Origin of the sequence: Acetobacter estunensis (assembly GCF_011516945.1) — a bacterium.
In the GTDB taxonomy this organism is placed as follows: Bacteria; Pseudomonadota; Alphaproteobacteria; order Acetobacterales; family Acetobacteraceae; genus Acetobacter; species Acetobacter estunensis.
The window spans coordinates 1-57,541 of record NZ_WOTH01000019.1 but is presented as its reverse complement, the minus strand read 5'-3'; the positions used below and the strand labels follow the sequence as shown (position 1 = coordinate 57,541).

The window sequence follows — 57,541 nt, the reverse complement described above, 5'->3', positions numbered from 1 at the left end:
TGCCTCCAGAGGCAAAATGCCGTTGTCATTCCAGATCAGACGCACAGGACACAGCTCTCAGAACAGAGAATAACACTCTTCAGACAAAATGTGAGAAATCCGCGTCGATCACAAATATGAGTTGATAAAGATCAAGGAAGTTCCGTTCTCTCTGATGCCGAATGAAGTCATGGCTTTCGCCGAAAGTCATTTCGGGAAACGCCTGAGAAAATCAGGAACTCTGTTCTTTTCTTGGGGGAAGGAAACGGAGTTCATCAGAGGAAAGATGACATGACCAGCAACACCAATCCCAATGGCCGCTCACAGTTCGTTCGTGTTCCGGGTGGGGTCGTGCGCGTGGCGGATCCTTTCACTGTGCTGGAACGCCAGATGGTTCGGCTGTTCGATGATTTCAAAGATCCGGCGCAGGCCAAAGGTATGCGTATCGGCGCTACGGATGTGACGGAAGACGCCCAAGGCTACACGATCAGTATCGAAGTGCCCGGCTGCGAGGAAAAAGATATCAAGCTCTCCACGTCGGGCGGAACGCTTACCATCAGTGGCGAGAAGAAGAAGCCGGAAGTGCCGGAAGGCACGAAACAGCATGTTGCGGGGCGTGCGTTTGCGTCTTTTGAAGACGCTTTCGCCATTCCGGAGGACGCTGATGCGGACAAGATTACGGCGGCTCTCAAGAATGGTGTGTTGACCATTACGCTGCCCAGAAAGGCAGAGATCAAGCCTGCGGAACGCACGATCGCTATCCAGTCGTAAGCTCGTTTCCACCCGCCCAGAGGGTGGGCGAAATGGAAAACAGGCCGGAAAACCGGAGTGCAATGTCACTCCGGTTTTCGGTCATTTGTTCGTATCGGGCTGGATGAATTCCGGCAGGAAAGGATTGTCTTTCTGCATGGAGTTCTTCGACGGCAGAGAGGAGGCATCCCATCCGCCGCCAAGGGCTTGCACGAGATTGACCGAGGCGAGCACCCGATTTTGCTGGATGGACAGCACCGTTTCCGCGTTGGAAAGCGCCGTCACTTCGGATGTGATGACGGTCGTGTAGATTTCGGTGCCTGCCAGATACTGGTTCATCGCTACTGTGACCGCCTTGTTGGCAGCATCGAGTGCGATTTGCTGTTGCGCGGCCTGATCGGCAAGAATGCGCAGATTGGAGAGGTTGTCTTCCGTAGTCTGAAGAGCGCTCAGCACCGTCTGGCGATAGGCTGCGGTGTAGGAATCATAATTCGCGTTCGCTTCCCGCACGGCGGCTGTCCGTGCGCCGCCCTCGAAAATGGTCTCGGTCGCCGCGGCCCCCAATGACCAGATGCGATTGGCGACCTGCACGAGTGCTCCGACCGGATCTCCGCTGTAACTGTAGGATGCGGTAAGTTGAACATCGGGATAGAATGCCGCGATTTCAGCGCCGATCATGGCGTTATATTCTTCCATCCGGCGTTCCGCGGCGGCGATATCGGGGCGACGCTGGAGCAACTCGGCAGGAACCGTCACAGGAATGGCGGGGATGTTACGCGTGAGGCTGCCCGGTGCGATGCTCAGAGACGCGGGAGCCTCTCCCATCAGTACGGCGATGGCGTGTTCATACTGAGCGCGCGTCTCACCCGTCTGGATTTCCTGCGCCCGTGTCTGTTCAAGCTGTGTCTTGGCCTGAAGCACGTCCGTGGGAGAGGCCACGCCTGCATCATACTGGTTCTTGGTGATCTGATAGGAGCGTTCATAGAACAGCACGTTGCGGTGCAGCAGTTCCTTCAGGCTGTCCTGATAGCGCAGATTGAAATACGCAGTCGCCAGCTCGCCCTGATAGGACAGCGTGGCATTGGCAAGGTCGGCAGCGCTTGCCTGTGCCTCGGTGACCTGGGCCTGAATCTGTCGGCGGATCTTGCCCCACAGATCGAGATCCCAGCTTGCTGTCGGCCCCATCCCATAGGTGGTCTCTGTCGTGTTGGATGGTGTGTAGGTTGTGGAATCGGTCCCGTAGTTCACCAGCACGCCAGAGGATGCATTGCGCGAGCCGCGTCCGGTGCTGTTGCGGTTGAAGCTGAGGGAGCCGCTCAGGGTTGGGAAAAGCTGCGCGCGAATGGCGTTGATCGTCGCGCGGGCGTTGTGATAGCGCGCCTCGTATTGCGCCACGTTCTGGTTGTTGATGGCGACCTTTTCCTCGAAACTGTTGAGAAGCGGATCGTTATAAATCTCCCACCATTTCCCCTTGGGCTGTTCCGCCAGCGCGGGTTTGGCATAGTCCCAGCCCGGAGCCGGACGAAGTTCCTTGAACTGGGGCGAGATGATCGCGCTGGGCCGCTTGTAATCGGGGCCGACCATGCAGCCAGCCAGCACGAGCGGGGCCAGCAGCAGAGCGGCACGGCGTGGGAAGCGAGGGGGCAGCGTGTTCATTCCGCGTCAGACGTCCTGGGGTGTGGCGTGGAGAGAGGGGCGATGGAACCTGCGGCGGAACCGCAGGGCAAGCCGGTCGAGGGTGAGATAGATCACCGGCGTCGTGTAGAGCGTCAGCGCCTGACTGACCAGCAGACCGCCCACGATCGCGATGCCCAGCGGACGGCGCATCTCGGAGCCGTAACCATTACCGAAAACGAGAGGCAATGCACCGAGGGCAGCCGCCAGTGAGGTCATGATGATCGGGCGGAACCGCAGCAGGCAGGCTGTGCGGATGGCTTCAAGTGGTGTGTGGCCTTCCTCGCGCTCGGCATGAATGGCGAAATCCACAAGCATGATGGCGTTCTTTTTCACGATGCCGATCAGCAGGATCACGCCGATCATGGCGATCAGTGAGAAGTCTTCCCCGAACAGTTGCAGCGCCAGCAGCGCGCCCACCCCCGCTGAGGGAAGGGTGGAGAGGATGGTGAGGGGATGGACGTAGCTTTCGTAGAGGACACCCAGCACCACATAGACCGCGACCAGCGCCGCGAGGATCAGCAGCGGCTCATCGTTGACCGATTTCTGGAACTGCGCGGCATTGCCCGCGAAACTGCCATGGATGCCCGCGGGCATATGCAAACCCACGGTTTCCTCGTTGATGATGGTGACAGCCCGGCTGAGCGCTACCCCTTTGGCAAGGTTGAAAGAAATGGTGCTCGCCACCGATTGCCCGTCATGATTGATCGACAGCGCCGTGCGCGCGTGGGTGATGTCGGTGATGAACGTCAGTGGCACCATGTTGGAACGGCCGGTGGAGACCGCAGAGCCGGTGGAGGTCGAACTGCCGCCTGCCAACTGGTTGGCGATCTGGTTGCGAAAGTTCTGGGCGCTGATGGTTGCGGTGGCGCTGCTGGCCGAACTCGCTTCCGAGGTGGTGGTGCGCACGCGAATGGTGTTCGACGCTGTGCCGCCGTTGGCGGTGCCGCCGGATGCGCTGACCCAGACCTGTCGTATCGTGCTGGGATCGCGCCAGAAAGAGGGCTCGGCCACCATGACCACATGATACTGGTTGAGTGTGTTGTAGATCACGGAGGCCGAGCGCTGACCGAAAGCGTCATAAAGCGTGTTGGAGATAAGCTGCGGTGTGATGTTCAACCGTGCGGAGGTGTCGCGATCGATCTTCGTGACAATGGATTCGCCGCCTTGCTGCACATCGGTCGAAAGGTCGAGGATTTCGGCATGTTTGCGTAAGGCCGCCACCAGTTTGGGCGTCCATGCATACAGATCGGGCGCGGAATCGCCTTCCAGCGTGTACTGGTAAGACGCGTTGCCCTGTCGTGCGCCTGCCCGCACACCGCCCGGCTCCATGAGAAAGAATTGCGCCCCCACCAGATTGCGCAGCCGGTGTGCGATGCGCAGCATCAGGGTGGCGGCCGGTCCTCGCTCGCTCTTGTCGGTCAACTGAAGGAACAGACTGGCCTGATTGGAGGAGCCGCGCCCACCGACAAAACCGGCCACGCTGCTCACCTCCTTGTCCTTGAGAATGGCGCTTTCGACCTGATCGATCTTTTGCGTCATCGCGCCGAAGGAAATGGACTGATCGCCCATCAGGTGTCCCATGAGCATTCCGGTGTCTTCTGTCGGGAAGAAACCTTTAGGCATGGCCATGAACAGCGCCACCGAGAGTCCGATGGTCGCGGGAATGGTGAGAAGTACGAGCAGGTTATGACGCAACGCTATTTCCAGCGTGCGGGCGTAGGCGTTCTCGGTCTGTGTGATGATGCGCGCGCAGAAGGCTCCGATGGCGGTGAAGAAACGCTTAAGCCCTCCGCCCGACGTCGCAGATGCGGACGGTGCCATACCCGGACGCAGAATGCGTGAAGCGAGCATGGGGGTGAGCGAAAGCGAGAGCAGCATGGAGATGACGATGGTGACGGAAACCGTCATCGCCAGTTCATGAAAAAGACGGCCGGCCAGTCCTCCAAGCAGCAGGATGGGCAGGAACACCGCAATCAACGAAACCGAAATCGAGATGACGGTGAAGGCCACTTCTTCCGCGCCTTTCAATGCGGCTTCACGCGGCGGGATCCCGGCTTCGATGTGACGGGCAATGTTCTCCAGTACCACGATAGCGTCATCGACGACAAAGCCGGTCGAGACCGTCAGCGCCATGAGCGACATGTTGTCGAGAGAAAAGCCCAGCAGCCGCATGATGCCGAAGGTGCCGATGATGGAAGTCGGTACGACAATGGCGGGAATGAGCGTCATGCGCACGGAGCGCAGGAAGACGAATGTCACAAGCACCACCAGCACAACGCCGATGATGAGTGTGGCCTGCGTGTCCTCCAGTGAGGCGCGGATGGTCAGGGAGCGATCGAGCGCCACATGCAGCGCTACATCCGCAGGCAGCGCTTCCTTGAGATGCGGCAACTGGCTGCGGATGTCATCGATGGTGTGGATGACGTTCGCGCCGGCTTGCGGGAAAATGACAGCGATGACGGCGCGCTGCTGGTTGAAGAACCCGGCATTGCGGATGTCCTCCACGCCATCGCTCACTTTCGCTACGTCGGACAGGCGCACCGGACGGTTGTTGCGATAGGCCACGATGAGGTCACGATAGGCTTGGGCCGACCGTGCCTGATCGTTGGTGTCGAGCGTGAAGCGCAGGCCGTTCTGGTCGATCACACCTTTGGGCGTATGGGCATTGGCCGAGGCCAGCGCGGCGCGAACGTCCTCAAAGCCGATGCCATACTGGAACAGCATCAGCGGATTCATCTCCACCCGCACGGCCGGCAGGGCGCTGCCCGAGATCTGCACCATGCCCACGCCATTCACCTGCGAGAGATGCTGCTGGAGCACATTGCTTGCGAGGTCGTACAGCACGGCGGGCGTGCGGGTGGGAGAGGTGAGGGCGAGGATAAGGACCGGAGCCCCGTTGGGGTTGGCCTTGTTGTAACTCGGGTTCTGGCGCAGCGATGAGGGAAGGTCGGCATGGGCGGCCTGAAGGGCGGCTTCCACGTCGCGTGCCGCGCCGTTGATGTCTCGGTCCAGCGCGAACTGGAGCATGATCCGCACCTGATTCTGGGAAGACTGGGACGTCATCTCCGTCAGGCCCGCGATCTGCCCAAGCCTGCGTTCCAGCGGCGCGGCAACTGAACTTGCCACCTCGTTGGGCGAGCCGCCGGGCTGCTGGGCCTGCACCATGATGACGGGAAAATCGACGTTGGGCAGGTCCGCCACTGGCAGGGAGCGATAGCCCAGCATTCCGAAAATCAACAGGGCTACGGTCAGCAGCGTGGTCGCCACCGGTCGCTCGATAAAGAGGCGGCACGGACTCATGTCCGTACCTTTCGCGTTGCGGTTTTCGTCAGCCGCCGCATGAGATCAGCCCTGATCCGGAGCGGGGCCGGAGGCATGGTGTGTGGCGAAGCGCGCGCGCCATCTGGCGGCAAGCGTGTCGAGCGCGAGATAGATGACCGGTGTGGTGAACAGCGTGAGCAACTGCGAGACGGCCAATCCGCCGATGATGGCAAGCCCCAGCGGGCGGCGCAGTTCCGAGCCTGTTCCGCTTGAGATGACCATCGGCAGCGCGCCGAGCATGGCGGCCAACGTGGTCATGAGGATCGGGCGGAAACGCAGCGTCGCGGCCTGTCGGATGGATTGAAGGGAGGACATGCCGTGCTCGCGCTCCGCTTCGAGCGCGAAGTCGATCATCATGATCGCGTTTTTCTTCACGATGCCGATCAGCAGCACGAGGCCGATGATGCCCATCACGTCCAGACCGGCGCCCGCGATCCACAGCGTGATCAACGCGCCGATGCCCGCCGAAGGCAGGGTGGAAAGGATTGTGACGGGATGGACAAAGCTCTCATAGAGAATGCCCAGCACGATATAGACCGCGACCAATGCTGCCGCGACGAGGAAAAGCTCGTTGTTCAACGAGCCCTGGAACGCGGCGGCCGTTCCCTGAAACGAGGTCTGGAAGGCTGAGGGTAGGCCCAGCTTTTTCTCTACGCGCTGGATGGCGTCGGTCGCCTGTCCCAGCGAGTAGCCGCTTGTCACGTTGAATGAGATGGTGGTGGCAGGAAACTGACCGAAATGCGTGATGACCAGCGGGGCTGTTTCGCGGGTGACGGTCGTGACGGTCGCCATGGGCACGAGGCCGGAGGTGGGCGAACGTGTGGGGCCAGACGTGCTCTCGCCCGAATTGCCGGAAATGCCGGGAAGATAGAGCTGGTTGAGTGAGCCAAGAGACGTCTGGAAGGCCGGATCGGCTTCAAGGATCACGCGATACTGGTTGGACTGCGTATAGATTGTCGAGATCTGCCGCTGCCCGAACGAGTCATAGAGCACATTGTCGATGGTCTGCGGCGTGATGGAGCAACGTGCGCCGGTCGAGCGATCGAGTGTCAGACGGGCGACCAGTCCTTCCGCCTGAAGATCGGACGTTACATCCGCCAGCGCGGGTTCCTTGCGCAGGGCTTCAAGTAGTTTAGGCACCCATATCTTGAAGGCGTTGTAATCCGGGTTTTCCAGCAGGAACTGGTATTGCGTGGCGGCGATACTGGTATCGAGCGAGAGATCCTGTACCGGCTGGGCATAAAGCTGGATGCCCGGAATGTTGGCGGTTTCCTGTGACAGCCGTGTGGCAATTTCCGATGCTGTAGCGGAACGCTCGTCATGGGGTTTGAGGTTGATAAGGAACCGACCCTGATTGAGCGTCGCGTTCTGGCCGTCCACACCTACGAAAGACGACAGCGACGTGACATCCGCGTCCTTGAGGATCGCGCGGGCAAGTTCCTGCTGATGCTGCTTCATGGCGTCAAAAGAGGTGGACTGCGCGGCAACCGAGAGACCCTGAATCACACCCGTGTCCTGCACGGGAAAGAAGCCTTTGGGGATCAGCCAGCCGAGCAGTCCTGTCAGCAGCAATGTGGCGGCAAAGACGGTCAGCGTTGTCTTTTCATGAGCCAGCACTACGTCCAGCGCGCGGTCATACCCTGCGATCAGCCGGTTGGTGGCGACTTCCATCCGTGCCGACCAGCGTTGGAACGCCGTGCGGGCCTCGCTTACATCATGCGGACGCTCGGAGAGCATCCGGGCGCACATCATCGGCACCAGTGTGAGTGACACCACGGCGGAGAGGATGATGGTGATGGCCAGTGTGACGGCGAACTCATGGAACAGGCGGCCCACCACATCGCCCATGAACAGCAGCGGAATGAGCACGGCAATCAGCGAGATGGTGAGGGAGATGATGGTGAAACCGATCTCGCCCGCGCCGCGTATGGCGGCCGTCATACGGTCTTCGCCCGCTTCGATATAGCGGGAGATGTTCTCAATCATGACGATGGCGTCATCGACCACGAAACCCGTGGCGATGGTGAGCGACATCAATGAGAGGTTGTCGAGGGAGAAGCCCATCAGGTCCATCACGGCGAAGGTGCCGATAATGGAGAGCGGAACCGACAGACTGGGAATGATCGTGGCCGGAATGTTGCGCAGGAACAGGAAGATCACGGCCACGACGAAGGCGAGCGCCAGAAACAGTTCCAGCTCGACATCCTCGACAGAAGCACGAATGGTCGTTGTGCGGTCAGTCAGCGGCACGATATCGATGCCCGGTGGCAGTGAGGTGCGCAGTTGAGGCAGTGTGGCCTTGATGTTGTCCACCACTGAGATGACGTTCGCACCCGGCTGGCGCTGCACGCTCAGCACAAGGCCGGGCGTGGTGTTGGCCCAGGCAGCAAGCTGTGAGTTTTCCGCTCCGATGACTACGGACGCCACATCGCGGATGCGCACAGGACCGCTGTTCTGATAGGCGATGATCTGGTTCATCAACTGGTCGATGCCAGCGATCTGTCCGTCCACGCGCAGGGTGGCGGCTCTTGTGGGGCCGTCGAAGGTGCCGGTGGGAGAGTTGACGTTCACGTTGCCGATGGTGGTGCGCAACGTATCCAGATCGACGCCGAAGGATGTTAGCTTGGGAATGTTGACGCGAACGCGGATGGCCTTGCGGTTGCCGCCTGAGAGCGTGACCAGTCCCACGCCCGAGATCTGGCTGATCTTCTGTTCCAGCCGCGTATCGACGTAGTCTTCCACCTCCGGCAGCGGAATGGTCTTGGAGGTGATGCCAAGGGTGATGACGGGCGTGTCAGCCGGATTCACCTTGGCGTAGATCGGAGGGGCGGGCAGGTCGGTGGGCAGAAGCGAATTGGCCTGATTGATGGCCGCCTGTACCTCCTGCTCCGCAATATCCATCGACATGGACAGCCCGAACCGCAGGGTGATGACCGAGGCTCCGCCCGAAGAACGCGATGTCATCTGGTCAAGGCCCGGCATCTGGCCGAACTGCGTTTCCAGAGGTGCTGTGACGGATGTAGCCATCACGTCCGGCCCCGCGCCGGGGTAGAAGGTCTGCACCGTGATGGTGGGATATTCCACGTCCGGCAGGGCCGAGACCGGCAGGAAATGATAGCCGAGTAGACCGGCTATCATGATCGCGAACATCAGGAGCGTGGTGGCGACCGGGCGCTCGATAAAGATGCGTGACGGATTCACGGGCGGCTCAGTTCGCGGGCTGGGAAGGCTTTGTGGACGTCTTGTCGTCCGGGATCGTCACCTTGATGCCGGCGCGCAGATGATCGGTGCCGTCCGTAACGACCCGGTCTCCTGCCACCAGCCCCGTGCTGATCACGGTCTGGGTGCCATCCGTGATGCCGGGCGTGACATTGCGGACATCGACCGTGCTGTCGGTCTTCACGACATAGACGAACTGACCGTTGGGGCCGGTCTGAAGCGCGTTGTTGGGCACCATGATGGCATTGTGCAGCGTATCGACCAGCAGTCGCGCATTGACGAACTCATTGGGGAAGAGGTGTTCGTCCTGATTGGGGAAAATGGCGCGCAGGCGCACGGTGCCCGTGGCTGTATCGATCTGGCTGTCGAGCACGCTGACAGCACCGGAGGCGATTTTCTGCGTGTTGGAACTGTTCCATGCATCGACCGGCAAAGAGCCGGTGGCGCGCAGGCGATCCGCCACCTGAGCGAGCTGATCCTGCGGGAGCGTGAAGATGACCGAGATCGGCTGCATCTGCGTGAGGATGGCGAGACCGCCTGACTGTCCCGCCGTGACATAATTGCCGCGATCCACGGCGCGGATGCCCACACGCCCGTCCACGGGGGCTGTGATGTGGCAGTAGGTGAGCTGGAGCTTCTGTGTGTCCACCAGCGCCTGATCGGTTTTCACCGTGCCTTCGAGTTGCTCGACCGTAAATTGCTGGTCACGTGCCGTCATGGCCGCGACGCTGTCCTGTCGGATGAGCTTCTGATAGCGGCCGTTGTCCACGCGGGCTTTTTCCAGCTGCGCCTTGTCCTGCGCCAGCTGGCCTTCATATTGCCGCAGCGCGACTTCGTAAGGGCGGGGATCGATCACGGCCAGCAGATCGCCCTGATGGACATGCTGCCCCTCCGTGAACTTGACGTCCATCAGATACCCCTCAACGCGCGTCTGAACGGTGACGTTGGTAATGGGAACCACAGTGCCCAGTTCCGTCAGCACGACTGGCATGTCGCCTGTTTTCACGCTTTCTACCGCAACGGGTTGCGCGGTGGAGGCGTCGGCCGAGGCATGATGACGCCCGGAGCCGGATTTTTTGGCGCGGTGCCCCAGAAAGGCGAAAACCAGCAGACCGGCCAGCACTATCACGGCAATGAGCCACAGAAGGCGGGAGCGTTTTCGGGGCGGGGGTACCGGGGCGGGGGCGGGAGAAGCGGGCGTGTTGTGTTCGTCCATGAAGTCCTGCCGGCGTCCTTGATGTAGAATGCGATGCGTGCCTGAAAAAAGAGCCTGTTGCGTCTTCTCGGGAAGGCGCTGATGTCACAGTCCTAGCAGCAAGAAAACGTCTTCATATAGCCCTCTTCTGTGACGGGATAATGTCCATGCCCTGATTTTCGCGGGTGCGGGAAAATTGCACGCGAATGCAACGCTATAATGAACTTTTGTGACCGGTTTGTTTCGCCTTGATGGTGATTGCGTGGCGTATGGGGCGCTAGCGCCACAAAACTTCCTTCGGGTGATGTCTGGCGAAGGGCGTGTTTCTTTATTAAAGTAAACGGATAGGGAGAATCATCGCACCCATGTCCCGTTTTGCCTTTCTTTCCCGGCGCTGTCATGCGCAGACTTTCGGTCTTGCCCTGCTCATGGGAGCGGTGGGCGTGTTTGTACTGCCGACGAAACCCGTTCATGCACAGAATACCGATCAGGCGGAAGCCGAGGCGGCTGATGCGGCGAAAGAGGCCGAGGCGCGGCGTGAGGCCAAACGGAGCGCCCCTCCCGCTGCTCTTCCCGGCGCTCAGTCAAACGGTGAAGACAACAGCCATGCCAGCGGGGACATGGAGCCGACGGCAGCTCTGTTCGATGCCGTCAATCGCGGCAGTCTGGGAGCGGCGAAGGAAGCCGTGAATCGTGGCGCAGACATGGGCGGTCATAATGCGCTCGGTCAGACACCGCTCGATCTGGCGATCGACTTGAACCGCAACAACATCATTTTCTACCTTCTCGCCATGCGCAACCTCGAAGGCTCTCCGAGCGATGTCGTAACCTCGGTGGCCAGTTCCGGCGTGCGGGTCGAGAACGGCTCGGGACGCATGGATGTAGGCGGTTCGGCTGGGCGCAACACTGCGGCGAGCCTGAGCCAGCGTTACGATTCCAGTGGCGGAACCCCACAGCCCACCGCTGGCTTCCTCGGATTCGGTGGAAGCTAGGCAGCATAGGTGAGAAGAGAGGCGGCGCCTTTCTTCTCGCGATACTGAATTACTGTGCTGCGATCTGATCCGCTGTGATGGGGGCATTGGAGTCGGCGGCAAGGCTTTCGCCACGCAGCGTGTCCAGCGGCAGCCAGTTTCCATCGCGCTCGAAATGCCAGAAAGTCCAGCCATTGCACGACGGTGCATTGGTGAGCAGCGCGCCAAGCTTGTGGATCGAACCCCGCTTCGCACCGCTGATCAGCGTTCCGTCCGGCGAGACGGTGGCAAACACGCGCTTGCTTTTGTCGCACAGAATTGTGCCGGGCATGATGAAGTTCCGCTCCACCAGACTGCCGAAAGGCACGCGCGGCGCTTCACGCTTCATCGGGGTGGTGGCGACCGCATCCGCTGCGATGGGCGTTTCCGCGTTGACGCGGGCGATTGCCGCTTCGGCGTAGTCCGGGTGACGTTCGATACCGACGAAATGACGGCGCAGGCGCTTGGCCATGGCAGCCGTGGTGCCGGTGCCGCTGAACGGGTCGAGCACCACGTCATTCTCAGCAGTAGAGGCCAGCAGAACGCGATGCAGCAGGCTTTCGGGCTTCTGCGTGGGGTGCAGTTTCAGTCCGTGCTCGTTGCGCAGGCGCTCATTGCCGGTACAAAGCGGCAGATACCAGTCCGAGCGCATCTGAACATCGTCGTTCAGCGCCTTCATGGCCTGATAGTTGAAGCGATAACGGCTGCTCTGGTCACGCGCGGCCCAGATCATGGTCTCATGCGCGTTGGTGAAACGGCGGCCACGGAAATTGGGCATTGGGTTGGACTTGCGCCAGACGATGTCGTTGAGAATCCAGAAGCCCAGATCCTGCAGGATCGCGCCGAGACGGAAGATGTTGTGATAGGAGCCGATCACCCAGATCGTGCCGTCCTTGTGCAGCAGGCGACGCGCTTCGCTCAGCCATTCGCGCGTGAAACGGTCATAGGCCGCAAGATCGGAGAACTTGTCCCAGTCATCGTCCACGCCATCCACGACACTGTCATCGGGGCGGCGCAGTTCTCCCTTGAGCTGAAGATTGTATGGCGGGTCTGCGAAAATGCAGTCCACACTGCCGGACGGCAGGGAGCGCATCGTTTCCACACATTCGCCGCGGAGAATCTGGTCGAGCGGAAGCTCCGTCTTCAGTGTGGCAGCGCCGCTCATGCTGGTTCTCCGGTGGTAAGGGTGAGTGCAAGCTGCTTGCGGACAGTGCCGAAGCCGCGTCTGTGATGGGGTGTGCAGCCCTGCGAAGCGATGGCCTCGCGGTGGGCTTTGGTGCCGTATCCCGCGTTGCGCGCCCAGCCGTAGCCGGGCCAGCGCATGTCGAGCCGCTCCATAATGCGGTCACGTGTGACCTTGGCGAGGATGGACGCGGCTGCAATCGACAGGCTGACGGCATCGCCACCCACTACGGTGCGCACGGGTACGTTGAGCGGGGGCGCACGATTGCCATCCACCAGCGCCAAGGTCGGAGGCGAGGGCAAGCGCTCGACAGCTCGTTTCATGGCGAGTTGGGCGGCGCGGAGAATGTTCAGATGGAGGATTTCGTCCACTGAAGCGGCGGCTAGACCGATTTCGATGCCGGGAACGGAGGGTAGGCGCTCAGCCAGAATTTCTCTGCGGCGTGCCGTCAGGGCTTTCGAATCATCCAGCGTGGATGTGAGATCGTCAGGGACGCCAGCGCCGAACACCACGGCACAGGCTACGACAGGGCCAGCCAGCGGACCGCATCCGACCTCGTCCACGCCCGCGACGCGGCCACCGTGTTCGAGTTCGAGTGAAAAGTCCGGCATGTGCCCCCGTCAATGTTTTAACGACTCGTTGTTAACCGCCGAGTCGCGCTATCAGCGACTCGGTAAGTCAGAAAAACCATTGAATGGGGGAGCGGCGCAAGAGTCGGGCGGTAAAAAGTTGCGACTCGGAGGAAAAAATCGCGCAAAGAAAAATGGATGCCGCTTTTGTGCGGCATCCGTTCCGTTTTCGTTCAGGCTTTCTTGCGGCGCGGCAGACAGAGCCAGCCCAGAAATGTGCCAACGGCGGCGACGATGCCCAGCGAGAGAAGCGGCTTGTCACGCACGAAGGTGACGCCCTTCTCAATCAGGCCTTCGCCCTCTTCGTAGAGATCGGCGAACTCTTCGCGCGCCATGCCAGCGAACTGATCCACCTTGCCATCGGCCTGCATGCCTGCATCGCCCGTCAGGCCGCCGACCGCATCCTTGACGCGACCCTTGGCCTGATCGACCACGCCTTCGACCTTCTGTTCGGTGGGGTTGATGCTGTTGTCAGCCATGAAACTTTCCTCTTCTTTGATCCGCGGTACGGACGGGCCGGACCGCGACGACATGCCTAGTAGGAGGCCCAACTACGGGCCATGGCAATGTTTTTCAGCGGCTGACCACTCGGGTTCTGCCGCCTGCCATGATCCGAACGCTCGGCTTCGTGAGGAGTTCGGCGGCCACCGTGATGGCAATATCCGGGTCATGTTACGAGAAAGAGAGTGTCGCATTTCATGATCTCCCTGACACCCTCGCGTATCATCGCACTGACCGTCGCGTCGCTGCTGTTCATGGAGCAGCTTGACGGCACGATACTGGCCACAGCGCTTCCCTCCATTGCGCGCTCGCTGGACGTCGATCCTGTCCTGACCTCCGTGGCGCTCACCTCCTATATCGTGGGGCTGGCGATCTTTATCCCCGCGTCCGGCGCTGTGGCGGACCGTCTGGGAAGCCGCACGACGTTGATGGTGGCCATTACTCTTTTCATGGCCTGCTCCATGCTGTGCGGTGTTGCCGGAAATCTGGAATTGCTCGCGTTCGGGCGGATATTCCAAGGGATGGGGGGCGCGCTGATGGCGCCTGTGGGGCGGCTCGTGCTTTTGCGCAGCGTGCCACGCAGTGAACTGCTGGGCGTGATGATGTGGATGATGATGCCCGCCACGCTCGGCCCCATGCTGGGACCGGTGATTGGGGGTGTCATCACCACGCTGCTGTCATGGCGCTGGGCATTTTACGTCAATGTGCCGGTCGGATTCATCGGACTCTGGTTGACGTGGCGTTACATCCCGCAGTTGCGAGAAGATCATCCGCCGCCATTCGACTGGAAAGGCTTCGCACTGGCGGGGGGCAGTCTCGCGCTGTTGTCGTTCGGAGCCGAACTGGTCAGTCATGCCACACGTCCGCTTTGGCTGTCTGTTGTTCTTCTGCTGGCCGGAAGTGCTCTGTTTGTCATCTGTTACCGGCATATGTGCCGCTACCGGGTGCCGATGCTGGATTTCCGACTGATGGAGGTGCCCACCTTCCGTCTTTCCGTGCTGGGAGGGGCGGCGTTCCGTCTGGCGGTGGGGGCGTTTCCCTTTCTGATGCCCTCTCTGCTTCAGCTTTCTCTTGGGTTGGACGCGGCGCGCAGCGGTCTCATCATGCTGGCGGCGCCTCTCGGGGCTGTCGTGGCCCGTCTGCGGGTGCCACAACTGTTCCGGCGGTTCGGCTTTCGACGCGTGATGATGATGACGGGAGGCGGTGCGGCGCTTGTGTTCGGGCTGCTGGCCTGTATCCGGCCCGGCTGGCCGCTGTGGGTGATCCCGATCATCCTGTTTGCATCGGGCGTCATGCAGGCCATCCAGTTTTCGGCCTATAATTCGATCGCCTATGCCGATCTGCCCGAAACACGCATGAGTGCAGCTACGAGCTTCTATTCCACGTTTCAGCAGATCATGCTTTCGGCCGGTATCAGCGTGGCTGTGCTGGCCGTTACGGTTTCACGGCTCGTGCAAGGGCATGTGGAGGTGACGGGAAGCGATTTCGACGTGGGCTTCCTCGTCACGGGTGCGCTCTCATTGTTTGCCATTCCGATGGCGCGTTGCCTCGCCCCCGACGCTGGTGCGTCGGTGAGCGGTCATCGTGGACCGTCCCTGAGGCAACAAGAAGGAAGGGAGGACGTCAGCCACGCCCTTCCCGGTACCAGCCCAGACCGAGTGTCAGGAGAGCGAGCCCCAACGCCACCCACGCCGGAATGAGGGGCGTGCTGCTGGTGCCGGTCAGCACATGCGCATGACGCGCTGGAAACATGAGCGTTCCCTGTTGGCCTGCCGGTGTGCCTAGTTGCACTGTCGGCATGACGGGCGCCGCTGGATTGTCACCCAACCATGCCAGAGTGCCGCCGCTTTTCTTCACGACCGGCGCGATGCGCTCCGCTGTCACGCGCAAATCATCGTATTCCTGCGGGTCCGTGCTGCGCGGGGCGGCATAGGCTTTGTGTTGACCGTCATCGGCTTCCCAGATGCCGGACAGACGTGCGGTCATAGATGCTGATGCGACACCGGGGGAAAGCTGGTGAAAGGCGAGTGTCGTCTTCGTGCCATCCGGCGCGGTGACACTCACACCTGAAGGCGGTGCTGGCTGTTCGCTATGGCGCGTTACTGTCAGCGTGTCGTCTTCAATTTGCGCTTCGAGCCGTTCCTCCTCCAGATCCGGCTCTTTCATCAGCCAGTGCGAGATACGGCGCAGCAGTTCCGCCTGTGGGCCGCCCCCGAGTTCTCCACGGGACCACAGCCAGATCTGATCCGACAGCAGCAACGCCACACGTCCGTCCTCCACATGATCCAACACGAGGAGGGGCGAGGCATCGGGACCACTCATCAGCACCTCGCCATGGGCTGAATCCGCTTTCAGTGCGCGATACCACGGACCCCATTGTCCCGTGATTTCCTTGTCGGATGCGGTGTCAGTGGCTCGCGCCGGTGGTGCGCCGGGCAGTTCTGCCGTGACAGGATGACGGCGGCCGGCATCGGTGAGTTCAGGGCGAAAGCGGCGCACGGCAATACTGGCGCTTGCGGCCTGCGGATCGTCATAGAGCACGGGCGGCACATGGGCGGGCAGGATATCGCCCACAGCCGTTTCCTGAAGCGAGCCGGGGCCGGTAAACTCCGGGCCTGCGATCAGGAGCAATCCTCCGCCCTTACGCACGAAGCGGGCGATGTTGCGGAGATAGCGTGGCGGCAGGATGTGACGATTCTCAAAGCCATCGAGAATGATGAGATCGAACTGGTCGATCTTGTTTTCGAACAGTTCCTGCACGGGAAAGGCGATCAGCGCGAGATCGGATAGCGGCGTGCCGTCGTCCTTCTCGGGGGGACGCAAAATGGTGAAGTGGACGAGATCGACGGTCGGGTCGGCCTTGAGCAGACGCCGCCATACGCGCTCGCCCTGATTGGGAGTGCCCGAGACGAGAAGCACTTTCAGCCGGTCACGTACGCCGTTGATGCTGACCACGTCCTGATTGTTCAGCGCGGACACTTCTCCGGGCAGCGCGGAGACGGACAGCCCCACCAGCGTTTCGCCGGGATGGGTGAGGGGAAGCTGGATGTCCTGCGGCTCTCCTGTGCGCACGGGAACCTCCAGCGCGGACTCACCATCTTTCGTGAGCGTGACGGTGGCGGGTGTGCCGTCATGCGTGCCGGGACCGAGATCGTCCACCTGCACGCGCAGCGTTGCGGTTTTCCCGACGATGGCATAGGGCGGCGCCTGAAGGATGCGCAGACAGCGGTCTGTTTCCTCGCCCTTTCCCGTCAGAAGAACATGCAGCGGGAGTGTTGTTCCATGACCGTGAGAATCTTTGGGGATGAGGCGCTCGGGAACATTGGCGGGTGTATCGCGTGTCTGACCGTCGGTGATCATCACCGCGCCAGCAAACTGCTCGGGCGGAATATCGGCGGCACCTTGTGAAAGCGCGTCGAACAGTCGCGTGCCACCGCTCTGCTCACCATGCACGGTGATCGCGCGCAGGCTGAGACCGGGTGGTGTTTTCTCTCCCAGAAGGCGCTCGGCAGCGCGGGCAATCGCCGCCCGTTTCTCCAGCGTCATCGAAGGTGTCTGGTCCACGATCACCAGCGCCGTTTCGGGCAGATCGTGATGGGTTTCGTGCAGCGTCTGCGGACCCGTCAGCCACACCAGAATGATGACGGCGGCCAAGGCACGGAGCAGCGTGCCCCGCATCCGGGCCACCACTCCGGCAAGTGTGAGCACGACAACGAGGGCAGCGAGCGCGATCAGCACCCAGCGGGGCAGGAGAGGCGCGAAGTCCAGCGAACGGGTGAAGAAATCAGGCATGTGTCCTCACTCCCCCAGCCGGCGCAGGATGGCGGGGACGTGAACCTGATCCGCCTTGTAGTTGCCGGTCAGGGCGTAGATCACCGCATTCACTCCGAAGCGATAGGCTGTGCGCCGTTGTTCGTCACCGCCCGGTAGAACCGCAAAGCGCGTGTCACCGTTCTGATCCACTGCCCAGGCATGCGCCCAGTCGGCGCTACCGATGATGACGGGACTCACATCGTCGTTCTCGGCTTCTCCCTCACGGGCCACCCATACGGGCTGTCCGGCGTAGCGGCCGGGGAAAGCGTGCAGCAGATAAAATGTGTGGCTGAGCACGTGATGATCGTCGAGACGGGCGAGCGCCGGGATGGGAAGGCCCGCAGTGACGCGGCGTAGGGCAGCGGTGCTGCCGGGGGCGTCCCCAGAAAAGCCGGTTTCATCGTTGCGGGCGGTGTCCGGGTCCACCCCCTGCGTGTCGATGACGATCATGCCGCCACGCGCCATGAAAGTGGAAAGGGCGGCGGTTTCCGCAGGCGTGACATGGGCGTCGGGCGTGATGGGCCAGTAAAGCAGCGGATAATAGGCGAGATCGTCTTTTCCCGGCCGTACGCCGTCCGGATGTCCCAGCACGGCGGAGGTGCGGGCGTTGACGTAATCCGAAAGCCCCTGAAGTCCTTCACGGGACACGGAGTCCACCTCCGCGTTGCCGGTGAGGACATAGGCCAGTCGTGTTTCAAGGGCGGCCTGTGGAACCGGTTCTGTAATTTGCGAAGGCGGAGGACTGGGCTGCGGCAGGGGAACGGCGTCCTGCGCGAATGCCGGAGGGATCTGTGCGACGAGAAGCAGGACGAGCAGGGACGCGCGCGTGCTGGATCGACCCAATGAAAAACCGCGCAGTTGCCATGTCCAGATGGCGTCGATCAGCAGAAGCAACAGCCCCAATGCCAGTAGCCATGGTCCCGGATAACGATCCGGTTGGTGTCCTGCCGGAGTGGCGGAAACACCGACAGCCGGAAGGACTGAAAGAGTGTGTATCGTGTCGCCCACATTGAGCGCGCGCCGTGCGGAACGGCTGCCATAAAGGCCGGGCGGATGCTCTGGCGATGGTGGCGTGCTGCCGAACAGGTTCGCGGCCAGCCCCCGAGCGAATGGCGGTGGCGGTCCAAGTGCGCCGTCTCCGTCCAGCGACAGGACGGGCGGCAGGATAGCGGTATCGGCCGGAGCGTCCACGCCGCTTGCGTGGTTTACGAGGCGTTCCAGCATGGCCACGAACAGGCCGGAAAGTGGCAGATTGGACCAGTCCGCCGTGGGTGTGACGTGAAACAGCACGACCTCGCCTTTACCCAAAGGAGTGTGAGTAACCAGTGGCGTGCCGTCCGCCAGACGTGCCCATGTGCGGCTGTCCAGATCGGGGGCAGGGCGCGCGAGTACCTGCCGCGAGACGGTCACGTCCTTTGGAATCGGCAATCCGTGGAAAGGAGAGGTCTCGGGAAAGGCAGTCAGGGGCTGCGGCTTGCCCCATGACATCGCGCCCCCAAGCTGGCGTGCTGTTGGCATCAGAGATACCGGCAGCAGAGTGGTGGCAACATCGTTTTTCTGAGTGGACGAATCCGCATCGTCCGTTTCGCTGGCGCTGTCTTCATTTCCCGCAAGCGTGCGTCCGGCAAAACGTATGAGAGTACCTCCCTTGCGAACCCAGTCCGCCACACGTTTACGGGTCTCGCCGTCCGTCAAGCTGCCGTCGGGAGCGATGAGCACGGACAGGGGCTGTGACACGAGTGACGCGACAGTGCCTGTGTGCAGGTCCGCCGTGGGGGTAAGGGCGCGGCGCAGGTAAAACTGCGTGCCGACCAACGGCGTGTCACCGCTTGCGGACGCCGAGACGAGGCCGACGGGGCGCAGGCGGTCCCCTTCATCGAGCAGCAGGGTAGCGGCGGCGGAAGGCGTGGCGTCCACGCTGAGCAGGTCCACACGGTTGCGCGTGATGGTGGGGAGCGCGACGGAGACGGGGGCACTTGTCGCATCGGCTGGGATCGTCACATCCGTTACGGCCAGTGTGCCGCCGTCCTGTCCATGAGCGCGAATACGCACATGGCGGCTCATTGCCTGCGGTAGGGTGATGAGTTGCGCCATCACGCCACTGTCCGCGCCTTCATCCGGTGTGTGCGTGCCGGTCAGAACCATGGGCTGGCTGTCGGGAAAACGGATATCCTGTATGGGTGCTGTGGCGGCCAGAGCGGCAGCCAGTGTTCTGTCGGCGACGGCGCCCTCCTTGCCCGGCGTGGCGACGCCATCGTCGAAATAGATCACGGCTCCGATGGGAGCATGGGCGGCCATCAAGGTCCGAAGAGTGGCCGCTATTCGGGCACGATCAGGAGCCCACGGCGCAGGACGCAGTGCATCGAGCCGATGACTGGCTTCTTCGGCAGAAAGAACCGGAGGCAAAAGGGGCTCGTTCGTTGGAGACGCAGGACCATTGGGAGCTGTCGGCAGCAGCACGATCTTGCGCCCTGCATGTCCGGCGGCATCGAGCACAGCGTGGGCGGCGGCGGTGCGGGCGGGCCAGTCGGCGGCGGAAAACAGACCGTTGTCCATCAGCACGACAAGGGTGCCGGAGCCGGGCAGAGGCACGGGACGCCCCGGAATGACAGGGATGGCGAGACCGAGAATCAGCAGGGTAACCGCAGCCAGCCGAAGCAGTAGCAGCCATAAGGGGGGCGTGGCGGCGTCATCGTGTGCAGGTTTCAGCCGTGTCAGCAACGCAATGGGAGGAAAGACCTGCGTGCGCGGCGCGGGTGGCCAGGCGCGAAGCAGCCACCAGATGCCCGGAAGCACAAGGAGCGCTCCGAGAAGGGCCGGAAACTGAAAGAACATCAGGCGCGCCCTCCTGTCCGGTGACTTTGCAGGGACGTGCCCAGTGTCAGCAGCGTCGATGCCGCGGACATATCCGTGGAATGGGTCAGGAGCGTGTGTCCACAACGGTCGGCCAGCATGCGCAGCTTACGAACGCGCTCATCGAACAATTTGCCATAGTCTTCGCGCAGAGTTTCGACGCGGGGCAGCGTTATGGACGGCTCGCCTTCCGTGCCCTCAAAGCGCACGCGCCCGGACCATGGCAGCGCCCGTTCAGCGGGATCATGGATTTGGATCAGATGCGCCCCAATGCCATTGCCCGCGAGACCGCGCAGAAGGGCATCGAGATCTTGGTCGGGGCAGAGCAGATCGCTGGCGACGATCAGACGGGCATGGCGTGGGAGAGCGATGGCGGCGGGCAGAGCCGGAAGGGAATCCTGTCGGGCGAGCGTTTCCAGCGCCAGACCGATCCGCATGGCGATCCGTCCCGCACCCGGTGGCAGCATGGCCGGCCCTTGTGGCGTGAGCAGACGCACACGTTCGTCGCTGCGTTCCAGCAGGCTTGCGAGGCCCAGCAGCAACAGAATGGCCCGGTCACGCTTGAGCGGCAGGGCGCGAGTGTCAGAGCGCCAGAACATGGAAGGGGAGAGATCGCACCAGAGATAGATCGTCTGTGCGTTTTCGGCTTCGGTTTCACGTGCCTGCGCGCGATGGCTGCGGGCGGATTGCCGCCAGTCGATACGTGAGACGGACTCACCGGGCAGTGCGGGACGAAACTGCCAGAACGTCTCACCCGGACCGGCGCGGCGACGGCCATGCAGTCCGGTGGCCACCGTGGCGGCAATGCGTTCGGCTTCCATGACAAGGGCGGGAAGAGGGGCCGCCAGCCGATCGGCCTCAGTTGCGAGAAGCGCCGGTTCGGAGGTGTGCGTGTCGGCTGTTCGCATCTGCGTGGAAGAGAGGGCGTCGATTGAGGACGCCTTACCCTCTCGCAAAAGGGAGCGCGCGCGGGCGAACAGCCCTGTCCGGGGAGAAGTCGCCAAGATCAGCCCAGACGCTGCACAAGTCCGGCGATCACATCCTCGACGCGGGTGGAATCCGCGCGCGCGGAGAAGCTCAGCGCCATGCGATGGGCAAGAACCGGGACGGCGAGTGCTGCGACATCGTCGAGACTGGGCGAGAGGCGTCCATCCAGAAGAGCGCGGGCGCGCGTGGCCAGCATGAGCGTCTGGGCCGCACGTGGGCCGGGACCCCATGCAATAGCGTCGCGCACTTGCTCAACGTCGGAAGTCTCGGGCCGCGCCATGCGGACCAGTTTCAGAATGGCGTCCACGATACGCTCACCCACCGGCAAGGCGCGAACCATCATCTGGGCGGCAATGAGCTTTTCGGCGCTCAGCACCGCTCGCGGCTGGACATGGGCGTTCCCCGTGGTGGCGAGCAGCATGGCACGTTCGTCGGCTTCATCGGGGAAGGCGAGATTGATCTGGAGCATGAAGCGGTCAAGCTGCGCTTCCGGCAGCGGGTAGGTGCCTTCCTGATCGATCGGGTTCTGTGTGGCGAGCACATGGAACGGACGGGGAAGGGGATATTCCGTGCCGGCGATCGCGACCTTATGCTCCTGCATGGCCTGCAGGAGCGCGGACTGGGTGCGCGGGCTGGCGCGATTGATCTCGTCCGCCATGAGAAGCTGGCAGAAAACCGGACCCGGAATGAAGCGGAAGCTGCGATGGCCGGAGGCGTCCTCATCAAGGATTTCGCTGCCGGTAATATCGGAGGGCATAAGGTCGGGCGTGAACTGCACCCGCCGGGAATCCAGCCCCAGAACGGTGCCAAGCGTTGTCACCAGCAGGGTCTTGCCCAATCCTGGTGCACCGACGAGCAGGGCGTGCCCGCCGGAGAGAATGCTGACCAGCGCCTGATCCACCACGTCGCGCTGCCCGAACACGACCCGTCCGATCTCAGTGCGCACCTCCTGCAGCAGGCCTGCGATGACATCGGCTTCCTGCGCCAGTGCCGTGGCGTCGGGAGTTGAAGGCGCGCCCGTTTCGGGGGCGAGGAGAGGTTGAATCGGCAGGATTTGATGCGTCATGAGTCCAGTCTGACAGGTCCGGGGCTTACATCAAGGCGGCGCAACCCTATATCGGGAAGATGCTCAGGCAAACACATGTGAGTTAATCTGACGTGACAGCCGATCCTTCAGCCGCAGGCAAGGCGCCTCTTCCGGAAAAACCTCCGCAAGGTCGGACGCCGCGTCAGTGTGGAAAGCTACCCTTTCTCATCCGCCGCGATGGGGTGTGGCTCTACAGGGGTACCCCCATTCGTCGCAAGCCGATGGTCTGCCTGTTTGCCTCCGCGCTTTCGCGCGCGCTCAATGGAGATTACTGGCTGCGCACCCCGGTGGAAGCCGGCACCATCGATGTGGAAGACGTGCCATTCGTGGCGGTTCAGCTTGAATGGTGCGGCAAGGGGCGTGAGCAGCGGCTATGTTTTCGCACCAATGTGGATGAGGTGGTGACGGCGGATGCCCGTCATCCCCTGATCGCCAAATGGGATGTGCCGCTCGACGCCTGCGACAGTGCGCCGCCTCCCTATATCACTGTCAGGCAGGGAGAAGGTGAGTTGCCTCTGCTTGCCCGTATTTCCCGACCTGTGTGGTACGAACTGGCGGCGCTGGCGGAACCGGGGTGCCATGAGGGGCAGGCTTGCCTTGGTGTGTGGAGCGGGGGCGTGTTCTTTCCTCTTGCCTGCACTCCCCGCAATTGTCCTGACGCACCCACGGAATGACGCAAAACAATGAAGACTGCCTCGCATTGGACGCTCTGCCCGTCCGACCACAGTTGGCACGGATATGGCAGGCACTTCCGCAGGCGAGGCTGGTAGGCGGGGCTGTTCGTGACCTTCTGATGGGCCGGGCAGTCAGCGACTTCGATCTGGCCACACCCGAACCACCTGAAGACGTGATGCGGCGGCTGGAGAGCGCGGGGATTAAGGCCGTCCCCACCGGCTTGGCGCATGGGACGGTGACGGCTGTGCTCGAAGGGCGCGGCTTCGAAATCACGACCTTGCGGCGAGATGTGAAGACGGACGGCCGTCATGCGGAGGTCGCATGGACACAGGATTGGCGTGAGGATGCGGCCCGTCGGGATTTTACCATCAACGCGATGTCCTGCGATCCCACAGGCCGGGTGCATGATTTTTTTGGAGGTCGCGCCGATCTGAAGGCAGGACGGGTGCGGTTTGTGGGCGACGCTGCTCTGCGTATCCGTGAGGATGCGTTGCGGGTGTTGCGGTATTTTCGGTTCGAGGCCCGCTACGGTCGTGGCGCACGGGATGCCACCACAGTGCGGGCCGTGAGCGCGGGTGCCGCGTTGATTTCCGGACTATCGATCGAGCGTGTCTGGTCGGAACTCAAGCGTATCCTTAGCGGGCCGCGTGTGGGGGAAACATTCGCGTTGATGGAGGCGACGGGCGTGTTGCGTGTCTGTCTGCCGGAGTTGCAAACAGAAGGCAGCGCTGCGGTGCGGCGTTTGGAGGCTCTCTTGGCGTCCGGTGCGCCCGCTAATGGGTTGCTTCGGCTCGCAGCACTCCTGCAAGGGGCGCATGTTGAAGGAGGTAATGTGGAGACAGCGGTCAAGCGGTTGCGGCTGTCACGCACAGAGGCCGCGTTCGTGATGGCGGTGTGCGACGGTGCTGCGGTGACACCCCGAGACATACAAGGGGATGCCGATGTAGCACGCCTGCTGGCTCGGGTGCCGCGTGAGGTGGCGCTGGGAAGAGCGTGGCTGGCGCGTGCGCAGGCGTACGAAAAAGGGCGGGACGAACCCGGTTGGGACGGATTGCTCAAGACGCTGGAGACTCGCCGTGTGCCGGAGTTTCCTTTGGCCGGCCGTGATCTGCTCGCGCTTGGCATAGCTCCCGGCCCAGAGGTAGGGCGGCATCTTGCGGCGGTGCATACATGGTGGGAGGCGGGTGGCTGTGTGGCGGACCGGGCTGCCTGCCTTGAGTGGCTGAAACGCAGGCTTGCCGCCTGATGTGTCAGCGGTTTTGCCCTGCCTGCGTGGAGTTCGCGCCTTTTCCATGACGTGGGGCGCTGGTAGAGCACGCTGATGAACGCTGCGCCACCACGCCCCATTCTTTCCTCTTCGCAAGCGTCCACGCCTGTGAAGGATGACACAAACACTCTGCTGATACGGCTCTGGCGCGATCAGGTGCGTCAGCATGTCGGACGGATCGTGTCGGTGTTTGTGCTGACAGTCCTGATGGCCGGATTGACGGCGCTCTATCCACTGGTGATCCAGCGCGCGCTGGACATGTTTTCCTCTCACGATGAGCGGATTCTGTATCAGGTGCCGCTGCTTATCGTGGCCATCACTTTGTCCAAGGCGGCGGCACAATACGGGCAGACCCTCGCCACGCAGGGATTGGTTCTCGTGGTCATTCGCGGACTTCAGGGAGAGATGTTCCGGCATCTGACGACGGCGGATGTCGCGCGGGTGGAGGAAGATGCTCCCGCAGCACTGGCCGCCCGTTTCACGACCGATGCGATTTCCATTCGCGAGGCGATGATCCGCGCCGTCAACTCCGTGGGCGATGTGGTGACGGTCATCGGCTTGATCGCCTCCATGATCTACATGGATTGGGAACTCAGCCTGATCGCGGCGTTACTGTATCCCATCGCGGCCGTCCCCATTCAGAAACTTGGCAAGCGGGTGCGCCGGGCATCTGGCAATGTGAATGAGCAGGTGGGGGCGACCGCAGCTTTTCTGACGGAAAGTTTCGCGCAGGCGCGGACCGTGCGCGTTTATCGACTGGAATCCCGTGAGGAGCAACGCGCCGAGACTGCGTTCGATCGGCTGCACGAGGCTTTTCTCCGAATTATGCGCGGGCGGGCGCGGATTGATCCACTGATGGAGGCGCTGGGGGGCGTGGCCGTGGCGGCGGTGCTTGGTTTTGCCGGCTGGCGCGCGGCCATGGGAGGCGCGACGCTGGGGGACTTTTCGGGCTTTGTGGCAGCGCTTCTTCTGGCGGCCCGTCCTTTGCGCGCGCTGGGAGCGTTGAATGCGGCCCTTCAGGAAGGATTGGCCGGACTTTCGCGTGTCTTTTCCCTCATTGACGAACAGCCCGCCGTGACAGAACGCGCATCCGCCCGTCCGTTGCCAGCAGGGAAAGGGCATCTGCGCTTTAATCAGGTGGGGTTTCGTTACCCTGACGGGCGCAGTGGGCTTGCGGACCTGTCATTCGAGGCGCAGCCGGGCATGACGGTGGCGCTCGTCGGGCCATCGGGGGCGGGAAAATCGACCGCGCTTTCGCTCATTCCGCGTCTGCATGATGTGGCAGAGGGCGCGATCACACTGGACGGGGTGGATCTGCGCGATCTGCGGCTGGACGCGCTGCGCGACGCCATCGCTTATGTCAGTCAGGATCCACTTCTGTTCGATGTGTCCGTGAGGGAAAATATCCTGATGGGGCACCCGGATGCCACCGATGAGGCCATGCGTCGTGCTGCGGAAATGGCGGCGGCGGATCTCTTCATCGAAGCGCTGCCTGACGGATATGACACGATTGTTGGCCCCGGTGGCGGGAGGTTGTCCGGCGGGCAGAGACAGCGGGTGGCGTTGGCTCGTGCCCTGCTGCGCGATCCTCGCCTGCTGTTGCTCGATGAGGCCACAAGCGCGCTGGACAGCGAGAACGAGGCACTGGTGCAGAACGCGCTCGCGCAACTCCGGGCTGGTCGCACAACTGTCATCGTGGCGCATCGCCTCTCCACAGTGCGCTCGGCCGATATGGTGGTGGCCATGGCGGATGGAAGAGCGATGGAGTGCGGCACGCATGCGGAGCTGATGGCGGCGGACGGTCTGTATGCGCGGCTGGTGCGGAGTCAGGGGCTGGGGGAATAGGTGGGCCACTGAGCAAGAAGATGCGGACTGGCGATCTTTCTGCAATCCGGGCCGATGTTGAAACCTTTGAAACGGCAATGTGAATTACTGGTAATTGATGAACCTGTCAGGACGGAGCGCGTTGTTACTGTCACAGGCCCCGTTAAGTGGGCAGCATAGTGTCAGGGAGAATGACCGATGAGTGAACTGGGCGACAAGATTAAGGGCACCACTGACAAGGTCGTGGGTTCCGTGAAGGAAGGCGTTGGAAAGGCGACCAACGATGCGGAGCTTGAAGCCGAGGGTAAGGCTCAGCAGGTCAAAGGCAAGGTTGAAAACGTAAAAGGTACAGTCAAGGGTAAGATCAACGATCTCTAATGTGAGATGGTGACTGACCTGAAAAAAGAGCGTCCGAAGTGGCGCTCTTTTTTATTGGGAAATGTGAGTACCCGATAGCATGATTGCTGGCGGCAGCCGCATTATGCGCGTGGTTGGTAGGGGTGTCGGTTTATCACCTGATCGCTGCGCGACAGTTTCGTCCTGAACGACAACGCTCACTTCTGCGTTGTCCTGAGTCCTACTGTTCCAAGCTGCGTTCTGCGCGTGGCGTGTTTAGGGCGATTGCTCATGATTACTGTGCATCATCTCGAAAATTCCCGCTCGCAACGTGTGCTCTGGCTGCTTGAAGAGCTTGGCGTGCCGTATGACATTTGGTTCTACAAGCGTGATCCCCAGACCATGCAGGCACCTCCGGAACTGCGAAACATCCATCCTCTGGGCAAATCTCCTATCATCACGGAAGGAGATGTCACGCTGGCGGAAAGCGGTGCCATTATCGAATATCTTCTTGATGAACATGGAAACGGACGCCTGCGTCCTGCTCCCGGCACGCCGGATTGTCGCTCTTTCATCTACTGGCTGCACTACGCCGAAGGATCGGCCATGCCGCCGCTGGTGATGAAGCTTATCTTCGCAATGATTCCCTCAAAGGTGCCGCTTCTGGTCAGGCCAATCGCCTCACTTATTTCCAAAGGTGTGCAGGCGCAGCTTCTTCGGCCGGAAATCAAGCGTCACATGGAGTTCTGGGAACAATCGCTGGCAACAACTGGATGGTTTGCGGGCGATGATTTCACGGCTGCCGATATTCAGATGAGCTTTCCACTGGAAATCGCGTGCGCGCGGGCAGATGGCGCGCATCTTCCGCATGTGAGCGCGTTTCTGCGCCGTATCCATGCACGACCGGCGTGGCGGCAGGCTTTGGAGAGGGGCGGGGCCTACGCATATTCGGGATCATAAAAATGATTGATGTCAGAGGGAGAACGGGCCTTTACTCATGCAGTCCCGGTGCTTCCCGCCCGGTCCGGGCCACATATTCCGTATATCCCCCGTCATAGCGGTGAACCCCGTCCGGTGTAAGTTCCAGCACCCGGTTCGATAAAGCCGCCAGAAAGTGCCGGTCATGCGACACGAACAGCATTGTGCCGTCGTAGTCGGCCAAGGCTGAAATCAGCATTTCCTTGGTGGCAATGTCGAGATGGTTCGTCGGTTCATCCAGCACGAGGAAATTCGGCGGGTCATAGAGCATCAATGCCATCACCAGTCGCGCTTTTTCACCGCCTGACAGCACGCGGCACTTCTTCTCCACATCGTCACCGGAAAATCCGAAACCACCCGCCAGCGCCCGCAACGATCCCTGTCCCGCAAGAGGGAAGGCGTCGTTCAGCGTCTCGAACACAGTGCGGTCACCATCGAGCAGATCCATGGCGTGCTGTGCGAAATATCCCATTTTCACACTGCCGCCGAGCGTCACGGTGCCAGCGTCCGGCTCCGTCGTGCCCGTCACCAGCTTCAGCAGCGTGGACTTGCCTGCGCCGTTTACACCCAGAACACAGCAGCGTTCCTGACGGCGGATCAGAAGATCCAGCCCTTTGTAGATCACGCGGTTGCCATAGCTTTTGTCCACACCACGCAGATTGACTACGGCATCTCCAGAGCGCGGTGCCTGTGGGAACGTGAAGGACAATGCCTGCCGACGCTTGGGCGGTTCCACGCGGTCGATCTTGTCCAGCTTCTTCACGCGGCTCTGCACCTGTGCCGCATGGGAAGCACGGGCCTTGAAACGCTCGATAAATGCGACTTCTTTTGCAAGCATCGCCTGCTGCCGGTCGAACTGCGCCTGCTGCTGTTTCTCGTTCAGCGCCCGCTGCTGTTCGTAAAACTCGTAATCACCGGAAAAACTCGTGAGTGTGCCGCCATCGATCTCGATCACCTTGTTGATGACGCGGTTCATGAAAGCGCGGTCATGCGAGGTCATCAGCAGCGCGCCGTCATAACCTGCGAGAAACTGCTCCAGCCAGATCAGGCTCTCCAGATCGAGATGGTTGCTTGGCTCATCAAGCAGCATCACGTCCGGCTTCATCAGAAGGATGCGGGCCAACGCCACGCGCATCTTCCAGCCGCCGGAAAGACGGCCCACGTCGCCGTCCATCATCTCCTGACTGAATCCAAGTCCATGCAGGACTTCGCGCGCCCGGCCTTCCAGTGCGTAGCCACCAAGTTCCTCGAAACGTGCCTGCACTTCGCCAAAACGTTCCAGAATGGCGTCCATCTCATCGAACCGCTCCGGGTCCGCCATCGCGGCTTCCAGTTCCGCCAGTTCCGTGCCGATGTCCGCGACGGCCCCCGCGCCGTTCATCACCTCGGCTGCGGCACTGCGACCGGACATTTCTCCCACGTCCTGATTGAAGAAGCCGATCGTCACGCCCCGATCCGTCAGGACTTGCCCCTCATCGGGTTCTTCCTGTCCCGTAATCAGCCGGAACAGCGTGGTCTTGCCCGCGCCATTCGGTCCCACAAGCCCGATTTTCTCGCCTTTCTGAAGGGCGGCAGAGGCCTCGATGAAGATGACGCGATGGCCGTTATGTTTGCTGATGTTGTCGAGACGGATCATGAGGCGGCCTTACGTGTCGCGGGAGCGGAGAGACGAAGATCAGAAAGGCTTGCGCAGCACCAGCGTTGCCCAGTCCCCTTCACGCAGGCGACGTTCCATCACCAACCCACATCGCTGATGGGCCACCAACACCATGCGGACCTGCGTGTTCAGTAGTCCGGCAAGGATCACCGTGCCACCGGGCGCAAGATGTGCCGCCAGATCTTTGGCCATCAGGCACAGCGGACGGGCGAGGATGTTGGCGAACACCAGGTCATAGGGTGCGGCCTTGCGGATGGCGGGAGCGGACCAGCCGTTGCTGTAACGAGCATCGATCAGGCGGGACAGACCGTTACGGGCCGCATTCTCGCGGGTGATACGCACGGACCATGGGTCGATGTCGGTGGCCAGCACCGGACGGCGCAGCAGGGTTGCCGCCGCCATGGCGAGGATGCCCGAACCGCAGCCCAGATCCAGAATGCGCTGTGGCTTACGGTGAGCTATGCTTTCCAGCGCCCGCAGGCAGCCGCGTGTTGAGCCATGTTCCCCCGAGCCAAAGGCCATGCCCGCGTCCAGTGTCACGACAATACGACGTGTGGCTGGCGGTGCGTCCAGATGCGAGCCGCAGATGATGAAGCGCTGGCCTACTTCCTGTGCTGGGAAGGATTCATAGGTCCGCGCCAGCCAGCCTTCGGATTCCGTGTGCGAGCGTTCGAGGGGCACGGACACACCGCTCGTCAGTTCCGCCAGCGCGAGCGCCGTGGCCAGCTCGGCTTCCGCATGGCCGACATCCTTGACGCCCTCGACGCGCCACATGCGTTCTTCTTCGTCGAATTCGAAGATACCCACCGTCGTGCAGACCATGCTGATGGCGGATTCATAGGCTTCTACAGCCGCCTCTGGAACCACGACGGAAATGGTTTCAAGCTCGGTCGCATGGCGGCGGCGGCTGATGGTCATGGCGGCTCTTTCTCTCCCGGCGGGTATCGTATCCGGCGCGGACAGGGGCCGGGTGCGGCTTCCTATCAGGGGGAGGGCCGGGAGCGCCAGAGGCGATCAGTCCGCGATTGGCTGAAGATAGGACGACATCACGCGCTTGATGCCGGATTTCTCGAATGAGACTTCCGTTGCGCCGCGATCGGCTTCGATCACCACACCATAGCCGAACTTCTGGTGAAAGACCCGCGTGCCGACCTTGATCTGCGGCGTGCTGGCGGCCAGTTCTTCCTGCATCCGTTTGCGGCGCTTGGCCACCAGCGGCGACATGGACCCACTGATGTCATCGGAAAACACACTTGAAGAGAACAGGCCAGAGTGATCGCGTCGCGCCTGTCGTGTGGCATTTTCACCTTCACGCTCCACATGCTCGTCAGGCAGTTCGTCGAGGAACCGACTGGGCATGGATTCCTGCCAGTTGGCGTAAATGCGGCGACTGGACGCGTGCAGGATCGTCAGTCGGTGGCGTGCGCGGGTGATGCCCACATAAGCCAGCCTGCGCTCTTCCTCCAGTCCCTTGTTACCGCCTTCGTCCAGCGTGCGTTGGGAGGGGAACACGCCTTCTTCCCAACCGGGAAGGAACACGGTGTCGAACTCCAGCCCCTTTGCGCCATGGAGCGTCATGACGGAGACTTTCTGCTCTTCGCTCGCGCCTTCGGTATCCATGACGAGTGAGACATGTTCGAGAAATTCGCCAAGAGTGGGGAAGTCGGCCAGAGCGCGGACCAGTTCATGCAGGTTCTCCACACGTCCGGGTGCGTCCGGGGCGGTGTCGTTGCGCCACATATCGAGATAGCCGCTCTCTTCAAGCAGCGTTTCGACCGCCACGACATGACCTTCTTTCGCGAGCGTGGCGCGTGCGCCCGACAGTGCTGCGATAAACTCGGCCTGCTTGTCGGCGGATTTTCCCTTGATCAGCTTTTCTTCAATCATCGCCGCCAGCGTGGGGGCGAGGGGCTGTTGCCGCGCGCGGGCTTGCACATGCATCTTCTGGAGAGCGGCCGTGCCTACGCCGCGCTTGGGCACGTTGACGATACGCTCAAAAGCGAGATCATCCGCCGGATTGACCAATGCGCGCATATAGGCCAGCGCATCGCGGATTTCAGCGCGTTCATAGAAGCGCACGCCTCCGACGATGCGATAGGGGATGCCCGTCTGTACCAGTCGCTCTTCGAACGCGCGGGTCTGGAAACCGGCACGCACAAGGATGGCGATTTCACCCAAGGGATGACCTTCCCCGTGCAGACGTTCGATCCGCATACAGATCTCGCGGGCTTCCGCATCCGAATCCCACACGCCTACGACGCGCACCTTCTCACCGTCAGCGTCTTCGCGTCCGGGGCGCAGGGTTTTGCCCAACCGTCCATCGTTGTGGGAAATCAGCCCTGCGGCCGCCCCGAGGATATGCGCGGTAGAACGATAGTTGCGTTCCAGCCGGACGATGGTGGCGCCGGGGAAATCCTGCTCGAAACGCAGAATATTTTCCACTTCCGCGCCGCGCCACGAGTAGATCGACTGATCGTCATCGCCCACGCAGCAGATATTGGACACGTCACCGGGACGGCGGGCGAGCAGGCGCAGCCAGAGATACTGCACCGTGTTCGTGTCCTGATACTCATCCACCAGAATGTAGCGGAACATCCGGTGATACTGCTCCAGCACGTCCGGGTGCTTGCGCAGGATTTCCACCATGTGAAGCATCAGATCGCCGAAATCGCAGGCATTGAGTTCGCGCAGCCGGGTCTGGTAGGCGGCGTAGATCGCCCTTGCATGACCATCGGCGTAATCCACATTTTCAGCGGGTGTGATCGCGTCGGGAGTCAGTCCGCGGTCTTTCCAGCGCTGGATGATGCCCATCAGTCCGGGCAACGGCCAGCGTTTCACATCCACACGCCAAGGTTCGATCACCTGTTTGAGCAGACGCAACTGGTCGTCGGTGTCGAGAATGAGAAAGCCGCTGGTCAGACCCACATGCTCCGCATGGCGGCGCAGCATCCGCGCGCACAGGGCATGGAACGTGCCCAGCCATAACCCTTCGGCGGGAGCGCCGAGGATGAACGAGATGCGCTCGCGCATTTCGCGTGCGGCTTTGTTGGTGAACGTGACGGCCAGAACCTGCCATGGCTTGGCGCGACCCGAGAGCAGGATATGGGCAAAGCGCGTGGTCAGCACCCGGGTTTTGCCCGTGCCGGCCCCCGCCAGAACGAGAAGCGGTCCTTCGGTCGTCTCGATGGCGGCAAGCTGTTCGGGATTGAGGCGTTCGAGATGGGAGGGTGTGGTCACGGTTTGTCTTTCCGATGCTCCGGGGTGGAGCCACTCGTCGGTGCGTTCATCATGGTGTCGCGTTCCTGCTACCATGCACGGCATTTCCTGTCTCGCTCGCGCAGGCTTGCGGAGAGAGTGCTTGACGATTGGGGCGGCGCGTCACAGCTTCTGGGGACGATTTGCCGGGGCAGGGGACAGATGAGCGTTCGCGTTCTCATAGATCATCGCAAGACAACACCGGCGACGCGCCATCCGGAAAAGGCGCATCGCCCGGATAATCCGATTGCGCGCAAGCCGGACTGGATCCGTGTGAAGGCGCCCGGACATCCGGTCTATCACGAGACGCGCAAGCTGATGCGTGACAACAAGCTCGTGACGGTGTGTGAGGAAGCGGCCTGCCCCAATATTGGGGAATGCTGGTCTCAGCGCCACGCCACCATGATGATCATGGGCGAGATCTGCACCCGAGCTTGTTCGTTCTGCAATGTGACCACCGGGCTGCCCCATGCGCTCGATCAGGATGAACCGCAGCGTGTGGCGGACGCGGTGGCCAAGCTCGGCCTGCGTCATGTGGTCATCACCTCTGTGGACCGCGATGACCTCAAGGACGGCGGCGCGCGGCATTTTGCGGACGTCATCACGGCCATCCGCCGGGCCTCCCCCGATACCACGGTCGAAGTGCTGACCCCCGATTTCCTGCGCAAGCCCGGGGCGCTGGAGGTTGTTGTGGAAGCGCGGCCGGATGTGTTCAACCACAATATCGAGACCGTCCCGCGTCTCTATCCCACCATTCGTCCCGGCGCGCGCTACTATCAGTCGGTTCGGCTTCTGGACCGGGTGAAGCAGCTCGATGCGTCGATCTTCACCAAATCCGGTGTGATGCTGGGGCTGGGAGAAGAGAAAATGGAGGTTGCACAGGTGATGGACGATTTCCGCATAGCGGATATCGATTTTATCACCATGGGGCAGTATCTTCAGCCCACGGTCAAGCACGCGGCTGTCGCCCGGTTCGTGACGCCGGAAGAGTTCGAGGAGTATGCCGCAATGGCGCGTGCAAAAGGGTTCCTTCAGGTCAGCGCCACACCGCTTACGCGGTCGTCCTATCATGCGGACGCCGATTTTGCGGCGCTGCGAGACGCGCGGGAGACCCATTTGCGGATGAAGGCGGCCGCGGGCGAGGTGGCCTGATGCCGACCCATTCCGAACGGCGCGTCCTTCCTTATACACCGGAGCAGATTTTCGATCTTGTGGCGGATGTGGGCAATTACCCGAAGTTTTTGCCGTGGTGCACCAATGTTCGTGTAAAAATGAGCACGTTACAAGAACTCGTAGCGGATATGACGGTCGGGTTCGGCCCGTTTCGGGAGACATTTACATCTCGAGTCGCGCTGGATCGTCCGAATTCTATTCGTGTGACGTATGAAAAAGGCCCGTTCCGTTATCTCAATAACGTGTGGGCGTTTGCGCCTCATGAAAATGGTTGCGTTGTCGATTTCTTCGTGGATTTCGAGTTCCGCTCGCGTCTGCTGCAAAGCGCGATCGGTGTGGTGTTCAACGAGGCCGTTCGACTGATGGTTTCGGCGTTTATCCGACGTGCGCGCGAGATATACGGACCGCCGAAGACGGAGCGTGTGGCGGTCTCTTCTCCCGTTCAGGGCGTGGGAATGAGGGGAAGTGTTGCGGGGCGTAGTTGAAGAGGGCCTTACGCCTATGCCAATGATGCGACCATCAGGTTCAAGCGTGACAAAATAGGTTAGCGGTAGTCGTCGGGTCTCTGCCCATAGCGACCACCGGGACCGATGGCGCCCGGAACGGGCCATTGGCCGGTATTGGGATAACCGTAATTGTCTGCCCGATAACCTGATCGTTCATCTTGCCAGTGGCGGTGATGCCGGTCTGCGCAGCCCGATAGCAGAATGACGGCGAGAACTGCCAGTAATCTTGAAATATTACGGTGTGGCATGCTTGGTTCCCCGCAAGGATCGGATGAAACGCTGTTAGCGCGTATAGTGTCCATACGATCCTGGTACCGTTGGTGCGCTATCTCCCGGCTCGCGGCGTGGAGGCGGCGGTCCATAACTTCCGGCGCTGCGTTGCGCGCGCCCATCGCGCCAGCCGTGATGAGGGTGGTGCTCACTACAGGCAATGAGTGGAAAGCTCATCAGGGCCGCAATCACACAGAGTCCTACATTACGTAGCCGCATATCCTTTGCTCCTTCGATGTTATTCGAAGAAAGAAGCCTGCAAATTTCATGAAAACTAACGAAGGCTAAGGACGGGAGTTTCTGTGTAAGAAGATGACAAGATAATACAGCTCATAACTCATGAGTGGCGACAGTGTGCGCCGTAATGAAAAAGGGAGGCTTGAAGCCTCCCTTTTTCATCGTGTCCGATTGCTGGCCGGTTACTGAGCCGTGGGTTTGATCTGATCCAGCGGCACGCCATGATAGCGCCCTGTCTGGGCTTTCAGGAACGCGGTGATGGCCTCGACATCGGCATCCGAAATATCGCCTGCCGGTGTCTGATCTTTCGCCATCTTGCGCACGGCGTCTTCCAGTGTTTTCACGCTGCCATCGTGGAACCAAGGACCGGTGAGAGCCACATTGCGCAGGGTCGGCACGAGGAAGCGCGAGCGATCCAGCGGGTCATGCGTGACGTTGAATCGTCCAGCATCCGCGTTGGTGAGAGGCGTCCCACGATCCTTGAAGTAATCGTGTTCCAGTCCCATGACCTCCATCGCGCCACCACCCATCGACGGGCCATTGTGGCAGCCTGAGCAGCCGATGCTCTTGAACAGGGCGTAACCGTGCTTTTCCTGATCCGTCAGGGCGCTTTCATTTCCCTTGAGATACAGATCGAAGCGGCTGTCCGGTGTGATGAGTGTTTTCTCATATTCCGCGATCGCGTCCGTGATGGTGTTCTTATCGACTGGCTGGTTCGGATAGACCGACGCGAACGCCGCCATCAGGTCGGATTCACCCACAAGACGCGCGGCAACCGAACCCCAATCGTGGGAACCCATTTCCACCGGATTCATGACAGGACCGGCCGCCTGTTCCGCCAGTGTGGCGGCGCGTCCATCCCAGAACTGCACGATGTTATAAACCGAGTTGTACACGGTCGGAACGTTGATCGGGCCCTTCTGTCCGTGGATTCCGGTTGCCGTAACCAGATTGTCCACACCGCCCTTGTCTAGCCCGTGACAACTGGCGCAGTTGAGTGTGCCGTCGCCCGAGAGCCGATTGTCAAAGAACAGTTTGCGCCCCAGTTCGACCTTGTCCGCATTGACCGGCCAGCTTTCGGCGATGGGCTGAACAGGCTCGGCCGCAAAGCGGGCGGCAACACCCTTCACGGCGTAATGCGCGCGGCGTTCAGCGTCGATCCATGCCAGCACGGCGTTACGCTGGCTTTCCGAGAGGTGAGCGTGCCAGTGCATGAGCAGATACATCGTGGGCGGCATCCGGTTCTGACGGATAACTTCCTCGATGCGTGAAAGCTGTTCTTCGCTTGGCGAATGGCCTTCCTGGAAAGCGGCGATCACCGGCTCCATACGGAAATGCCGCAGACCCTGTTCCAGATCGTGCTGCATGAGCTGATTGGCGACGGGCACGTGGAAGTAGAAGGGGAGGTTGGCGTCTTTGGTATGGCAGTAGTCACACCGGGCTTCCCGCAACACATCGAAAGCGGCATGAGCGACCGGATCTTTGAGAGTGGGAGAGGAGGCCGCAAGTTCGGGCGCTCCGGCATGATCAAAATGGGTCAGGTAGGCCACTGTTCCGCCGTAGGCCACGACACCGGCTCCGATCAGCCCAAGGATGATCCGTTTCAAATGACTTCTCCGAAGCACAGGATTAAAAACATGTCAGGTTTGTAACATGACACCTATGCGATCTGTCAAAACGATTATCTTGATAAAAACGATGATTGATTTCGATCAAGTCGGTAGTCAGCCGTCGAGTTCACTTTTCAATCGTGCCCGCGCAATCGTGGCATAGGCGGGGTCGATCTCGATACCGATCCCCTGCGCGCCCATGCGTTGAGCGGCGACAAGGGTCGTTCCCGTGCCCATGAATGGGTCCAGCACACGGGGATTCTCTCGTCCATGCAGGCGAATGCACAGTTCGGGAAGAGCAACGGGAAACGTGCCGGGATGATTGAATTTCTCGTCCCGCCCTCTGACAGTCTCGTAAGGCACGAACCAGGTGTCGCCGCGACAGCGCCTGTCCTGCGCGTGTCCGCGCCGGGCAATGTTGCTTTTGTCCTTGAACGGCACGCCCACTCCAAGCCGGTCCACTTTCACATCGCCCGAGAGGGTAAGGTGAAAGAGGTGCTCATGATTGCGGTTGATGTAACGACCGCTGTTCACGGGTTTGAAATGGCCGAAAGAGTCATCCTCCACGGCGATGGATTTCACCCAGGAAATATGATTCTGCAGAACGAACAGTTCCCGTAGCCGCACGGCCAGTTCAAAGGGCAGCCAAGGCTCGGTCGAGGTTCCGGCGATGTTGAGGAAGAAGGAGGCATCGGGGCGCATGACGCGGCGCACACCCCGGGCGACGTCCATCATCCAGTCCAGATAGGCCTGTTCACCCAGCCGGTCTTCGTACGAACGATAACCCAGTCCTATGTTGTAGGGCGGGGAGGTAATGACGACATCCACATCCTCAGGCGTCATTCGCTTCATGACCCGAAGGCAGTCCCCGAGCACAACCTCCTGTTCACCGATCCTGTAGCGTCGTGTGCGCTTGAGCGGCGGTGAAGGAAGTTCGTCAGACGCCTTGACTGGTGGTGCCGCCCGTCGAGGACGTTTCACGCACTCCGCGCCGCAGCGAGGCGCCACGTCGAGCCGGCAACGCCGAGAATACGCTCGAACGTCCACAGATCGGAGAATTCGGTTACAGATTCCGTCCCTGTCACCGGCTTGCCTTCGGCATTGAGCGTCAGGCTGATCTGATCGGAAACGATACGGGTGTCGATGGAGGCAACGGTCCCGGCTGCTCCATCCATGAGGCGAACATCTTCAATGGCAATGCTGTCGATGCCCCGGATTTCGCTGCGCTGCGTTTCGCCAGCACTTTCGCGGGCGGTGATGGCGCTCTCAAATGCATCGGCTGCCGCTGGGGTGAGACGTTCGCGCAACACAGCGCGGTTGCCGCTGGCATAGGCCGCCACGATCTGTCGAAAAGCTCCTTCCACACCCACAAGGAATTGCTGGGGCGAAAAAGTGGAATCGCGCTGCGTGATGGAGGCCAGAACGGCGCCAACACGTGTGGCGGGAGCGGGGATATCGAACCGCACAGATGGCGAGGGCTCGGCCTGGGCATCGATCACCGGGCCGGGCGCTGGTCGGGCACTGGGCGCAGGCATGGGAAGAGGCTGAAACCCCGCTTTCTTTCCCAGCACACTGCGCAGCCGCAGGGCGAGAAATGCCGCGATCAGAGCCAGAACGACGATATCGACCGGAAAGTGGCCGAAGGAACCATCCATGCTTTACCGTACCCACTATACTGGAATTCATCGGACAGCCCCGGAAACTGCCCTTCCTGATATCCCGACAGGATAGGCTCCTGCCGGTCCGCGTGCAATGATCCTGCATCGCGGCTCAAATATGGGTCGCATGATCGGGAGAAAGCATGATCGTCCTGCGTCACTGTCAGTCCGAGTTCAATCGTCTGTTCACCGCCACACGACGCGATCCCGGCATTTCGGATCCTCCTCTTTCGGCGCATGGTCACGAGCAGGCTCAGGAACTGGTGGCACGCCTTCGGGGTGAGGATATCCGGCGCATTATTGTCTCCCCTTATCGACGGGCGTTGCAGACCGCCGCTCCTTTGGCGCGAGTGCTGGGGATCACGCCGATCGTGGAGCCGCTGGTGCGTGAGCGTGTGGCGTTTTCCTGCGACGAAGGGTCGCCAGCCTCTCAACTGGCTCTTGAATGGCCCGATCTGGATTTTTCCGGTCTGAGCGAAGGTTGGTGGAGCGAGAGTCCAGAGCCGCAGCATATGGTGGAAGATCGGGCGGCGCTTTTCCGGACTGCGATAGGGGCGTTGCCTCAGGCGCGACATACGCTCGTTGTGTCGCACTGGTGCTTCCTTCTCGCCTTTGTGGGGGAAAGCATGGAGAACGGCACATGGCGTCGGCTCGATGATCGGGTTCTGCATGGCACGGATTGAGGGCTCCGGTTGGCGAAGTGGGTCTCTCATGCTACCGCGGACACTCAGGGCGTTAGAGTGTCCCCAACCCGAAAGAACCGAGTAAATCATGTCCGACAGCACGACCCAGGCCGCTCCGCCGGCCCTGCCGCTTGCCATCAACCTGCAGTACACGAAGGACCTGTCCTTCGAGGTGCCCAATGGTCCGGAAATTTTCACGGCTCTGACGGCGGCTCCCCAGATTTCCGTCAACATCGATGTGCAGGCTAACCGCCTCCAGAACGATCAGCCGCATTATGAAGTGGCGTTGACGCTCAAGGCCGAGGCCAGCGAGGCTCCGGCGACTGAAGGCGGCCCCGCCGGTCGCAAGGTGTTCATTGCCGAGTTGACCTATGCTGCCGTTGTTACGCTGAATGAGCCGCCGGCCGAACTGGTTGAGCCGCTGCTGCTGGTCGAAGTGCCGCGACTGATTTTTCCGTTCGCCCGCAACATCCTCGGCGACATCACGCGTGATGGTGGGTTCCCGCCGGTTGTTCTGCAGCCCATCGATTTCGTGGCGCTGTGGCAGGCTCGTCGCGCCGAGATGTCGCAGACCGTTGGCCACGCCTGATCTTGTGGAGATGGGGACGATGAGCGTCCCCATCTGTTTGCCGTATCAATGACTGAGGCAGATGGATCGATGGTTTCTTCGTCAGGCCGGCTTGGAAAAACATGGGACAGTGTATCGAAGCGGACAGGGGCCGCGGTCCGAACGGTCTGCTTTGTCGTTCCCTTTGCATTGGCCGCCTGTGCCCAGCAGCCTGCGGGAGTGACGGCGGCCAATCCGCCGGGACGCATTCCACCGCAGGTTTTTCCACCGGGGACGGTGACGGAGTCCGCACCGCCAAGTGGCGTGAAGCTGGTCAACGATCCGTCTGCGCCATTGACGACACCGCTGTGTGGCGCGTCAGCGCAGGAAGCGAATGCGATGGGGCAGGCGCTCTATCCGCAGCCTTCTCGCACAGGTGGCGACTGTACGCAGAATGCGTGTTTCGACCCGGCCACCCAGACTTATATTGCCTCTGACAACACACGGCGTGTTTGCCGGTAAACGGCTGCCGTCCGAGTGCGATAAAAAGGCCCCGCTCCATTCAGGTGAGCGTGGGCCTTTTTTGTTTGCGGTTTTTTGCGAAATGCGGGGAAGGAAACGAAACATCTCACGTTTTCGTGAATGAAAAAGGCATCGGTCATGCAACCCCGGCGGTCTCCCATTCATTGGATGAGGCAAAAGAGGGGAAAAAATCATGGCTGATATCTTTCAGAACCAGCTCATCGACATCCTGCCCAAGCTGCGTGTGCAAGCACTGGCGCTGACCCGCAACCGCACGCGGGCAGAAGATCTTGTGCAGGATGCGGTCTGCAACGCGCTCAAGGCGCGTGACAGCTTTATCCCCGGAACAAATTTCGCAGCCTGGATGCACCGCATCCTTCGGAATCGTTTTATTTCGGATCTTCGTCGCCACCGTGCCACGACAGACATCGACACTCTTCCGGGCGATCTCCTTGCCACCAAGCCCGATCATGAAGATCGTCTCGCGATCAAGGATCTGGCCCATGGACTGGCCCAGTTGCCGAGCGACCAGCGCGAAGCGCTCGTGCTCGTTGTCCTGCAGGGCATGAGTTATCAGGAGCTTGCCGAAGTAAGTGGGTGCGCTGTGGGAACGGCTAAGAGTCGGGTGTTCCGTGCGCGGCGCCAGTTGCAGACATGGATGATGGGCGAACTGCCTGAGGACGACCGTCTGCGTGAAGAGGCGGCTGCCCTGCGCCGTCGTCTGGAGCGGACAGGTGCCCGCAAGAGTGAGGAAGTTGGGAAGGGGGTGTGACTCCTTTCCCTTTCCGGCATTTCTCTCGTGTCATGCATGATGCGAGAGAAATGCACAGTTGCGCCGGGGTGTGATATGAGTAGCCACTGTTTCCCGGCATCGCGCCCGGAAGTCCATGAACGTCTGCCGGGATGGTTGTCGATGTCGGCCAGAAACCGCAAATCGGGTTCAAAAGGAAAGAAGGACCGGCAAGAGGACGACGCATTCGATATCTGGTTGCGCAGAGGCTTGCACCAGCTTTTCGACGATGTGGTCAATGAGCCGATTCCCGAGGATCTTCTGAAACTTCTGGAAGATGGCGACGACGACACCTGACGTCGATGACGTTGCCTCCTCCATCGCAGGGCGTGTGCAGGTGAGAGCCGTGTCCCGTGCGTTTTACTGTCCATGCGCCCGGATTCTTTCGTGTGCTGTCGGGACGCGTGCTCGGTATTTTGCTGGTGAGGCGGAGCCCTGAGGGAATGAAGTCCTGGACGCCGATTGCCCGTTTGCGTTCATCGGGAACGGAGCATCTGCTCGACTCCGTGCGCAGCCGGATGCTCGGTGTCATCCTCGGGTCGGTTCTTCCGATCGCGGCGTTGGGCACAGTGCTGATCTGGCAGGACTACGAGCGTCTTGCGGACAGTGGAAATCGCCGGGTGGCGGCAGCGTTCTGGCAGATTGACAGCCGCATCTCCCGAGATATCGAACGCACGCGAAACATGCTGCGGACGATCGACCAGACAACGGTGGATATGGAATCGGTGTGGCGATTCCTCCGGCTTGCCCAGTCTGCCAGTGGCATGCGGTACTGCCTTCTCGCCATGGTGGACGGAGAAGGTCGGATACGCGACAGCCAGCCTGATCCTTTTCCTTCTGCCGAAGCGTGTCCGGGCGCGATGCGCGATCTCCATATCACGGAGGCGCCCGAGAACAGTTTCTGGACAGAGCGTGGGCGCCCCTATCTTCGCGTCGTGATGCCCGCGCGTCATCTCGATCCGCAGGGAAGACCGACCTATTTTGTCGCCGTCGAGCCGGTTGACTGGCACTTTCCTTCCCTTGCGGGCAACCCTTCGCTCGGAGACCGGAATACATCGGTATTCGACAATGTGTCCGCGTGGTTCGTTCTGGCGGACGGACAATCTCAACCCTTATGTTCTGGCTGTGAGTGGTCGTCCCCCCAAGCCGATCTCGTGGCACAACTGGCGCAACAGAGCCGGGCGCATGACGGGATTCCGGTATGGGAATCGCGCGATCAATTGTCCTATGCGTTTGGCCCGACGGCGGGCATCGTCAACCTTCTCGTGATCGCCCGCAGGCTCCCTGCTGAAACAAGGGCGCTTCAGATGCTGGGAGGGTGGATCGCGCTCGTCAGCGTTCTGCTAATGGCAGGACTGCTCGGTGTGATGATCGTGGGGCGGAGATTGGTCACCCGTCCATTGCATCAACTCACGGATGCGGTGCGCACGTGGGAAAAAACCGAATATTTCGATGCGGCCATCGGTGCGGGCATGCCCCGCGAGTTCCGCCAGCTTTCATGGACATTCGGGACAGCGACGCGCCGTCTGGCCCGTCGCGAAACCGAATTGCGCCATGCGCTGGAACGTCAGCGCGCGCTGATCGCGGAAATCCACCACCGTGTGAAAAACAATCTCCAGATCGTGGGGTCGTTGCTTAGCCTGCAAGGCAATCGCTCCGGCAAGGACGATGTGCGGAGCGCGCTGTTGCGCGCGCGCGAACGCGTCCGGACGCTGGCGATCCTGCAACGCCATCTTTATGTCGAAGGCGATCTCGAAAATCTCAACATGGCCGAATTTCTCCCCGAAATGGGGGAACAGATGATGCAGTCTGCCGACGATGACGTGCGCGCGCGCGTGACGCTTGAACTCGATGTGGAACCGGTGATTCTCTCGCCCGGTGTCGCCACGCCCATCGTGCTGATTGTCTCCGAACTGGTCACCAACGCGCTGGCGCATGCATTTCCCGATGGGCGGTATGGTACCATCAGGGTGTCCCTTGCGCGGGAAGAAGATCGCCTGCGGCTTGAGGTGACAGATGATGGGATAGGTCTGGGAGAGGAGAGCGGAGGAGTCGGACTTGGTCTTCAACTCGTGCGTGGGTTTGCCCGCCAGTTGTCCGGACAACTGGCCATGGAAGAAGGAAAGGGCAGTCGCTGGGTGATTACGTGCCCTATGGGCGAGGAAAAAGAGCCTTCCGGAGACGGATATGCGCCCGAAACAGCAGCGTTCGGCAGTTCTCCCCTGTCTCGCGTGGGACACTGAGCGCAGACTTGCCCACTGTTTCCCGTCCTGACTGTCAGGTATAGGGGCGGCATGAGTGAGAGCAAGGCGGCAATCAAAGCTTGGACTGGTGCGCAGCGGCGTATGGGCCTGCGTTCGGCCCGCCCTTCCATCCTGATCGGGTTGGCAACAGGACTGATCGGGGCGTTTCAGATGTGGTGCATCGCCTGTCTGCTTGGCCCGGTGCTGAGCGGACTGGTCGGGCAGGCATCTCAGAGCACGCCTCCGGCCTGGCCGCTCATCGGTTTCGCGGTGGCCGCCTGCGTGCGGATTGTTCTTGGAATTGTCGGGGAGACCGCGAGCGCGCGTGCGGGCCGCGTGGCCCGCAGCCGTCTGCGTCGTGAAGTGTTGACGACCTTTGTCGGTAACGGCCCAGCCATTCTGCGTCACGCCCATAGCGGTGCGCTTGCCGCTCTCGTGGTGGACCGGATCGAATCTCTGGATGGTTATTTCACCCGTTGGGCACCTGCCTCTGTGCTGTGGATTGCCGTTCCGTTCTGCCTGTTGCTTGTTACCTTGTGTGTGCAGCCTCATGCGGCCCTGATTCTGGGTATTTGCGGGGCGGCGGTACCCTTCGCGCAGGCCGCGTTCGGGATCGGGGCGGCTGTGGCGTCCCGCAATCAGTTTCTTGCCATGACCCGTCTTCAGGCGCGGTTTCTGGACCGTGTGCGGGGCATTGCCACCATTGTGCTCTCGGGGCGTACGGAAGACGAGGCGACACGTCTTCAGGCGGCCGCGGATGAGTTGCGGCAGCGTACGATGAAAATTCTGCGCGTGGCATTTCTTTCATCGGCTTCCATCGACTGCGCCATGGTTGTGGCATTGATCCTGATCGCGCTGACGGATGGACGCCACGCTGCGCTCATGGCGCAGGGCGGCGATACGGGCGCATTCCGTCACCTCGTCACGGACAGTCTTTTTGCGTTGCTCATTGTGCCGGAGTTCTTCGCGCCTCTCCGCTCGCTTGCGCTGGCGTATCAGGATCGTGCGCTCGTGCAGGGTGCTGCAGAAGATGTGCTGGCTCTTCCCGAGGCACCACAGCCAGCGCAAGGGCAGACCGTCCGCTCGGTGGAAGCGCATGGCATAACCATCGCGTTCGAAAACGTGTCCTTCACATGGGATGAAGCCCGTGGCCCCGCGCTGGATCACGTCTCCTTCGTGGCGCCTGCGGGAGAGACGCTGATCCTTGCCGGACCGTCTGGCTCGGGCAAGTCCACGATCATGGAACTGCTGCTGGGCTTTGTGAAACCAGAGTCCGGTCGCATCACCTTCAATGGTGCGGACATGCAGACCATCGTGCCGGACGCACTCGCACGCATGATTTCGTGGATCGGTCAGAAACCGGTGCTGTTTGCCGGTTCGCTGCGTGAGAACATTCTCTTCGCCCGACCGGACGCAACAGAGGAGGAACTCGCGGCGGCTGTACACGCGGCGGCCGTGGACCGTTTTCTCGACGTGTTGCCCGATGGGCTGGAAACCATGATCGGAGAAGGGGGATTCGGTCTCTCAGGCGGGCAGGCCCAGCGCATCGCCATTGCGCGCGCCTATCTCCGCAACGCCCCCATTCTGCTGCTGGATGAGCCGACGGCGCATCTCGACCCCACGACAGAAGCCGACGTGTTTGAAAGCCTGATCCGTCTCACACTCCGACGCACCGTAATCCTCGCGAGCCACTCCACCGCCGTGCACATGTTCCATGGGCGTCGTGTGGATCTTTCGCATGGGCATGTCAGCGTCTGTCAGGAAAGCGCATGAGTTCGTCCCTGTCGCATCGCCCCGATCAGGAAAAGGCGGATCGCGCCGCCCTGATGCGCATCATCGAGGTGTGGAAGCCGCATGCGGGACGTCTGATCGTTGGACTTGTCCTGTCGCTGCTGGCGGTCATCGCGGGGCTGGCCCTCATGAGCGGAGCGGGTCTGCGTTTCGCGGGAACCGTGATCGGCGTGACGGTGGTGACGACGCTGGCCCTGCGCGTTTTCGGCGTCAGCCGTATCGTGCTGCGTTATGCCGAGCGGTTGTATGCCCATGATGCGATGTTCCGGGCACTCGCGACACTCCGTGTGTGGTTTTTCCGCTCTCTGGCGAAAGGTGCGGCGGCGGGGCTCGGCTTTCGTCGGGCGGGCGATCTGCTCTCGCGTCTCGTCAATGACGTGGAGACGCTGGACGGGCTTTATCTTCGGCTTCTGCTGCCTCTGGCGGGCGCAATCCTCACATTTCCTGTCCTTGTGGTGGCGTTGTCGCGGGCCAATGCCCTGCTGGCTGTTCTGATTGGTTGCCTCTTCGCCATTTCGGCTTTTTTCGTGCCGCTGGCCGCAGCCCGTCTCAGTCGTCGCGAGGGGGCAGCGCTGGCCCATGCACAGGCTGCTTTGCGTGTGGGTGTCCTCGATCTGGTGAGCGGCATGCGCGAAATCCGCGTTTTCGGTGCCGGGCCGCGCATGCTGGACCGGGTTAGTCTTGCCAATGACCGCCTGCTCGCCCGTCAGAAACATCAGTCGCGCCGGCTCGCGCTGGTGGGTGGGGTTTCGCAGCTCTGCACGCAGACAGCCGTTCTCCTGTTGTTGGCTGCCATTGCCGGTATCGGTTTCGACCGCATTGCGCCGGTCGAGGGCGTGGGGTTGCTGTTCCTGACGCTCACGGCGTTCGAGGGGGCGGGAAGCCTTGCGCGCGCAGGTATGCTGGCGGGCAATATGGGGGCGGCTGCCCAGCGTGTGGTCGCTGTGGCGGATGAGCATCCGGTGCCACACCAATCGGTTCCGGTTGCCACCGCCATGCCTCAGACCTTCGATGTCCTCTACGATCATGTCGGCTTCCGCTGGCGGGAGGATCGCCCTTGGGTCTACGAGGATTTCTCGCTCGATATTCCCGCAGGTTCGCGTGTGGCGCTCCTTGGTCCTTCGGGAGCGGGCAAGTCCACGCTGGCCGCTCTTCTGCTCAAGGCGGTTTATCCCCAGAAGGGACGTATTCTGTTGGGCGGTGTGGATATTGCGGCACTCCCCGATGAGTGGGTGCGCAGGCATGTCGCGTGGCTCTCGCAGGCGACGCATCTGTTCGATGACACTATCCGCAACAACCTTCTTCTCGGTGCGCCGGAGGCGAGCGAGGAGGCGTTGTGGACGGCCCTGGATGAGGCAGCCATTGGCGATTTCATCCGCACGCTGCCCGATGGACTCGATACGTGGCTGGGCGAGGGCGGCGTGAAGGTTTCAGGCGGTCAGGGACGCCGCATCGCACTGGCGCGCACACTGCTTTCGGACGCACCCATACTTGTGCTCGATGAACCCGCGACAGGGCTCGATGCGCAGACGGAGCAGGATTTCTTCCTCACTCTCAACCGCGTAGCCACAGGTCGGACGGTCATTCTGATCGCGCATCGCCTGACAGGTGTGGAGCATCTTGATCGGGTGTGGCGCATTGCGGGTGGAGTTGCGACTGCCGCCACGGCATGATGCGGTGATGCTGGAAGACGATCCTCCGTTCTCTCCTGAGGACGAGCCACCTCCGTTTGAACCGCTTGATGAGATGTTCCCGTCCGCATCCGATAGCGAGCGGGATCGTTTCGTGGGCCTCAGCCCGACAGAGGTTCTCGCGCGCGTCTTCGGCTTTCCGGCGTTTCGGGGGCTTCAGGAGCAGGCGGTCGATCGTGTCATGGCGGGGGAGGACACGCTTGTTCTCATGCCCACCGGCGGCGGTAAGAGCGTGTGCTATCAGGTTCCGGCTCTGTGCCGTACCGGAATGGGGCTCGTCGTCTCCCCGTTGATCGCGCTGATGGACGATCAGGTGGCGGCGTTGCGCCAGCTTGGCATCAATGCCGCTGCTCTTCATTCCGAACTGGATGGAGATGAGGCCAGTCGTATTCGCAGCGATCTGTTCGCGGGACGGATCGACCTGCTTTATGTCTCGCCTGAGCGGCTGCTGTCTCCCGGCACGCTGGACCGTCTCTCGCGACAGACCATTTCAGTTATCGCCATTGATGAAGCGCACTGCATCTCGGCGTGGGGGCATGAGTTCCGCCCGGAATATCGCGCGCTTCAGACACTGCCGCAGCATTTCCCGAGCGTCCCTCGTATAGCGCTCACGGCTACGGCGGATCCGCGCACGCGCGACGATATCCTCACGGCTCTCGCCATGCCTGAGGCACGCGTGCTTTCGGCCAGTTTTCACCGACCCAACCTGATGATCTCGGCTCGTCCCAAGGGCGGTGAGATGAAGCAGCTTGTGCAGGTGCTCGACCGGCATCGTGACGATGCTTCCATCGTGTACTGCGGTTCTCGTGCCCGGACGGAACGCATCGCGGCCTCTTTGCGCGAGAAGGGCTATCCGGCCTGCGCCTTTCACGCCGGGCTTGCGCCAATGGAGAAACGCGCGGCCCTTCATCGCTTCCGTTCGGGCGAACCGATCGTAATGGTGGCGACCATCGCCTTCGGGATGGGGATCGACCGGCCCGATGTGCGGGCTGTGGTGCATCTGGACATGCCAGCCTCACCCGAGGCGTATTATCAGCAGATCGGTCGCGCGGGCCGCGATGGCCTGCCCGCCGATGTTCTGCTGCTCTATGGCGGCGAGGACATGAGCCGCGCGCGTTACTGGCTGGACCAGTCCAATGCGCCGGAGAGTGAAAAACGGGTCATGCGTTCCCGGCTGGAGGCGATGATCGCCTTTACCGAAAGCACATCATGCCGCACGCGCGCTCTGTTGGCGTGCTTCGCGGAGACGATGCGCGAGCCGTGCGGCCATTGCGACAACTGCCTTCAGCCGGTGCCGACATTCGACGGCACCGAAGCGGCGCGTAAAGTGCTTTCAGCGGTCTATCGCACAGGTCAACGCTACGGGATGGTGCATGTCATCTCGGTGTTGCGGGCAAAGCTGTCTGACAATATCTCACGCGCGGGGCATGATCGGTTGTCCGTGTGGGGGATTGGCAAGGACCATAGCGAGAACTTCTGGCGAAGCGTCATGCGCCAGCTCATCGCGCGGGGCGCGCTTATGCCCGGCAACGAGCACGGGGGGCTGCGTCTGAATGGCGATGTCGCGCGCCCGATCCTGCGTGATGAAGAGAAGGTGGAGCTGCGCGAGGACGCACTGATCGCGGAAAAAGGCGCGCGCTCGGGCGGGCAGGGCGATTCGATTGTGGATCAACTGACAGATGAGGCGCGCGAGCGCTTCCTTGCCCTCAAGAAATGGCGGCTGACGGAGGCGCGGGAGCAGGAAATCCCGCCCTATGTCATTTTCCATGACGCCACTTTGCGCGACATCGCACTCGAATGTCCTGACACCCTTGATCAGTTGGGTGATGTGCGTGGCGTGGGGGGGTCCAAGCTCACACGTTACGGGGATGCAGTTCTGGAAGTGCTGGCCGACATCGGGGCTGCCCGGTGACGGGAGGCGCGGATGTTTCACGCACGCAGATGCGTCATCAGGCGATCATAGCTGCGGTCCGCAAGCAGGGTTATGCGTCGCATGAAGAACTGGCACGGCACTTCGATGTCGCCGTGCAGACCATCCGGCGCGACATTCGCATACTGGACGCGGCAGGGGATGTGGTGCGTCACCATGGCGGTGCCAGCGCACCGTCTTCCGTCGAGAACATCGCTTATTCCCAGAGACAGATTCACACCCGGCGTGAAAAGGAAGCCATCGGTGCCAGCGCGGCGCGGGCGGTGCCGGATGGTGCGTCGCTGTTCATCAACATTGGGACTACGACCGAGGCGTTTGCGCGGGCGTTGAGCGGACACCGAGGGCTTCAGGTCATCACCAACAACTTGCATGTGGCCTCTCTTCTGGCCGGTGGGGCGGATTGCCGTGTGGTGGTGACGGGCGGCACCGTACGGATGCGGGATGGCGGCATTCTGGGGCCGGATTCGCTGGAGATGCTGGCGCGGTATCGCGCCGATTACGGCGTGATCGGCATCAGCGGCATCGATGGGGACGGCACTCTTCTGGACTACGATCAGGAGGAAATTCGCGCCTCCGAGTTGATCCGCGCCAACTCGCGCAAGGTGTTTCTGCTGGCCGATCACACAAAGTTTGGCAGACGGCCATTGGTGCGAGCAGGCAGCATCGTGGGCGTGGATGTGTTTTTCACGGACCGCAGGCCGCCTGAGCCGATCTGCGATCTGCTGGCCGAGCATGGGGTGGAACTGGTGATTGCGGATATGAATGTTCGGAAGCGAACATAATGTGGTCAGGTCGCCATAATTTTCCGGCAGGTATCTTGGTGTTGCCAAGAGCCATGATGTTCGGATACGAAAACAGACATGACATTCCACGAACGTGAGACAGAACCGATGAACACGGCAGCTTCAGGCGACACTTCCACCGTATATGACCTGCTGATCGTCGGCGGCGGTGTGAACGGCACCGGCATTGCCCGCGATGCGGCGGGACGCGGCGCGTCCGTGCTGCTGGTGGAGCAGGACGATCTGGCCAGCTACACCTCATCGTCGAGCACCAAGCTGATCCATGGCGGTCTGCGCTATCTTGAATATTACGAGTTCCGCCTTGTGCGGGAGGCATTGATTGAGCGTGATCGCCTGCTGGCGATTGCGCCGCACATCATGTGGCCGCTGCGCTTTGTGCTGCCCCACACGCCCGAGCAGCGTCCGGCATGGATGATCCGGTTGGGCCTGTTCCTCTACGATCATCTCGCGCCGAACATGAAGCTGCCGAAGTCGCGCGGGATCGATCTGCGCACACATTCGGCCGGCAAGCCGCTGCAGGACCGCTACGACAAGGGGTTCGTCTATTCCGATGGCTGGGTGCAGGACAGCCGTCTTGTGGTGCTCAACGCCATGGACGCCTCCCAGCGTGGGGCGGAGATCCGCACGCGTACCCGCCTCACGGCTGCTCGCCGTGTGAACAGTGTGTGGGAGGCCCAGATTGAGGATATGGTGAGCGGCGGGACCAGCACCGTGCGGGCCAAGGGCGTTGTGAACGCCGCCGGTCCGTGGGTGGCAAAGCTGCTGGCCAATCAGCTCGATCTGCCGAACTCCAAGTCCGTCCGTCTGGTGAAAGGCAGCCATATCGTGGTGCCGCAGATCTTCGACGGCCCGCAGTGCTACATTTTCCAGAACCCGGACAAGCGCATCGTCTTTGCCATTCCCTATGAGCAGAAGTTCACGCTCATCGGCACAACGGATGTGACATGGAAGGAAGAGCCGGGTCTGGTCGAGATTTCACCCGAAGAGGTGAAATATCTCTGTGAGAGCGTAAACCGTTATTTCAACAAGGAAGTGAAGCCGTCCGATGCCGTGTGGAGCTACGCTGGCCTGCGTCCGCTTTATGACGATGCCGCCGCCAACGCCTCTGCCGTGACACGCGATTACGTGCTGGATCTGGACAATACGGACGGCGCTCCGCTTCTGTCGATCTTCGGTGGCAAGATCACGACATTCCGCAAACTGTCCGAGCACGCGCTTGAGAAGCTTGCGCCTGTGTTGCCGGCAGTGGCGGGTCATTCCTGGACGGCGGATGCCGCTCTTCCGGGTGGTGATCTGGGGTCGGGCGGTTTTGAGGCGGCGCTAAACCGTTTCCGCGCGACCGCACCTTTCCTGCCGCTTCAGCTTGCGTGGCGCCTGATGCGGATGTACGGCACCCGGGCTTACGATATCGTGGGTAATGCAAAGGAGCTTGCCGATCTGGGAGAAGATCTGGGTGCGGGCATGACCACCGCCGAGGTGGACTACCTCATCGAGAACGAATGGGCGCGCGCACCGGAAGACGTGCTGTGGCGTCGCTCGAAAATCGGTCTGCATATGACACAAGCGGAGCGTGATCGCCTCGCGGAGTATGTGCATAAGAAAGTCGGCTGACCGACCGACATAACCAACGGGTAAGAGCAAGAAAAACAATGACAGCCCGAAACCGGTTTATTGGCGAACTGATCGCCGAGTGCATTGCGGTCTTCATCATCGTCCTGCTGGGCGATTCCGTGGCTGCGATGTACGCACTCTATGACCCAAGCCCTTACAAGAACGCCTATTGGGGCGTGTGCATCGTCTGGGGGCTTGGTGTCACACTCGCCATTCACATCACGGGAGCCGTCTCCGGCACACATGCCAATCCGGCTGTGACGCTGGCTTTGGCTATCTATCGCGGCTTTTCGTGGAAGAAAGTGGCCCCCTACATGGCAGCACAGATCGCAGGTGGCGTTATTGGCGCGTCCGCGGTCTATGCACTGTTCCAGCCGGTGATCCTGCACTATGCGGCAGCGCATGGCATGGATTTCTGGAACGATGGGGCGGCAGCGGGCGTTTTCTTCACTCATCCCGGTGAATATGTGACGCCTCTGCACTCGCTGCTCGTACAGACCATCCTGACGGGTCTGCTCGTGTTCGGCATCTTTGCCATTACGTGCGAGTACAACACGATGGCCCCGCAGGCGAACGGTGGCGCGTTGATTATTGGTCTGCTTGTCGCAGCTATCGGCGCGTCTGCGGGTTATCTCGATGCGTGGGCCATCAATCCGGCGCGCGACTTCGGTCCGCGCCTGTTCTGTTTCCTGACCGGGTGGGGACCGTCCGCGATCCCGTCTCCGGGCAATTACTGGTGGGTGCCCATCGTTGGGCCGCTTGCGGGCGGCGTGATCGGCGCGGGGCTTTACCAGTATCTCCTGCGGCCCTTCATGCCGCGTGCCGCCGTGGCGGACATTCCCGTCACACATCCTTCATCCGTCTGACCGCCAGGAGCGCGCCGTCATGATCAAACAGGATCGTATCCTGGCCATCGACCAGGGCACCACGTCCACCCGCAGCATCGTCTTCGATGTCAATGGACGCGAGCTTTCCGTCGCCCGTCAGGAGTTTCCTCAGTACTATCCCAGTCAGGGCTGGGTCGAGCATGATCCTGAAGATATCTGGCGTGACGCGCTTAGCACGGCGCAGGAAGCTGTGGAGCGTTCGGGCGGTGTGGACCGGATCGCGGCCATCGGCATCACCAACCAGCGTGAGACCATCGTGGTGTGGGATCGCGCTACGGGTAAGCCAATCCACAACGCCATTGTCTGGCAGGATCGCCGCACGGCCAAACTGTGCGCGGAACTGAAGGAACAGGGCCATGAAAAGCTGGTGACAGAGCGCACCGGTCTTCTGCTCGACCCGTATTTCTCGGCCACCAAATTGGCGTGGATTCTCGACAATGTGGAGGGCGCGCGTGCCCGTGCCGAGAAAGGGGAACTGGCGTTCGGCACGATCGACAGCTTCCTGCTGTGGCGTCTGACAGACGGTGCGGTTCACGCAACGGATGTGACCAACGCCTGCCGCACGCTGCTGTTCGATATTCATCGTCAACAATGGGATGACGATCTGCTCAAGCTGTTCCGTGTTCCGGCGGCGCTCCTGCCGGAAGTGAAGGACAGCAGCGGCGTGTTCGGTGAGTCCACACCCGATCTGTTCGGTCGTCCGGTTCCCATTGCGGGTATTGCCGGAGACCAGCAGGCGGCCGTGGTGGGCCAGACCTGTTTCAAGCCGGGCACAGCGAAGGCGACCTATGGCACAGGATGCTTCGTGCTGCTGAACACGGGCGAGAAGCCGGTCGTATCCCGTAACCGGATGCTGACCACGATTGCGTATCGTGTGAAGGGCAAGACGGCCTACGCTCTGGAAGGTTCGATCTTTGTGGCGGGTGCGGCCATCAAATGGCTGCGCGATGGGCTGCACCTCATCACGCATGCGTCCCAGACGGACGATATGGCGACGCGCATTCCCAACAGCCACGGTGTTTATATGGTGCCGGGTTTCGTGGGACTGGGCGCTCCGCATTGGGAGCCGGATGTGCGCGGCCTGATCTGCGGTCTGACTCTGGATGCGACCGAAGCGCATATTGCTCGTGCCGCGCTGGAATCGGTGGCGTATCAGACGATGGATCTTGTGGCCGCCATGACGCAGGACGGTGGTGGCACGACCAGCACGTTGCGCGTGGATGGCGGCATGTCGGCCAATGACTGGTTTTGCCAGTTCCTTGCCGACATGCTTCAGGCTCGCGTGGAACGGCCTCGTCAGATCGAGACGACTGCGCTCGGAGCCTCTTTCCTTGCCGGTGTGGGCGTGGGACTGTGGAACAGCCTCGATGATGTCGCAGCAGACTGGGAACTGGGGGCTCTGTTCGAACCGAAGATGGATCTGACGGAGCGCCGGACGATGATCGACGGCTGGCATCTGGCTGTGCGCCGGGCGCTTGTGAAGGCGTAAACTGTCCGAAGAGACTGAAAAACCCCGACATATCGCAGGATGTGTCGGGTTTTTTTATGTTCTATGTTTGGCTGTTATTGAGTGCCTCGAAATGAAGCCGCTTTTTTCCGAAACCCAGAAGAACCGATTTTTGTGAAATTGTATGACTGGCGATGGAGTGTTCAAACTCTCATGCTGGTATGCCGTTCAGGATTGATGAACGCAGGTCTGCTCCGGGCAGGTCTTGGTTCTCTCGAAAGGAGAGAGCAAGGTGAAATCTTTAAAAACGGTTGGTATCGTCGGTGTTTTGCTGGTTTTGACGGCCTGTCACCATCGCAGGCATCCGCATGAGGGGCCACAAGACTATAATTACCGTCATAGCCATTGGTATGACAGTTCATCACATGACGCGGGCCGCCCCCCGCCGGATCGGGGGTCGATACCCTATCTTCCCTGAAGTATGACAGATTTTTCAGGAAAGATGGTGACGTCTTTCCAAACCTGATGCGAGCCGTGGCAAGAGGTCGCCTGAAGCAAAGAGGGCTTTCTTTTCAGGTCAATGACGGGCTTTTTTTGCCTGTAGCGCTTTTCCCGGTGGTGGAGGCGACGAAATGCTGCCAGTCCTGCCGGGTCTGTTGAGCATATGCCACAGAAAAATCTGCGATTGCGTCCGCAAAAGCGCTGCCCTTGCCGGCATAGGCCGAGATGGTGACGGGATCACCGGAACGGGCATGGACCCGGGCAAGAACCCGGCCACATAGGCGCGCATAATCTTCCAGCCCGTCCTGAGCGAAATCGGCGCCAATGGCGGCCAGTCGTGTGTCCTTGACCCGACGAACGTAGAATTGTCGTTCTTCATCGTTGGGAACGGGAGAGGAGGAATCTGCCGGTGTGATGGTGGCAGGGTTGTGCGGTGCGTCGTCAGGGCTGTCCGTCCAGCCAAGAAAGGAGTCCGAAACCGCCTGCATGATGCGTTGGCCGGTGACGACACGTTTGCCCTGATTGTGGAAAGGCGATTTTCCGCTGACATATGGTGTAAGAACGGAGGCCTGTGCTTCCTTGATCTGGAGCAGAAGCGGTTCATTGTCCGCTGTGGTGAAGAGACCGATGGCGCAGAACGTGCCCACGCTGCCGATCCCGACGACTTTGAAAATGACATCGCGCAACGTGTAACAGTTCAGCAGCGCCAGACGTTCCTGCGGCTGTGTGGCGATATACCGGGCGAAGGCGGCGCGGATGGCCGTGTCCTGCTCCGGTAGGCGCATCGTCAAAGGAGGGCTCTCTCGCAGAGACGGTGCGTTGCTATCGTCCGAGATCAGGCCAAAGGCGTTTCGGGTGCTGTCGAGACGTTGCTTGAGCAGGGTCTCCACCCGGTGCCGCGTCTTGGGATTTTCAAAATGCTCTATCGCGCTTTGAAGATCGACACGGTTGACCCATACCTGAAGCGGACTCAGTCGGGAAAGACGCGCCATTTCCGTGCAGTAGGTTTGTGCCATGATGTTCGCAAGCGACTGCGCGCCCCGGTCGGCAAGACCCGTTTCGGCACCCGCGAGAATGAGCGAGGTGCCGAGGCGCTTGATGTCCCACTCAAAAGGCGCGCGAAGCGTTTCATCGAAGTCGTTGATGTCGAAAACCGGGATGCCTTCTGGCGAGGCATAACTGCCGAAATTGGCGAGGTGACAATCTCCACAGGCCTGAACGGTGGGGCCGCTTGCCGGTGTGTGAGCAAGGTCGGCGGCCATGACAATGGCGGCGCCTCGAAGAAAGGCGAACGGAGACGCCCGCATACGCTCGTAACGAACGGGGATAAGGCTCGGGATACGAAGTCGGCTCTGCTGGTTGAGAAGAGACAGCGGATCGACACGCTCTTTGGGAGGCGACCATTGCGCGTGTGATGAGCGGGGAACGGAGCGTCGAAGCGCCTGTCCTCGTTCCCTACGTGCGGCGCGCGGGAGGAGAACAGCAGGGGAGGCGGGAATGGAGGACGTTGTCATGGTGGGATTATGCAGAAGTCCGGCTGTTTGTCAGTTCTGACAGATTGCCTTTGATATTTTTCCTTCATGCGGTGGAACTCTCCATTTTTCTATGACTCTCACTTGACCATAATTCGCATGACGCTCGGCCATGCTCTCGCTCACTCTGACGATCTGATCGAAGATAAGTGGAGCAGCAAAATGCCTGTCAATTTCATTGGTTATATCGGTTTCAACAATACGTCCGAGATTCATGCAGGCACACGTAGCCGCGCGCTGGATACGCAATATGTGCGCGATGCGCTGGATGTGCAGGAAAAAGGCGGTTTTGACCGTGTGCTGATCCCGTTTGGTTCGAATTCCCCCGAGAGCCAGATTGTCGCGGCTTATGGGGCCGCCCTGACCATGCGGCTCGGGTTTCTTGTGGCGCACCGTCCGGGCTTCACCCAGCCCACGTTGGCGGCGCGTCAACTCGCCACACTGGATCAGCTTTCGCGTGGACGAGTGGCCGTGCATATCATCACGGGCGGCGCAGATTCCGAAATGGCGCGGGACGGAGATGTCGGGACGACCAAAGCAGAGCGTTACGCTCGCAGTGACGAATATCTCGACATTCTGAGACAGGAATGGACGGCTCGCACGCCGTTCGATCATGACGGAAAATTCTATCACATCCGTCAGGCATTCAGTTCTCTGCATCCGCAGAACCTGCCGGTCTTTTTCGGAGGTACATCACCGGAAGCCATCGAGGTCGCGGGCCGTCACGCGGATGTTTACGCGACATGGGGAGAGTCGCTGGATGCCACGCGCGACGTCGTAACACGGGTCCGGGCGGCGGCGGCCAGACACGGTCGCAGGATCGGTTTTTCCCTCTCATTGCGTCCCGTTATTGCGGACACAGAAGCAGTTGCGTGGAAACGGGCGGCCGAGATTGAGGAGCAGGTTCGTGCCAACCGGGAGGCGGAAGGGCTGCCTATCACCGGGCACCGGCCGCCCAACGATGGCTCTCTCCGTCTTCTGGAAACGGCGAAGCGGAATCGTCAGGACACACGTCTGTGGACAGGCGTAGCCGCATTGACAGGGGCAGCCGGCAATTCCACCGGCCTTGTCGGCACTCCTGAACAGGTGGCAGAGAGTCTGCTGGATTACTATCGTCTCGGGATCGACAATTTCCTGATCCGTGGTTTTGAACCGCTGGAGGACGCCCGGCGTTACGGTGAGCAACTTATCCCGCTGGTGCGCGAGCGTGTGGCGGCACTGGATGCGCAGCCTGAGCGTCAGGCTGGATGAAAGTAGGAAAAAGCAGGAAGAGGAACGCTCATGACATCGCCGGACGTCGCTCACGCATGGCATCTCAGATATGGGTCCGAGACGTCCGTGCCTGTCGAGACTCTCGATCCGGTCACGCGTGGTCTGCTGGCGCATCGGTCCGTCCGCTCGTTTTCGGACCGATCGCTGCCGGTCGACACGATTGAAACGGCCATTGCCGCGGCGCAGTCAGCGTCTTCTTCTTCCAATCTCCAGATATGGAGCGTCATTGCCGTCGAGGACAGCGCCCGCAAGGAGCGTCTGTCGCGATTGGCGGGCGATCAGGCGCACATTCGACAAGCACCGCTCCTGCTGGTCTGGGTGGTTGATCTGGGCCGGTTGCGGCGTATTGCCGAGCGGGAGGGGGCACCGTCAGAGGGGCTGGATTACCTTGATACGTTGCTCGTGGGCATCAGCGATGCGGGCATAGCCGCTCAGAATGCCGTTGTGTCGCTGGAGGCCTCTGGGCTGGGCATCGTCTATCTCGGGGCGCTTCGCAACAACACGCCTGAAGTGGCGAAAGAACTTGGCTTGCCCCCATTGGTGACCGTGGCGTTCGGTCTGGCTGTCGGTTACCCCGATCCGGTCGTGACGACGCACGTCAAGCCAAGATTTCCGCAATCGGTGGTGCTGCATCGTGAGCGCTACACCACGACGGACGAGGAAGCTGGCGTGCGGCGTTACGATGAAGTGTATGCGGACTTTCAGAAGCGACAGGGATTGCCGGAGCGGAGTTGGACATCCACTGTCGTGCAGCGGATCGGCAAGCCGTCTGCCCTGCATGGACGCGAGCATCAGCGCACCGTTCTTGAGGAATCTGGATTTAAACTGAAGTAGGAAGCCATTTCTTCCCACTACCGAGTGGAGTGGGAAGAAATGGACTCGCCTCAGAAATTGATGGAGGAATGGAGTCCGAAGATGGCTTCGTCGCGGACGCGGCGGAGGTGCGAGGAACCGTAATCCTGCACGCCGCCGCCGGGACGCCAGACATACTGGAAGTCCGGCTGGATGACCCACCAGGGCATGACCTGCGCCTGATAGGTCAACTCGATATGGTTCTCGTTACGCTGGACGATGGAGCCGGAGTTGCGGTCATAGCGGCGCTGTCCGTAAGTCGGTCGGCCGATGCCCCAGCCCAGACCCAGCGTGTCGTTGTCGCGTCCCTTGAACGGCGCCTTGAGGTTGACGCCAGCATCGACCGCGAAACTGATCAGGTTGCGGTCGCCGCCATTGCCCGTGACGCGTGCGAACACGCCCAGAGATTGCGGTGAATCGGCCGCAGGCCGCCAGACCATCTGATCGATGATTCCGTAAACCATCCAGTTGCCACGCTTCCATTTCGGAATGCCTGTGGTGTCGGAGGAACTGCCCAGAGGCTGGCCCATGTTGTTGCGCAGATAGCTGGGGAAGCGTGCGGTGTCGTAATAGCCGCCGAGCTTGTAGACGCCGGGCAGTCCCTCGGTCTTGTGGCCGTGTCCGTCATCGGAGCCACCGATGGAGGTGGCGTATTGCAGTTCGGTGATGAGCAGCGCGCCGGTGCCCATGTTGAAGTTGGCGCCGTTCTCGTTGTTCGTATTCTGGTTGGTGGGATCGGCCGAGTTGCCGCCGTTCTGGATGCCGAACGAGTTGTTCTTGTTGCCCGGC

The 57,541-nt window shown here is 61.1% G+C and carries 45 protein-coding genes; 25 read left to right on the top strand and 20 right to left on the bottom strand.

The window, feature by feature from the left end; genetic code table 11:
* Positions 1 to 270: 270 nt before the first annotated feature.
* The gene (locus GOB87_RS10125) at positions 271 to 750 is read left to right on the top strand and encodes an Hsp20/alpha crystallin family protein (RefSeq protein WP_166316115.1); all 480 of its coding nucleotides are present in this window, start codon (positions 271 to 273) and stop codon (positions 748 to 750) included.
* An 81-nt stretch (positions 751 to 831) separates the two neighbouring features.
* Here GOB87_RS10125 and GOB87_RS10120 read toward each other — a convergent pair whose 3' ends face one another.
* The 4 genes from GOB87_RS10120 to GOB87_RS10105 are packed head-to-tail and all read right to left on the bottom strand — an operon-like array spanning position 832 to position 10,162.
* Positions 832 to 2,385 carry an efflux transporter outer membrane subunit gene (locus GOB87_RS10120; protein ID WP_166316112.1) on the bottom strand — a complete coding sequence of 518 codons (1,554 nt, stop codon included), beginning with the start codon at positions 2,383 to 2,385 and terminating at the stop codon, positions 832 to 834.
* Between the two features lie 6 nt (positions 2,386 to 2,391).
* Positions 2,392 to 5,706: an efflux RND transporter permease subunit gene (locus tag GOB87_RS10115; protein WP_166316109.1), complete on the bottom strand. Its 3,315-nt coding sequence runs from the start codon at positions 5,704 to 5,706 to the stop codon at positions 2,392 to 2,394.
* Positions 5,707 to 5,751: 45 nt separating this feature from the next.
* The gene (locus GOB87_RS10110; protein WP_166316106.1) at positions 5,752 to 8,928 is read right to left on the bottom strand and encodes an efflux RND transporter permease subunit; all 3,177 of its coding nucleotides are present in this window, start codon (positions 8,926 to 8,928) and stop codon (positions 5,752 to 5,754) included.
* Positions 8,929 to 8,935: 7 nt separating this feature from the next.
* Positions 8,936 to 10,162, bottom strand: a complete 1,227-nt coding sequence (locus GOB87_RS10105) for an MdtA/MuxA family multidrug efflux RND transporter periplasmic adaptor subunit (protein ID WP_166316103.1) — start codon at positions 10,160 to 10,162, stop codon at positions 8,936 to 8,938.
* A gap of 407 nt (positions 10,163 to 10,569) precedes the next feature.
* On the opposite strand from GOB87_RS10105, the gene GOB87_RS10100 reads away from it, so the two are divergent.
* Entirely contained in the window at positions 10,570 to 11,133 is a 564-nt protein-coding gene (locus tag GOB87_RS10100) for an ankyrin repeat domain-containing protein (protein WP_373320749.1), read from the top strand.
* Between the two features lie 49 nt (positions 11,134 to 11,182).
* Here GOB87_RS10100 and GOB87_RS10095 read toward each other — a convergent pair whose 3' ends face one another.
* From GOB87_RS10095 to GOB87_RS10085, 3 genes are all read right to left on the bottom strand, one after another.
* Positions 11,183 to 12,316, bottom strand: coding sequence for a site-specific DNA-methyltransferase (locus tag GOB87_RS10095; RefSeq protein ID WP_166316097.1), 1,134 nt, complete (start codon positions 12,314 to 12,316; stop codon positions 11,183 to 11,185).
* Positions 12,313 to 12,945: a ribonuclease HII gene (locus GOB87_RS10090; protein WP_166316094.1), complete on the bottom strand. Its 633-nt coding sequence runs from the start codon at positions 12,943 to 12,945 to the stop codon at positions 12,313 to 12,315. The genes GOB87_RS10095 and GOB87_RS10090 overlap by 4 nt, the downstream gene beginning before the upstream one ends.
* 191 nt (positions 12,946 to 13,136) lie before the next feature.
* Positions 13,137 to 13,442 carry a CsbD family protein gene (locus tag GOB87_RS10085; RefSeq protein WP_166316091.1) on the bottom strand — a complete coding sequence of 102 codons (306 nt, stop codon included), beginning with the start codon at positions 13,440 to 13,442 and terminating at the stop codon, positions 13,137 to 13,139.
* A 219-nt stretch (positions 13,443 to 13,661) separates the two neighbouring features.
* Between GOB87_RS10085 and GOB87_RS10080 the strand changes: the two genes are divergently transcribed.
* Complete coding sequence (locus GOB87_RS10080; protein WP_166316088.1) at positions 13,662 to 15,164, top strand: MFS transporter; 1,503 nt, start codon at positions 13,662 to 13,664, stop codon at positions 15,162 to 15,164.
* On the opposite strand, the gene GOB87_RS10075 is transcribed toward GOB87_RS10080, so the two are convergent.
* Genes GOB87_RS10075 through GOB87_RS10060 form a run of 4 tightly spaced genes read right to left on the bottom strand, consistent with a single transcriptional unit; the run spans position 15,088 to position 22,183 of the window.
* Positions 15,088 to 17,256 (bottom strand): VWA domain-containing protein, encoded by a 2,169-nt coding sequence (locus tag GOB87_RS10075; protein ID WP_166316085.1) that lies wholly within the window; start codon positions 17,254 to 17,256, stop codon positions 15,088 to 15,090. The two genes, GOB87_RS10080 and GOB87_RS10075, sit on opposite strands and share 77 nt — an antisense overlap.
* Before the next feature lie 6 nt (positions 17,257 to 17,262).
* A complete protein-coding gene (locus GOB87_RS10070) occupies positions 17,263 to 20,112 on the bottom strand; it encodes a DUF4159 domain-containing protein (protein ID WP_166316082.1) in 2,850 nt (949 codons plus the stop codon).
* Positions 20,112 to 21,134 carry a DUF58 domain-containing protein gene (locus GOB87_RS10065; protein ID WP_242006296.1) on the bottom strand — a complete coding sequence of 341 codons (1,023 nt, stop codon included), beginning with the start codon at positions 21,132 to 21,134 and terminating at the stop codon, positions 20,112 to 20,114. The genes GOB87_RS10070 and GOB87_RS10065 overlap by 1 nt, the downstream gene beginning before the upstream one ends.
* A gap of 2 nt (positions 21,135 to 21,136) precedes the next feature.
* Positions 21,137 to 22,183, bottom strand: coding sequence for an AAA family ATPase (locus GOB87_RS10060; protein WP_166316079.1), 1,047 nt, complete (start codon positions 22,181 to 22,183; stop codon positions 21,137 to 21,139).
* A 92-nt stretch (positions 22,184 to 22,275) separates the two neighbouring features.
* Here GOB87_RS10060 and GOB87_RS10055 point away from each other — a divergent pair, with 92 nt between their 5' ends.
* From GOB87_RS10055 to GOB87_RS10035, 5 genes are all read left to right on the top strand, one after another.
* Complete coding sequence (locus GOB87_RS10055; RefSeq protein ID WP_166316076.1) at positions 22,276 to 22,878, top strand: DUF1285 domain-containing protein; 603 nt, start codon at positions 22,276 to 22,278, stop codon at positions 22,876 to 22,878.
* Positions 22,875 to 24,125 carry a CCA tRNA nucleotidyltransferase gene (locus GOB87_RS10050; protein ID WP_166316073.1) on the top strand — a complete coding sequence of 417 codons (1,251 nt, stop codon included), beginning with the start codon at positions 22,875 to 22,877 and terminating at the stop codon, positions 24,123 to 24,125. The genes GOB87_RS10055 and GOB87_RS10050 overlap by 4 nt, the downstream gene beginning before the upstream one ends.
* 75 nt (positions 24,126 to 24,200) lie before the next feature.
* Positions 24,201 to 25,991, top strand: coding sequence for an ABC transporter ATP-binding protein (locus GOB87_RS10045; protein ID WP_166316070.1), 1,791 nt, complete (start codon positions 24,201 to 24,203; stop codon positions 25,989 to 25,991).
* A 177-nt stretch (positions 25,992 to 26,168) separates the two neighbouring features.
* Positions 26,169 to 26,348, top strand: a complete 180-nt coding sequence (locus GOB87_RS10040) for a CsbD family protein (RefSeq protein ID WP_166316067.1) — start codon at positions 26,169 to 26,171, stop codon at positions 26,346 to 26,348.
* A gap of 249 nt (positions 26,349 to 26,597) precedes the next feature.
* The gene (locus GOB87_RS10035; RefSeq protein ID WP_166316064.1) at positions 26,598 to 27,266 is read left to right on the top strand and encodes a glutathione S-transferase; all 669 of its coding nucleotides are present in this window, start codon (positions 26,598 to 26,600) and stop codon (positions 27,264 to 27,266) included.
* A 31-nt stretch (positions 27,267 to 27,297) separates the two neighbouring features.
* On the opposite strand, the gene GOB87_RS10030 is transcribed toward GOB87_RS10035, so the two are convergent.
* From GOB87_RS10030 to GOB87_RS10020, 3 genes are all read right to left on the bottom strand, one after another.
* Positions 27,298 to 28,920: an ABC-F family ATP-binding cassette domain-containing protein gene (locus GOB87_RS10030; protein WP_166316061.1), complete on the bottom strand. Its 1,623-nt coding sequence runs from the start codon at positions 28,918 to 28,920 to the stop codon at positions 27,298 to 27,300.
* A gap of 39 nt (positions 28,921 to 28,959) precedes the next feature.
* Positions 28,960 to 29,859: a 50S ribosomal protein L11 methyltransferase gene (locus GOB87_RS10025; protein WP_166316058.1), complete on the bottom strand. Its 900-nt coding sequence runs from the start codon at positions 29,857 to 29,859 to the stop codon at positions 28,960 to 28,962.
* Between the two features lie 96 nt (positions 29,860 to 29,955).
* Positions 29,956 to 32,253 carry an ATP-dependent helicase gene (locus GOB87_RS10020; RefSeq protein WP_166316055.1) on the bottom strand — a complete coding sequence of 766 codons (2,298 nt, stop codon included), beginning with the start codon at positions 32,251 to 32,253 and terminating at the stop codon, positions 29,956 to 29,958.
* A gap of 105 nt (positions 32,254 to 32,358) precedes the next feature.
* On the opposite strand from GOB87_RS10020, the gene lipA reads away from it, so the two are divergent.
* On the top strand, positions 32,359 to 33,348 hold the full coding sequence (gene lipA / locus GOB87_RS10015; protein WP_166316052.1) for a lipoyl synthase: 990 nt from the start codon (positions 32,359 to 32,361) through the stop codon (positions 33,346 to 33,348).
* Entirely contained in the window at positions 33,348 to 33,854 is a 507-nt protein-coding gene (locus GOB87_RS10010; RefSeq protein ID WP_166316049.1) for a type II toxin-antitoxin system RatA family toxin, read from the top strand. The genes lipA and GOB87_RS10010 overlap by 1 nt, the downstream gene beginning before the upstream one ends.
* 59 nt (positions 33,855 to 33,913) lie before the next feature.
* Here the strand turns inward: GOB87_RS10010 and GOB87_RS10005 are convergent, their stop codons facing one another.
* From GOB87_RS10005 to GOB87_RS09990, 4 genes are all read right to left on the bottom strand, one after another.
* A complete protein-coding gene (locus GOB87_RS10005) occupies positions 33,914 to 34,123 on the bottom strand; it encodes a hypothetical protein (RefSeq protein ID WP_166316046.1) in 210 nt (69 codons plus the stop codon).
* A gap of 441 nt (positions 34,124 to 34,564) precedes the next feature.
* Positions 34,565 to 35,989 (bottom strand): cytochrome-c peroxidase, encoded by a 1,425-nt coding sequence (locus tag GOB87_RS10000; RefSeq protein ID WP_166316043.1) that lies wholly within the window; start codon positions 35,987 to 35,989, stop codon positions 34,565 to 34,567.
* Positions 35,990 to 36,106: 117 nt separating this feature from the next.
* Positions 36,107 to 36,844, bottom strand: a complete 738-nt coding sequence (locus GOB87_RS09995; protein ID WP_166316127.1) for a DNA-methyltransferase — start codon at positions 36,842 to 36,844, stop codon at positions 36,107 to 36,109.
* A 125-nt stretch (positions 36,845 to 36,969) separates the two neighbouring features.
* Complete coding sequence (locus GOB87_RS09990; RefSeq protein ID WP_166316040.1) at positions 36,970 to 37,647, bottom strand: Tim44/TimA family putative adaptor protein; 678 nt, start codon at positions 37,645 to 37,647, stop codon at positions 36,970 to 36,972.
* Between the two features lie 146 nt (positions 37,648 to 37,793).
* On the opposite strand from GOB87_RS09990, the gene GOB87_RS09985 reads away from it, so the two are divergent.
* The 13 genes from GOB87_RS09985 to glpK all read left to right on the top strand — a co-directional run bounded on the left by GOB87_RS09985 (position 37,794) and on the right by glpK (position 52,637).
* Positions 37,794 to 38,333: a histidine phosphatase family protein gene (locus tag GOB87_RS09985; RefSeq protein WP_166316037.1), complete on the top strand. Its 540-nt coding sequence runs from the start codon at positions 37,794 to 37,796 to the stop codon at positions 38,331 to 38,333.
* Positions 38,334 to 38,421: 88 nt separating this feature from the next.
* Positions 38,422 to 38,922, top strand: coding sequence for a protein-export chaperone SecB (gene secB / locus GOB87_RS09980; protein ID WP_166316034.1), 501 nt, complete (start codon positions 38,422 to 38,424; stop codon positions 38,920 to 38,922).
* 69 nt (positions 38,923 to 38,991) lie between these two features.
* Entirely contained in the window at positions 38,992 to 39,402 is a 411-nt protein-coding gene (locus tag GOB87_RS09975; protein ID WP_242006295.1) for a hypothetical protein, read from the top strand.
* A 193-nt stretch (positions 39,403 to 39,595) separates the two neighbouring features.
* The gene (locus GOB87_RS09970; RefSeq protein ID WP_166316031.1) at positions 39,596 to 40,174 is read left to right on the top strand and encodes a sigma-70 family RNA polymerase sigma factor; all 579 of its coding nucleotides are present in this window, start codon (positions 39,596 to 39,598) and stop codon (positions 40,172 to 40,174) included.
* Positions 40,175 to 40,315: 141 nt separating this feature from the next.
* The gene (locus GOB87_RS09965) at positions 40,316 to 40,489 is read left to right on the top strand and encodes a NepR family anti-sigma factor (protein ID WP_166316028.1); all 174 of its coding nucleotides are present in this window, start codon (positions 40,316 to 40,318) and stop codon (positions 40,487 to 40,489) included.
* Positions 40,490 to 40,635: 146 nt separating this feature from the next.
* The gene (locus tag GOB87_RS09960; RefSeq protein WP_166316025.1) at positions 40,636 to 42,435 is read left to right on the top strand and encodes a sensor histidine kinase; all 1,800 of its coding nucleotides are present in this window, start codon (positions 40,636 to 40,638) and stop codon (positions 42,433 to 42,435) included.
* 51 nt (positions 42,436 to 42,486) lie between these two features.
* Positions 42,487 to 44,208, top strand: coding sequence for a thiol reductant ABC exporter subunit CydD (gene cydD, locus GOB87_RS09955; RefSeq protein ID WP_166316022.1), 1,722 nt, complete (start codon positions 42,487 to 42,489; stop codon positions 44,206 to 44,208).
* Positions 44,205 to 45,899: a thiol reductant ABC exporter subunit CydC gene (cydC, locus tag GOB87_RS09950; protein WP_166316019.1), complete on the top strand. Its 1,695-nt coding sequence runs from the start codon at positions 44,205 to 44,207 to the stop codon at positions 45,897 to 45,899. The genes cydD and cydC overlap by 4 nt, the downstream gene beginning before the upstream one ends.
* Positions 45,900 to 45,972: 73 nt before the next feature.
* Complete coding sequence (recQ, locus tag GOB87_RS09945) at positions 45,973 to 47,829, top strand: DNA helicase RecQ (protein WP_166316121.1); 1,857 nt, start codon at positions 45,973 to 45,975, stop codon at positions 47,827 to 47,829.
* Positions 47,830 to 47,858: 29 nt separating this feature from the next.
* Positions 47,859 to 48,629, top strand: coding sequence for a DeoR/GlpR family DNA-binding transcription regulator (locus GOB87_RS09940; protein ID WP_166316016.1), 771 nt, complete (start codon positions 47,859 to 47,861; stop codon positions 48,627 to 48,629).
* A gap of 108 nt (positions 48,630 to 48,737) precedes the next feature.
* On the top strand, positions 48,738 to 50,261 hold the full coding sequence (gene glpD, locus GOB87_RS09935; protein ID WP_166316118.1) for a glycerol-3-phosphate dehydrogenase: 1,524 nt from the start codon (positions 48,738 to 48,740) through the stop codon (positions 50,259 to 50,261).
* 38 nt (positions 50,262 to 50,299) lie between these two features.
* Positions 50,300 to 51,127: an MIP/aquaporin family protein gene (locus tag GOB87_RS09930; protein WP_166316013.1), complete on the top strand. Its 828-nt coding sequence runs from the start codon at positions 50,300 to 50,302 to the stop codon at positions 51,125 to 51,127.
* 19 nt (positions 51,128 to 51,146) lie between these two features.
* Positions 51,147 to 52,637: a glycerol kinase GlpK gene (gene glpK / locus GOB87_RS09925; RefSeq protein ID WP_166316010.1), complete on the top strand. Its 1,491-nt coding sequence runs from the start codon at positions 51,147 to 51,149 to the stop codon at positions 52,635 to 52,637.
* Between the two features lie 530 nt (positions 52,638 to 53,167).
* Here the strand turns inward: glpK and GOB87_RS09920 are convergent.
* Positions 53,168 to 54,610: a DUF2252 domain-containing protein gene (locus GOB87_RS09920; RefSeq protein WP_166316007.1), complete on the bottom strand. Its 1,443-nt coding sequence runs from the start codon at positions 54,608 to 54,610 to the stop codon at positions 53,168 to 53,170.
* A gap of 180 nt (positions 54,611 to 54,790) precedes the next feature.
* Here GOB87_RS09920 and GOB87_RS09915 point away from each other — a divergent pair, with 180 nt between their 5' ends.
* Together GOB87_RS09915 and GOB87_RS09910 are read left to right on the top strand one after the other, a co-directional pair.
* Entirely contained in the window at positions 54,791 to 55,879 is a 1,089-nt protein-coding gene (locus GOB87_RS09915; RefSeq protein ID WP_166316004.1) for an LLM class flavin-dependent oxidoreductase, read from the top strand.
* Between the two features lie 30 nt (positions 55,880 to 55,909).
* A complete protein-coding gene (locus GOB87_RS09910) occupies positions 55,910 to 56,734 on the top strand; it encodes an NADPH-dependent oxidoreductase (protein ID WP_166316001.1) in 825 nt (274 codons plus the stop codon).
* Between the two features lie 50 nt (positions 56,735 to 56,784).
* On the opposite strand, the gene GOB87_RS09905 is transcribed toward GOB87_RS09910, so the two are convergent.
* A partial coding sequence (locus GOB87_RS09905; protein WP_166315998.1) for a carbohydrate porin occupies positions 56,785 to 57,541 on the bottom strand: 757 nt, incomplete at its 5' end.

Coding starts and splice junctions, on each gene's coding strand:
- GOB87_RS10125 (WP_166316115.1), top strand. CDS start 271: ATGACCAGCAACACCAATCCCAATGGCCGCTCACAGTTCGTTCGTGTT.
- GOB87_RS10120 (WP_166316112.1), bottom strand. CDS start 2,385: ATGAACACGCTGCCCCCTCGCTTCCCACGCCGTGCCGCTCTGCTGCTG.
- GOB87_RS10115 (WP_166316109.1), bottom strand. CDS start 5,706: ATGAGTCCGTGCCGCCTCTTTATCGAGCGACCGGTGGCGACCACGCTG.
- GOB87_RS10105 (WP_166316103.1), bottom strand. CDS start 10,162: ATGGACGAACACAACACGCCCGCTTCTCCCGCCCCCGCCCCGGTACCC.
- GOB87_RS10100 (WP_373320749.1), top strand. CDS start 10,570: ATGGGAGCGGTGGGCGTGTTTGTACTGCCGACGAAACCCGTTCATGCA.
- GOB87_RS10095 (WP_166316097.1), bottom strand. CDS start 12,316: ATGAGCGGCGCTGCCACACTGAAGACGGAGCTTCCGCTCGACCAGATT.
- GOB87_RS10090 (WP_166316094.1), bottom strand. CDS start 12,945: ATGCCGGACTTTTCACTCGAACTCGAACACGGTGGCCGCGTCGCGGGC.
- GOB87_RS10085 (WP_166316091.1), bottom strand. CDS start 13,442: ATGGCTGACAACAGCATCAACCCCACCGAACAGAAGGTCGAAGGCGTG.
- GOB87_RS10080 (WP_166316088.1), top strand. CDS start 13,662: ATGATCTCCCTGACACCCTCGCGTATCATCGCACTGACCGTCGCGTCG.
- GOB87_RS10075 (WP_166316085.1), bottom strand. CDS start 17,256: ATGCCTGATTTCTTCACCCGTTCGCTGGACTTCGCGCCTCTCCTGCCC.
- GOB87_RS10070 (WP_166316082.1), bottom strand. CDS start 20,112: ATGTTCTTTCAGTTTCCGGCCCTTCTCGGAGCGCTCCTTGTGCTTCCG.
- GOB87_RS10060 (WP_166316079.1), bottom strand. CDS start 22,183: ATGACGCATCAAATCCTGCCGATTCAACCTCTCCTCGCCCCCGAAACG.
- GOB87_RS10050 (WP_166316073.1), top strand. CDS start 22,875: ATGACGCAAAACAATGAAGACTGCCTCGCATTGGACGCTCTGCCCGTC.
- GOB87_RS10045 (WP_166316070.1), top strand. CDS start 24,201: ATGAACGCTGCGCCACCACGCCCCATTCTTTCCTCTTCGCAAGCGTCC.
- GOB87_RS10040 (WP_166316067.1), top strand. CDS start 26,169: ATGAGTGAACTGGGCGACAAGATTAAGGGCACCACTGACAAGGTCGTG.
- GOB87_RS10035 (WP_166316064.1), top strand. CDS start 26,598: ATGATTACTGTGCATCATCTCGAAAATTCCCGCTCGCAACGTGTGCTC.
- GOB87_RS10030 (WP_166316061.1), bottom strand. CDS start 28,920: ATGATCCGTCTCGACAACATCAGCAAACATAACGGCCATCGCGTCATC.
- GOB87_RS10025 (WP_166316058.1), bottom strand. CDS start 29,859: ATGACCATCAGCCGCCGCCGCCATGCGACCGAGCTTGAAACCATTTCC.
- GOB87_RS10020 (WP_166316055.1), bottom strand. CDS start 32,253: ATGGTAGCAGGAACGCGACACCATGATGAACGCACCGACGAGTGGCTC.
- lipA (WP_166316052.1), top strand. CDS start 32,359: ATGAGCGTTCGCGTTCTCATAGATCATCGCAAGACAACACCGGCGACG.
- GOB87_RS10010 (WP_166316049.1), top strand. CDS start 33,348: ATGCCGACCCATTCCGAACGGCGCGTCCTTCCTTATACACCGGAGCAG.
- GOB87_RS10005 (WP_166316046.1), bottom strand. CDS start 34,123: ATGCCACACCGTAATATTTCAAGATTACTGGCAGTTCTCGCCGTCATT.
- GOB87_RS09995 (WP_166316127.1), bottom strand. CDS start 36,844: ATGAAGCGAATGACGCCTGAGGATGTGGATGTCGTCATTACCTCCCCG.
- GOB87_RS09990 (WP_166316040.1), bottom strand. CDS start 37,647: ATGGATGGTTCCTTCGGCCACTTTCCGGTCGATATCGTCGTTCTGGCT.
- GOB87_RS09985 (WP_166316037.1), top strand. CDS start 37,794: ATGATCGTCCTGCGTCACTGTCAGTCCGAGTTCAATCGTCTGTTCACC.
- secB (WP_166316034.1), top strand. CDS start 38,422: ATGTCCGACAGCACGACCCAGGCCGCTCCGCCGGCCCTGCCGCTTGCC.
- GOB87_RS09975 (WP_242006295.1), top strand. CDS start 38,992: ATGGTTTCTTCGTCAGGCCGGCTTGGAAAAACATGGGACAGTGTATCG.
- GOB87_RS09970 (WP_166316031.1), top strand. CDS start 39,596: ATGGCTGATATCTTTCAGAACCAGCTCATCGACATCCTGCCCAAGCTG.
- GOB87_RS09965 (WP_166316028.1), top strand. CDS start 40,316: ATGTCGGCCAGAAACCGCAAATCGGGTTCAAAAGGAAAGAAGGACCGG.
- GOB87_RS09960 (WP_166316025.1), top strand. CDS start 40,636: ATGAAGTCCTGGACGCCGATTGCCCGTTTGCGTTCATCGGGAACGGAG.
- cydD (WP_166316022.1), top strand. CDS start 42,487: ATGAGTGAGAGCAAGGCGGCAATCAAAGCTTGGACTGGTGCGCAGCGG.
- cydC (WP_166316019.1), top strand. CDS start 44,205: ATGAGTTCGTCCCTGTCGCATCGCCCCGATCAGGAAAAGGCGGATCGC.
- recQ (WP_166316121.1), top strand. CDS start 45,973: ATGTTCCCGTCCGCATCCGATAGCGAGCGGGATCGTTTCGTGGGCCTC.
- GOB87_RS09940 (WP_166316016.1), top strand. CDS start 47,859: ATGCGTCATCAGGCGATCATAGCTGCGGTCCGCAAGCAGGGTTATGCG.
- glpD (WP_166316118.1), top strand. CDS start 48,738: ATGAACACGGCAGCTTCAGGCGACACTTCCACCGTATATGACCTGCTG.
- GOB87_RS09930 (WP_166316013.1), top strand. CDS start 50,300: ATGACAGCCCGAAACCGGTTTATTGGCGAACTGATCGCCGAGTGCATT.
- glpK (WP_166316010.1), top strand. CDS start 51,147: ATGATCAAACAGGATCGTATCCTGGCCATCGACCAGGGCACCACGTCC.
- GOB87_RS09920 (WP_166316007.1), bottom strand. CDS start 54,610: ATGACAACGTCCTCCATTCCCGCCTCCCCTGCTGTTCTCCTCCCGCGC.
- GOB87_RS09915 (WP_166316004.1), top strand. CDS start 54,791: ATGCCTGTCAATTTCATTGGTTATATCGGTTTCAACAATACGTCCGAG.
- GOB87_RS09910 (WP_166316001.1), top strand. CDS start 55,910: ATGACATCGCCGGACGTCGCTCACGCATGGCATCTCAGATATGGGTCC.